Source organism: Rhizobium sp. 05N430 (assembly GCF_056396985.1).
This window is the reverse complement of sequence record NZ_JBFTMO010000001.1, coordinates 729,246-784,241: the sequence shown is the minus strand read 5'-3', so window position 1 is coordinate 784,241 and position 54,996 is coordinate 729,246. Positions and strand designations below refer to the sequence as shown.

The window sequence follows — 54,996 nt, the reverse complement described above, 5'->3', positions numbered from 1 at the left end:
CGGTGCGCCACGCATATTCGGAGACCGGATAGTCGGTGTCGAGGGTGATCTCGCCGCCCTTCAGCGACGCAAAGACGATATCCATCGTCATCAGCTTGGCGAGCGATGCCGGCGAAAACGCCTGATCCTCGTTCTTGGCAAGCAGCACCGTGCCCGTCGAAGCCTCGATCATATAGGCTTGCGCCGCCTTGGTGACGAAGCCTGCGGGCGCAGGCTCGGCGGCAGCAGCAGATGAAGCGGCCGACAGCATGACCGCGCAAAAACCGATGAGACGCTTCAGCATTGCAAACCCCTGGCGCGAAATCGATTCTGGAGGTTAGTGATAGCGGCGGCCTGCCGCAATCGGCGTCTTAGCGCGCCGGCTGCTTTGCCTGCTGGCGCTTGAAGGACGCAAGAATCGATTCCTCGGTCAGGCCGTCGTTGCGAACCATCACCGCATCGAACGCGATCGGCACTGTCACGGTCCGAACGCCGTCTTCCTGGTAGCCCATCGCCAGAGATCCCTGCCCCCAGCCATAAGGACGCTCGTAAGGAACAGGGCCGATTTCCGGCAGCACGATCATTTCGCCCATACCCTGCGGCGCGCTGAGCGTGCCGAAAGCCGATGGCGCCGGTGCGGGTGCCGCATTGTAGCGAGCGCTCGGCGTTGCGCCGCCATAGGCCGTGGCGGACATCGGCACAGGCACGCGTGACGTCTGCGGCGCCGTCAGCGTTCCCAGGCTCTGCAGCTGATCGCTGGTAATGCGGCGGTCATTGGAGGCGACCATCACGCCACTTGCAATCTGCCCGCCCGGATCGACGGCCGGAATACGACTGCCCTTCGGCACGTAGGATGCCATCAGATAAGGCATGTCGTGCCCGTCCATGCGCGCCTTGCCCACGTACTGAACGCGAACGCGGCCGGTGCCGCTATGCTTCATGTCGAGGAGATCCGCCGTCTTGTTTGAAAGGTCGATGATCCGGCCCTCGTGATACGGTCCGCGGTCGTTGACGCGCACGACGATCGACGAGCCGTTCTCGATATTGGTGACGCGCGCATAGCTCGGCAGCGGAAAGGTCGGATGCGCGGCAGAAATCGACAGCTGGTCATAGACCTCGCCGTTGGCGGTCAGGCGGCCGTGAAAGGCCGAGCCGTACCAGGAGGCCACACCCGTCTTGCTATAGGAAAAGTCTTCCTTGGGATAATACCACTTGCCTTTGACCTGGTAGGGATTGCCGACGAGATAGCGCCCGCCCCCCTTCGGGATCGGTCCGCCCTCGACGACGCGCGGGCTGGCTTTGACGCCATATTCCTTCTCGGAGAAATATTCCTTGCCGTGGGCGCGCTTCTTCGGCGCCTGAGACGTTGTTCCACATGCCGTCACCGCGGCGCACATCGCTGCCAGCGCCAGCCACCGCGCACCCGTTGCGAAAGACGCCGCCCCGTATTCCAACTTCATATGTCCCACGCCGCCAAAGATCGTTATGGTTAAGCAAGTGCCCTAAATCGGACCAGTCCTGCCTACGCCCCTGCACCTAACGAGACTTTAATTGTGTGGCCAATGTGCCGAATTTGCGAACAATATCGCTGCGGTAGCGGTAATTTTAATGGTTATGGTTTATGAAGGGTTAAATTAGAGGTGTTTCGCGTGGCGATACATATGGCGGAAGAGGTGGGATTCGAACCCACGGTACGGTTTCCCGCACGCCGGTTTTCAAGACCGGTTCCTTAAACCACTCGGACACTCTTCCTTCGAGCGCCTTATGACGCAAAGCCGCGTTGCAATGCAAGGGCCGGACATAAAAATCTGTGCTTCGGGAAGCGCGCTCGCCTGTCCCATCAGGCGTGCGGAACATCTTGGGCCGTCAGCTGTTGGGAGAGCATCTGACGATGCATAGGGAAGAAGTCCATGCTGAAGAAAGTTACAGCCACGGTCGTTCTCTCGCTGGGTCTTGCGACGCTTGCCCTCGCCCAGTCCGGTAACGTGTCTGCGGACGGCGCGAGCGCCTCCGGTTCGTCGATCGGGACGATCTCGGGTTCACGCGTGAGCGGCACTAATGATCGTAGCCGCGTCGGAGACACTGACAAAGCGCAGCCCGGAACGATTGATCCCAGGGCGACGAACAGCACCATCAATAGCGGGGATTCGAACTCCAGCACCGACGTGAACGACTGCCGTAGCGAACGGAGATCTGGGCGGAAGGCTGCGCACGATCCCGGTGGAAACGTCGTCAGTCCTGGCAAATCTGCCGCCTGCGGTCAGTAATCGCTCTGCGCTATTGGATAACGCGGTCCCGAGCGGCTGGATAACGCTTGACTTTCGCCGCCCTGGAGAACCCGCAAAAGTTGCCGGATCGAAAGAGATTTTGGTCCTTTCGATCCGGGAGGCCTCGTCAAAATGCTAGCGGAAGGCTTCTCTTGCCCGGTAATCTTGGCTCCGCCGTCATATTACCGGACACTTCCGTCTATGGCCGCAACGGTATCAAGCAGCAATCGCCTGCTTGTCGCGCGGCATCTTGTCTTGCTTGCGCGCCGCCTCTTTCGCGATTTTTATCAAGTAGGCGACGAACATTTCATTGTCTGCTTCCGCAATCTTTCGAGCGGCTTCGAGATGTTCCATGAGATGTGAATGACGCATCTGAGTCTCCTCCAGGTTGCTATAGATCGATGATCACTAATATGCATTAACGGCACGTTAATTTTGCAACCTGGAATATTTTACGTGGCGAAGTAAAAAACGGTTTCATCGTCGCCGATTCATTCAAATTTTATGCTTAACTATCCGTTAATATTTAACTTGCCGCCCTTTCCCGATGATCTATTCTCGATCGGCAAAGGGAGTGAGTAAAAATGTCGAGTAAGAGTTTGATCATGCCGCTGGGCTTTGCGATCCTGGCGTTGTCTGGCCTTCTGTTCCAGCTACTCACGCATGCATTGCATATGCCTGTCACGCTGTTGCAGCCCTGACCGGGACGGAACCTTTCTGCAGTTTCCGCGTTCATTTCGTTGTTTTCTTAGGAGGGAAATCATTATGGAAGATCAGAGTGTCGGCTGGATTGCGGCAGTTATCATTGGCGGCCTTGCCGGCTGGCTCGCCGAGAAATTCATGAACAGCAACATGGGCGTGTTCATGAACATCATTCTGGGCATCATCGGCGCCATCGTTGCCAATTTCATCCTCGGCCTTCTGCATATCCAGCCGCTGGCCGGCTGGCTCGGGTATCTTATCACCGGTTTCGTCGGCGCCTGCCTGCTGATCGCGATCGGCCGGATGGTCCGGCGCTGAGCGCACGGAATTTGAACGCAAAAAAGCCGGGAGTTTTGCTCCCGGCTTTTTTGTTGTCTCGCAATCGTCAACGGCGGCTCATCAGTCCGAACACATAGGCAATGCCGGCCGTGACGGCGAGAGCGAAAATCGGTTCCTCGCGCACCTTGTCGCGCACCTTTTCCGTCATCACCGACGCTTCGTCGGTCACGGCGCTCTTGGCGCCCTGCCCCAAGGCGACGACACTTTCCGAAAGACGGGCCAGATCCTCGCGCAAGGCTGCGACCTGCGCAGAAAGATCATCGGCGGCGATATCTGCCTTGACGCGCGCGGCTGTCGATTGGGCGGAGGCGGTTTTCAGTTCGGCCATTGTCTGCTCCTATTTTTCCGGATGCCGCAACAACGAACTGAGGGCCGGAAAGGTTCCGGTACCGGTGTGCTTTTGTTGCCTGCCGCAAGCACCGCAAATCCATTCCGGATGCTGTCATGTTTTCGTCGGATAGCGCTTCATTTCCGCCTTACTTTGCTCTAAGGAACGTCGAAAGCTTTGCCCGTGAACGGGCGGAATCTAATGCGAGGTTTGCGTTTCGATGTTCCATATCCTGAGAAGAGCTGCCCAGACCTGGGTCGCCAAGCTCCTCATGCTTCTCCTGGTCGCGTCTTTCGGCATCTGGGGTATTTCCCGTGAGCTGATCGGCGGCGGTTCGAGCACGACAGTCGTGACGGTCGGCGATCAGAAAGTGGACGTCAACGAGTTCCGCCTCGCCTATCAGCGCCAGGTCGCCAGCCTCAGCCAGCAGTTCGGCATGCGCCTGACCCCGGAACAGGCCAAGGCCTTCGGCGTCGAGCAGCAGACGATCGCGCAGCTGGTTGCCGGCGCTTCGCTTGATCAGCTGGCCGCAGACATGAATCTCGGCCTCTCCGAGGACCGCCTTGCCCAGCTGATCGGCGACGATCCGGCCTTCAAGGACGTCAGCGGCAAGTTCGACCGCAGCCTCTTCACCTCGCGCCTGCGCAATGCCGGCATCCCCGAGGCCGACTATATCAACGAGCGCAGCAAGGTCGCCGTCCGCAGCCAGATCGTCGATGCCGTCTCCAACGGCTTCAAGGCGCCGGCCGCTCTCGTCGACGCGCTCAAGCTTTACCGTCAGGAAAGCCGCGACATCGATTACCTGCTTCTCACCAACGCCAATATCGAACCGATCAAGGCGCCTGCTGACGATGTGCTGTCCAAGTGGTTCGATGGCGTAAAGGCCCGCTACCGCGCGCCTGAATACCGCAAGGTCGCCTACCTGAAGCTCGAATCGGCTGATATCGCCGATGTCGCGACGGTGACCGACGATCAGATCCGCGAAGATTTCGACAAGCGCAAGGAAACCTTCCGCACGCCCGAGACGCGTACCGTCGAGCAGCTGACCTTCGCCAACAAGGACCTCGCCGCCGCCGCACAGACGGCGCTGAAGAGCGGCACAACATTCGATCAGCTGGTCACAGATCAGGGCAAGACCGCGACCGACGTCCTTCTCGGCGATTTCACCAAGGACAAGGTTCCCGATCAGTCGGTTGCCGAGGCTGCTTTCGCCGTCACCAAGAATGGCGGTACGACGCCGGTCGTCGATGGTGCCTTCGGTCCGGTGATCCTGCGCATCACCAATATCAAGCCTGAAACCGTCAAGACGCTCGACGAGGTCAAGGAAGACATCCGCAAGCAGCTGGCGCTGGTCAACGCTTCGCAGGAAGTCATCAACGTCCACGATCATATCGAAGACATGCGCAGCGCCGGTCAGTCACTCGAAGACATCGCCAAGGAGCTGAAGCTCAAGGCCGTCGTCGTCGATGCGATCGACGCCACCGGTGCAGACAAGGACGGCAACGAGGTCAAGGACATCCCGTCGAAGCAGCAGCTGCTCGGCGAAGCGTTCAAGACCGAGCCCGGCACCCAGCCGGTCGCACTTGCCCTCGGCAATGACGGTTACGTCTGGTTCGACGTCCGCGAAGTCATGCCGGAGCGCGAGCGCCCGCTTGCCGAAATTCGCGACAAGGCGGTTGCCGACTGGACGGCAGAACAGCAGAAGCTGGAACTTGCCAAGAAGGCCGACGAGCTGAAGCAGGAAGCGCAGAAGGGCAAGTCGCTTGCCGATATCGCGGCCCCGCTCGGCATTGCCGTCGAAAGCAAGAGCGGTGTCAGCCGCACCACCGACGATGCCGTTCTCGGCCGCGGCGGCGTCAGCGCTGCCTTCAGCGGCCCTGCCGACACCGTTGCCAATGCCGTCGGCGCCGACGCGACCACGCAGATCCTGCTGAAGGTCACCAACGTCAACACCGATCCGACGACCGATGCGCTGAACAACCAGGATGCGCAGATCGCAGCAGTCGCCAATGCGGCCGGCGATGACATCCTCGATCAGATGGTCACACTGCTGCAGACGCAGTACAGCGCCTCGATCAACCAGACGCTCGCCGATCAGGCAACCGTTCGCTAGGAGGAGCTTTAGCGCATGACCGATCTGAAGCCGCTTCTGGCTAAGGCCGCAAGCCGTGAGCCCCTGACACGGGACGAGTCTCGCCAAGCGTTCGACATCCTGATGTCGGGCCAGGCGACGCCCTCGCAGATCGGCGGCTTCCTGATGGCGTTGCGCGTGCGCGGCGAGACGGTCGATGAGATCGTCGGCGCCGCCACGACGATGCGTTCGAAGATGCTGCGCGTCGAAGCGCCCGCCGATGCCATCGATATCGTCGGCACCGGTGGCGACGGCAGCGGTACCTACAACATCTCGACACTGGCGGCGTTGATCGTCGCTGGTGCCGGCGTCCCGGTTGCCAAGCATGGCAATCGTGCTCTGAGTTCCAAGTCTGGCGCGTCGGATAGTCTGGCCGCTCTCGGCGTCAAGCTGGAGATTTCGCCGGACGTGATTTCCCGCTGCATCGCAGAAGCCGGCGTCGGCTTCATGTTCGCTCAGCAGCATCATTCGGCCATGCGTCACGTTGGCCCCTCGCGCGTCGAACTCGGCACGCGCACGATCTTCAATCTGCTCGGCCCGCTGACCAACCCCGCAGGCGTCCGCCGCCAGCTGCTCGGCGTCTTCGCCGAGCAATGGGTGCTGCCGCTGGCCGAAGTCATGCGCGATCTCGGCTCCGAAAGCGTCTGGGTCGTCCATGGTGATGGTCTCGATGAAATCACCACGACCGGCAAAACCACTGTGGCCGCGCTTGAGAATGGCAAGATCCGCAGCTTCGAGCTGTCACCTTCAGATTTCGGTGTCTCGCCCTGCACGCTCTCTGCCCTGAAGGGCGGCGACGGTGTCGTCAATGCCGCGGCACTCCGCGATGTCCTCGGCGGTGCCAGGAATGCCTACCGCGACATCGCGCTCGCCAATGCCGCCGCCTCGCTCGTCGTCGCCGGCAAGGCCGAGACGATCGCCAAGGGCATGACGCTGGCAAAGGAATCGCTCGATAGCGGCGCAACCGCGGCCGCGCTCGACAAACTCATCGCCGTTTCCAACGACATCGACTAGGATCGACCGATGACCGATATCCTGAAGAAGATCGAGACTTACAAGCGCGAGGAAATCGCCGCCGCCAAGGCCAAGGTCTCGCTCGCCGATCTCAAGGCAATGCAGGCAGGCCAATCGGCGCCGCGCGGCTTTCACAAGGCGCTGGTCGCCAAGCGCGATGCAGGGCTCTACGGACTGATCGCTGAGATCAAGAAGGCAAGCCCGTCCAAGGGCCTCATCCGCCCGGATTTCGATCCGCCGGCCCTGGCAAAGGCCTATGAGGACGGTGGGGCTGCCTGCCTGTCCGTGCTGACGGATACGCCAAGCTTTCAGGGCGCACCGGAATTCCTGACAGCGGCGCGTGCTGCCTGCGCGCTACCGGCGCTGCGCAAGGATTTCATGTTCGAGACCTATCAGGTCCACGAAGCCCGCGCCTGGGGCGCCGACTGCATCCTGCTGATCATGGCCTCGCTGACGGACAGCGATGCGGAGCGCCTGCAGGACGAAGCCTTTGCGCTCGGTATGGATGTCCTGGTCGAGGTCCACGACGAAGAGGAAACGCAGCGGGCGCTGAAGCTCTCGTCGCCGCTCCTCGGGATCAACAACCGCAATCTGCGCACATTCGAAGTCAGCCTGACCGTCAGCGAGAAGCTTTCGGCGATGGTGCCTTCAGACAAGCTGCTGGTCGGCGAGAGCGGTATCTTCACCAATGCTGATTGCAGGCGCCTTCAGGCCTTCAACATCAATACCTTCCTCGTCGGCGAAAGCCTGATGCGCAAGGATGACGTTACGGCGGCCACCCGCGCGCTTCTCTTCGGCGAAGCGGCAATCGCGGCTGAATGACATGAGCGGCGCCAAGCCCGGCCTTACCCACATCGATGCCGCCGGTGAGGCGCATATGGTCGATGTCAGCGGCAAGGCCGAGACCGTGCGCATTGCCACTGCCGAAGGCTATATCCGGATGTCCCAGGAAACCCTGGCGCTGATCCGCGACGGCAATGCCAGGAAGGGCGACGTCATCGGTACGGCCCGGCTGGCCGGCATCATGGCGGCCAAGCAGACGGCCAACCTCATTCCGCTCTGCCATCCGCTGATGCTGACCAAGGTCAGTATCGAGATCGCCGAAGATGCAGCGCTTCCGGGCCTCAGGGTCACGGCGACGGCGAAGCTGACCGGCAAGACAGGCGTCGAGATGGAGGCGCTGACCGCCGTGTCGGTCGCCTGCCTGACGATCTACGACATGGCGAAAGCCGCTGACAAGGCGATGGAAATCGGCGGTGTCAGGCTGTTGGAAAAGTCGGGCGGCAAGTCCGGCGATTTCCGTCACCCGGAGGCGCAATCATGAGCCTGCTGCCGGTCGAGGATGCGCAGGCACGCCTGCTCGGCAGCGCCTCGCCGATCGCCGATGCGCAGACCGTGCCGCTCGCCGCCGCCGATGGGCGCGTGCTGGCGGGCGATCTTGCCGCACGGCTGACGCAGCCGCCCTTCAACTCTTCCGCCATGGATGGATATGCACTGCGCCGCGCGGATGCGCCGGAGCCCGGCGCCGAACTTCGCGTCATCGGTACCTCGTCGGCTGGGCATGCATTCGACGGCGCGATTGGTGATGGCGAAGCCGTCCGCATCTTCACCGGTGCCCCTGTGCCTGATAGTGCCGACAGCGTTTTGCTCCAGGAGGACGCCGAAAAGATCGATGGTGGCATCCGCACCAAGTTTCCGGTTCGCGAAAACCAGCATATCCGCCCGCGGGGGCAGGATTTCCGTCTCGGCGAAACGGTGCTCACATCAGGCACTGTCATGGATTTCACGCGGCTCACGGTCGCGGCCGGCATGAACCATGCCGAAATCCCGGCTCTGCGCAAGCCGCTGGTGGCGATCCTTGCAACGGGCGATGAACTGCTGGCACCTGGCGGCACGCCCGGCCCTTCGCAGATCGTTGCGTCAAGCGGCTTCGGCATTGCCGCGCTCGTGCGCAATGCCGGTGGCGAGGTGCTCGATCTCGGCATCGTGCCGGATGATAGCACAGCCATCACCGAAGCGGTGCGCAGGGCCGAAGGCGCCGGCGCCGATGTCATCGTCACGCTTGGCGGCGCATCGGTCGGCGATCACGACCTCGTGCAGGCAACGCTAATAGCGGCAGGCATGCAGCTTGATTTCTGGCGTATCGCCATGCGTCCCGGCAAGCCGCTGATGGTCGGAAGTCTCGGCAGGATCCATGTTCTCGGTCTGCCCGGAAATCCGGTCTCGAGCCTCGTCTGTGCCCTGCTCTTCCTCGAACCACTGCTGCGCAAGCTCGCCTCGCTGCCGCCGGTGAAGCGCGAGGCGATCGTCGAGGTCGCGGTCGATCTCGCGGCCAACGATCACCGGCAGGATTATGTTCGGGCCAGCTTTGAAATGTCACCGGACGGTGCACGCCGTGCGCGGCCTTTCGGCAAGCAGGATTCGTCGATGATGAAGATCTTCGCGCAGGCCGATTGCCTGATCATTCGTCCGCCGAATGCGCCCGCCCTTGAGGCCGGCGCGCCCTGCCCCGTCATGCTGCTGCGGCCGGCGCTTCTGCCCTGATCCGGCTGGCTTTCACGCCGATCCAGAAGCAGCTCTGCGCCAACAGGCTGGCGCCGAGAATGACACTCGCTGCGGCAAAGCCCGGATCGCCACCAATGCCTGCGAGCGCAGTGCAGACGGCTCCGACGGCCATCTGTGTGGCTCCATAGAGTCCCGAGGCTGAGCCGGTGACCTTCGGATTGACGCTGACGGCAAGCGTCAGCGCATTCGGCGACGCCACCCCAGCCCCGATCGTATAAACCATGATCGCCGCCATCATCGGCAGCAGGCCGAGCTCGCCGGTTGCCGCCAGCCCGAAGAAGGCGATCGCAGCCGCGATGCTGACGAGATTGGAAACGAGCATCAGTGGCTTCATGGCAATCCTGCCGATCAGCCGCGTGGCGATCATGCTGCCGATCCAATAGCCGAAGATCAACAGCGCGAGGCAGATGCCGACCTCGGTCGCCGGCCGGTGCAACTCATTGATGACGATGAACGGCGCGGCGGCCGTGAAGGCATACATCGATGTCGTGGCGCAGCCGCCGCCAATGGCGTAACCGACGAAGGCGGGCGAGCGAAGCAGACCGAGATAATCGCGGCTCAGCGATTTCATCGATGCTTCTACATTGCGCCTGCCGGTTTCCGGCACCATCTTCCAGGTCATCAGCATGTTGAGAACGCCGAGCGCGCATAAGGCGACGAAGATCGACCGCCAGCCGAGTGTCGCGGCCAGCGCCCCGCCGGCGATCGGCGCCAGGCCAGGACCGACGGTGACCATCAGGTTCATCACCGCCAGCCGTTTTGCCGTGTCGTCAGCCGTCGAGGTGTCCCGGACGATGGCCCTGGCGATCACCAGTCCGGCACATCCGCCAAGCGCCTGAAACAGCCGCGCAGCGATCAACGCGTGGACGCCGGGCGCAAACAGCGCGGCGAACCCCGCCAGCGTGTAAAGCACCAGCCCGCTCATCAGCACGGGCCGCCGTCCATAGCGGTCGGAAAGCGGTCCGTAGATCAATTGGCCGACGGCAAGTCCGAAAATATAGAGGCTGACCGTCATCTGCATCTCGCCGATGCTCGCCCCAAGATCCGTGGCGGCTGCAGGCAAGGCAGGCACGAAAATATGCATGGCAAGCGTGCCGCTGAAGGTAACCAGCGCCAAAAGCCAGACGGGAACGGCCTTACGGGCAGTCAGCGGCTCGGCGCCGGCCATGCGGCCAGGATGAGAATTCACGGTGTCGGCTCCTCGCCGTTGCGGGAAAAGACGCTCGAAATATGCTCGAGCACGCGGAAGGCCGTCTCGACGTCGGCCTTGGAGAGACCGGCGAGCGCTTCTTCGCGAACGCCCTGGGCGATGCGCTCGACATCGATCACTGTATGACGCCCGGCCTCGGTCAGAATGATCGCCTTCGAACGCCGATCCTCGCCCTCCTGGCGTTCGACTAGGCCAGCCGTTTCCAGATTGTCGATGAGCCGGACGACCGAGGAATTATCGAGCGAAAGTGATGCCGCGAGCGCTCTTTGATGCATCGGCACCTCGGAGCGAGAGATCCGCAGCAGCGGCAGCCATGTGGCTTCCGTCAGACCGAAGGGCTGCAGCCGCTGGTCGGCAGCCCGGCGCCACAATCGCGCCGTCTGCGCCACCAATGCACCGAAGGTGGCGGCAATCTTTTCGTGTTCTGGAGGCATGAAGTGATATCCGATGACATCACAATAAATGACATATCATCTATTCTTCCGCAAGGCGCATCGATGGCGATTTCCGCGCTGTCGATCGTCCCAACGGGCGCAGCACACTGACCGGCAAAGCGGGTTTTCAGAAGGCGCCTGATGTTATGTAGAAGGCTGCTGCCCATGCAATGATTGCCAATAGTCCCAATCCGATAATCAATACCCGCATGAATATGTCTCTCGTTCTCGGCGGGGATTACGTAGAGTGACCCGTTTCAGATCAGTAGGATGCAGGTAAAAGCGATGCTTTCGCGCAAAGGTCGTGTCACGGCCGCGTCACGCGACACGCATGCCGTCTTATGGTTACTTGATGATGAGGCGTCCGATCCGCCTCCGAACCTTCAATTCTATACCCGCCGTCTTGGCGGGTGCCTGATGCAAGTCGGCGGACCTGCGAGGGCAAGGGCTCGCCTCCTGTTTCGCGTGGCGAGCCCGTTTCTTTCTGCAGCCGTGTTTCGAGGATTTCAGAGTAGAGCCATGCGTTCGATTAAAGATTCCGATCCCGATCTCGCCGTGTTCCTGCGGCTCCGCATGCAGGAGATCTTCCTGCGTCTGAAAAGCCAGGGCTGGACCGATGCCGATATCGGCGTTGCACTGGATGAGCTGGTTGTCCGCTTCGAGCGGAACGGCGAACCTGAGGATATGCGCTTCCGGCTCGCAATGTAGCCGTTGTAGCGCTCGCCTTTGCAAAACCGGAGTGATATCAAGGCTGCCATCATATAACGGCGCATCGGCTGGTCCGGTGCGCGTCTGCAATGGAGGCATGCATGTCGGTTGATAAGGTAGCACTGGTGACGGCGGGCGGTAGCGGCATGGGTGCCGCGGCCGCAAAGCGCCTGGCTGAGGATGGCTACAAGGTGGCGATCCTGTCTTCGTCTGGAAAAGGCGAAGAGCTTGCCCGCGAACTTGGCGGTTTCGGCGTCACCGGTTCGAACCAGTCGAACGATGATCTCCGCAAGCTGGTCGATCGTGCGGTCTCCGAATGGGGCCGTATCGATGTTCTCGTCAACAGCGCCGGCCACGGCCCGCGCGCGCCGATCCTCGAGATTACCGATGAAGATTGGCATCGCGGCATGGACGTCTACCTGATGAACGTCATCCGCCCGGCGCGCCTCGTCACGCCGCACATGCAGAAGCAGAAGTCGGGCGCCATCATCAACATCTCGACGGCCTGGGCCTTCGAGCCGAGCGCGATGTTCCCGACCTCGGCAGTGTTCCGCGCTGGTCTGGCCTCCTTCACAAAGATCTTCGCCGAGACCTATGCCGGCGACAACATCCGCATGAACAACGTGCTGCCGGGCTGGATCGACAGCCTGCCTGCGACCGAAGAGCGCCGCGACAGCGTACCGATGAAACGTTACGGCACCAGTGAAGAAATCGCCGCCACCATCGCCTTCCTGGCGTCCGACGGCGCTGCCTACATCACTGGCCAGAACCTTCGCGTCGACGGCGGCCTGACGCGCGCCGTGTGAGTTTATCGAGCGGCGCCTGCATGCGGGCGCCGTTCACTTCGCGAGCCTGTAGATACCGCCGCTCGCCTCGCCTTCCCCGAAATCCGCAACCCTGTATTCGGCGACCGCAGTCAGCCTGCTGCGTGGCAGCGTCTTGCGGCCAGGATCACCGATCAGCACCGAAATGCCCGCTGCCCTGCAGCGCTGCAGGAAGGGCAGCGTCCTGCGTGCAAGTTTGCGATTGTAGAACAGATCGCCGGCGAGGATGAGATCGGCCGAAGGTGGCGGATCGCCGAGAATGTCAGCCTGGAGGACATCGATCACGACGCCGTTTGCCTGCGCGTTGAGCGCCGTGGCGGCGATCGCATAGTGGTCGGTATCAATGGCGGTCACAAGAGACGCGCCCCCTTTCGCCGCCGCTATCGCAACGATGCCGGAGCCGCAGCCGAGATCGATCAGCTTGCGGCCGCCGACGATATCGGGATTGTCGAGAATATGGCGGGCCAGTGCGCTGCCGCCGGCCCAATGATAGGCCCAGTACGGCGGCTCGCCACCACCGCCCGGCAGGCGGCCGAGACGGCTTGCCGGATGGGCGGCATAGAGAGAAATTTCCGGGACCGATGGCGCCGGGCGAAGCTCAAGATGGCGGCGTATGAACGCTTCCGCATCGTGAACCATCGCACCGGCCATCATCGTCATCGCTGCTGCCCGCTATCGAGCGGCCGGGATGGCGTTGCCGCCAGCCTCAGCCCTGCTTCTTCTTGCTGAACTTGCCCTTCGGAGCGAAGCCGCCCTTGCCCTCGAATTTCTGGCCTTCGAACTTCGGCTTGCCCTCAAACTTGGGCTTGCCTTCGAACTTCTGACCTTCGGCTCTTGGCTTACCTTCGAATTTCGGCTTGCCGGGCTTCTTGCTCCAGGGTTTGTCGCTGCGCTCGCCACCGGCCGGCGCCTGCTCCGGGGAGAAGTCCTTCTTGAACTTCGCCTTCGGGCGGTCGTCGCGCACGGCGTCGTCGCGGCGTGCCTCGTAGGCCTTCTTGCCCGCAGGCCGGTCGTTCGCCGGGCGGCTGAAATCGGGGGTGCCGTTCAGGCGATTGACGCGAATACCGCGTTCCATCGTCTTGTTTGGGCCAAGTGCCGCGAGAAATGCCTCGGCATTGCCGGCGGCGATCTCCACGAAGGTTTCTTCCGGCTGCATCTTGATAGCGCCGATCTCGCGCTTCGTCAGGTTGCCGTTGCGGCAGATCATCGGGATCAGCCAGCGCGGTTCGGCATTATGCTTGCGACCGACCGAAAGCGAGAACCAGACGCTGGCGCCGAAATCGTCGCGCGGCCCCTTCTGGCTCGGCTCACGCGGACCATCGGCATTGTCGCGGCGCTTGCGTGCACCGCCGTCAAGCGACACCTCAGTGATATCTTCAGGCGCAGACTGATTTGAGCGGTAGAGCCGTACGAAAGCGGCAGCCAGCTTCTCGGCGCCATAGTTGGCGATCAGGCGATTGACGAGCGTCTGGTCGTCATCGGACTGCGCTTCGCTAAGAATCGGATCGGCAAGCAGCCGCTCGTCGTCGCGCTGCATCACTTCTTCGGCAGACGGCGGGCGAGCCCAGGTCGGCGAAACGCCGGCGCCATCCAGAATGCGCTCGGCCTTGCGGCGGGCATTCAGCGGCACGATGATGGCGCTGACGCCCTTGCGCCCGGCGCGGCCCGTGCGGCCGCTGCGGTGAAGCAGCGTTTCAGAGTTGGTCGGCAGATCGGCATGGATGACGAGATCGAGGCCCGGCAGATCGATGCCGCGGGCGGCAACGTCTGTCGCGATGCAGACGCGGGCGCGTCCGTCGCGCATGGCCTGCAGCGCGTGCGTCCGTTCGTTCTGCGTCAGTTCGCCGGAGAGTGCGACGACCGAGAAATTGCGATTGTTGAACCGCGCCGTCAGGTGATTGACGGCCGCACGCGTCGAGCAGAAAACGATGGCATTCTTGGCATCATAGTAGCGCAGTACGTTGACGATGGCATTCTCGCGATCGGAGGGAGCAACGGCCAATGCACGATATTCGATATCGACATGCTGCTTTTCTTCCGACTGCGTCGAGATGCGAACCGCATCACGCTGGAAGCTCTTGGCGAGCTTGGCAATAGCCGCCGGCACCGTTGCCGAAAACATCAGTGTGCGACGGTCGTCAGGCGACGATTCGAGGATGAATTCCAGGTCTTCGCGGAAGCCGAGATCGAGCATCTCGTCCGCCTCATCGAGCACGACGGCCTTCAGCGACGAAATATCGAGTGCTCGGCGGCGGATATGGTCGCAAAGACGGCCAGGCGTGCCGACGACGATATGGGCGCCGCGCTCCAGCGCCCGGCGCTCGCTGCGGATATCCATGCCGCCGACGCAGCTGACGATCAGCGCGCCGGTCATTTCGTAGAGCCATTCAAGCTCGCGCTTGACCTGCAGGGCGAGTTCGCGAGTCGGCGCGATGACCAGGGCCAGCGGTTCCGCTGCCGGCTCGAAGCGGTCGTCGTCCTGAAGCAGCGTCGGTGCCAGCGCCAGGCCAAAGGCTACGGTCTTGCCGGAGCCGGTCTGGGCCGATACGAGGGCGTCCTTCGAGGCAAGCGCCGGGTCGAGCATTGCCTGCTGAACCGGGGTCAACGCCGTATAGCCGCGCTTCGACAACGCCTTGGCGATCGCCGGAACGACGCCGTTAATCTCTGTCATGTGATCTGTCTTTCGGAATTTTCAGGCGCAAGCGCGCCTTGGCCGGGATCTGCCCGGCCGAACGGTTGGCGCGTTCCTATCCCTTTGCAGGCAAAAAGTCAAAGCGCAGTTTCAGGCAGCCTGCTGCCGCCGCAACCAGACTTCGATGCCGCCAGCCCGCCCGCGAATGCGCGTCTCGAATGGTCCCTCGAGAATTCCACCCGCAGGCGGTGTGCCGCCCTGGTAGGCCGCATGCACCAGCGCTGCGCTGAAAGCGATCTCCGACCCGCGCCCGGCCGCCACTTCCATCAGCCGGCTGGCGACATTGACGGTGTCACCCGTTGCGGTGATCTGCTGGCGGTTGCCGGTCCCGAGACGCGATGCGACGACCGGACCGCAATGCGCGCCGATCTTGAAGCCGACCTTATGGCCTGTGGGTAGAGTCGGGTTGGCAGCCAGCCAGGCGCGGGTGCGCTCCGCCAGCGACAGTGCACAGGCGGCTGCACGCGCAGCGTCGTCCGGCTGTGGTTCCGGCAGGCCGAAGAGGATCATCGCTCCATCGCCCATGAAGCTGGTTATCGCGCCCTGGTGGGCGCGCGCCTCTTCATCGACAAGCTCGAAGAAGCCGCTGAGAATCTCGCGGACTGCGACGGCACCGACGGCTTCGCTCATGCCGGTAAAGCCCGAGAGATCGATGAACACTACGGCAGCATTCTGGCGCACGGGATGGGAGAGGAAGGCCGGATCCCGGGCCAACCACTCCCCGAGGCCGGGCGCTTCGATCCGCTGCAGCAATTCGCTCTGCGCGGCGAAAAGGCGGGCGCGGCGGCGGTCGGTAAACAGCTGCGCGGCGCCGAAGATCAGCGCGGGAGGTAGCGCGGCTGCAATCGGCAATGCCGCACTCAGCCAGTATCCCTGCCGGAATGCCACGACATTGACGCCGGCCCAGGCGACGAACAGCAGCGCGATCATCCCGAAACCGATGACGCTGCGCCGCCAGGCAAGCAGACCGACGACGGCAAGCGGCAGGAGCACCGCAAGGGTCGCATCGAATCGGCGGACATTGTGGTCGCGGATGACGCTGTCCCCGGCGACCAGATGCGTGATCGCCGTCGACATCACTTCGACGCCAGGCAGAACCGGATCGAAGGGCGTCGGAAAGACATCGCCGCCGCCGGTGACCGTGGAGCCGATGACAACGACCTTGTCGGCCACATCCTGCGCGGTGAGCTTGCCATCGAGCGCATCGGCGATGCTGACGGTCGGAATGGTGCCGCGTGGGCCGTAGAAGGTCAGCGGCAGACGCTGTCCTGTGTCGGTCGGGATGCGGGTGTCGGTAAAGGCGATCGCGCCGGGCTGGAATGCCGGATCGTGGCCGATCGCCAGCGACGCCGCCTTCAGCGGAAAGGACGGGTCGATACGCCCCTCGCCGCGCGACAGCAGCGGGATGAAGCGCGGTACGCCGGTCTGGTCCGTCGAGACATTGACGATGCCGGTCGCCGCGACATCGGCAAGCCGTTCTTGCGGAAGCAAAAGGCTCTCCGCGACGGGAATGGCCGCCAGCGGATCGTTTGCTTCGTTGCCGACGAACTGGACGCTCTGTGGGAAGACTGCAGCACCAGCGATCACCGACGGAGCAAGCTGAAGCGCCGACGCCAGAGCGCTATCGGCCGCATCGTTACCGGGATCAACGAAGAGCAGATCGAGCGCTATGACTTTGGGCTTCAAGGCGGCAATAGCCGTCACTGCCTTGGCCAGCGTTGCGCGGTCGAGCGGATAGCCATGCGCCGCAGCTGTCCGATCGTCGATCGCCGCGATCGCAACGACGGGTGGCGGCGTTCTCCTGCCGATCAGCGTGCTCTTGAGATCGGTCAGCGACGCTTCGGGACGATCGAGAACGGTCGCGCCGCCGCCAAGATGCGCCGAGCCAAGGAACGCGCCCCAGATCGCGGACAGAAGCAGCGCGGCGGTCACAAAAACATTCTGACGGGGCATGGGATCCTACTGGCCGAGGCGGGCAAGCAGTGCCGCGGCGCGCGCCTGCGGCCAGCGGCGAACTTCGAGCGCGCTGCTGCCAGCGCGAACATCGACGCCCTCGCCCGGACGAAGAACGACGGAATCGCCCTGCGGGCGCCGCACGGCAACCGCGCCGCGGACGACCAGCACCGAGGTCTGTCCGCCACCGACATCGACAGCCCATTGCGTGCCGCGGACAGCCGCAATCGCCTGTGGCGTCACCACTTGAAAGCCGCCCGTATGACGGCTGCTGTCGACATCGACGAGGATCGCCTTGCGCCGCAGCGATGCGCTGTCGGGACTGCCGTCGCCATTCCGGTCGTTGAGATTGAATCCGGCACCGGCTTCAGCGGTGACCGTCACGCCGCCTGGGCACCGCAGGATCCGGCGTCCGCCATCGGCGTTCTGCAGCGCGCAGCCGCTCGTCTGCGCCGCTGCGGCAACCGGCAGCGCGAGCAATATGCATGCAGCGGCCGATCCGCGAAGGATTGTCGAAACCAAGCCCATGATACGTCCCCACATGACTTTCGGCCAATCCTGAGATGCGCAGTCGCTGCGCAAGCGATCGGCCTGTTTTCCGGCTCGCCATCATAAAACAAAAGCTTGATCCCGTATGCAGAAAAGCGCCGCCGCTGGCAAGCGTTAGCCGCCGGCCACCAAGGCCGGACCGCAATAGCGCGCCCGCGGGCGGATCAGATGGCCGTCTTCGACCTGCTCCATCGCATGGGCCAGCCAGCCGCACGTGCGCGCCAGAGCGAAGATCACCATCGGCGCCTCGCCGGGCAGCGCAAAACTCTCCGCCATCGCTGTCAGGGCGAAATCGACATTCGCCCGCTCACCTGTCGCCGCTTCGCCTGCCTTACTAATCTCCTCGAACAGGCGGGGCATCTCGAAATGTTGAAGAAGCGCCGATGCCCTTATGTCACCGTCCGGATACAAGGGATGACCGAAAGCCGGAAGCGGATTTCCCTGAGAGAGAACGCGGCGCACCGCCTCTTCGGCGCCAGCGTGTCTTGCCATGTCCGCGAGCGCGGAAACACCCTGCCACGCGCCGCCGTGCAACGGGCCGGTCAGCGCCGAGAGGCCCGAAAGCACCGCGGCCGAAAGAGACGCACCCGAAGACGCCGTGACCCTGGCGGCAAATGTCGATGCATTGAGCTCATGGTCCGCAAGAAGCACCAGTGCCCGGCGCAGGCAGTCGGCAGCCTTCGGCCTGCCCCAGTCATTGGCGAGACGGATATGGACGAAATCGCCGCGACCGGGCGCGAGCGCGGCGCTGACACAGCTGAAAACCGAGATCGCTTCGCTGCGCAGCACCGAACGCGAACGCCCGAGGCTTGGAAGATCCCGCGTCACTCTGCCGGCAAGCGCCAGGAATGCGTTGCGGATGACAGGCGGGCCGCCTTCGATGACCTCACCCGTAAGCCCGACGGCAGGCGCATCCCAAAGAACGGCCGCCGCCGCTTCCAGCGTTGCCGAGGCCGACAGCGAAACCGCATCGCGGCCGCGGTAGTAAAGCCTGCCGTCGACGATCGTCGAAACGGCGGATGGCAAGACCGGATCGCCCCACTGGATCGCCTCGGCCGCGACCGTCTCGCTTTTGCGGCGCCCGGCATGGCGTTCGGCCAGCCGGGTGACGTCGGCGGTGTGATAGAGGCTGCGCCGCGGATCGGCGGGATCGGCCTTGGCGCGAATGCGGCCACGGCTGACATTGGCATAGAGCGTCTGCGGTTTGGTGCCGAGTTGCGCCAGCGCCTCCTCTGCCGTCAGCCAGGACATGTGAACCTCACATTGATCAATTGCATCAAGATTGACGTCAACTAATCTAAGCCCGATCCTTTATCGGGTAAAGGAGAAACACCGATGAAGAATGGTCTTGAAGATGTCGTCGCAGCAGAAACGCAGCTCTCGGATGTTGATGGCGAAGCCGGCCGGCTGATCATCCGCGGCGTCTCGCTGGATGATCTCGTCGCCGACAGCACCTACGAGCGCACCGCGACTCTGCTGCTCGATGGCCTGATGCCCGAAGCGCTCGATGAAGCCTCCCTGACGCGGCGTCTCGGCGAAGCACGCGCCGATATATTCCGCCATGTCGCAGCGGCCGATGCCACGATCCTGGCGCTGCCGCCAGTCGATGCCATGCGCGCCCTGCTCGCGCGCCTGCCCGATGGCGAAGGCAGCACAGTCGCCATCCGCCTGATGGCGGCATCCGCCGTATTCCTCCCTGCAATTCTGCGGCTGCAGAAAGGCCAGGCTCCGATAGCGCCCGATCAAACACTGGCCCAGTCGGCCGACATCCTGCGGATGCTCAACGGCATGCCTCCGAGTGGTGAACAGACATCGGCCCTCGACACCTATCTGGTCACCATCTCCGACCACGGCCTGAATGCCTCGACCTTCGCCTCGCGCGTCATCGCCTCGACCCAAGCCGGTCTCACTTCCTCAGTGCTCGCGGCAATCAGCGCCCTCAAGGGCCCGCTGCACGGCGGCGCGCCGGGGCCGGTGCTGGATATGCTCGACGCCATCGGCCAAGCCGGAAACGCCGAGGCATGGCTTGGCAATGCGCTCGACAAGGGCGGGCGGTTGATGGGGTTCGGCCATCGCATCTACCGCGTCCGCGACCCCCGCGCCGACGCCCTGAAAAACGCTCTGAAACCACTGACAGCGACCGGACAGGTTGATAGCGCCCGCGTGGCGCTGGCCGAGGCCGTCGAAGGCGCGGCGCTTTCGATCCTCAAGCAGCGCAAGCCGGATCGTCCGCTCGACGTCAATGTCGAGTTCTATACGGCGCTGCTCTTGGAAACATTGGGCTTCCCGCGCGAAGCCTTCACCGGCGTCTTCGCCATTGGCCGGACGGTCGGCTGGATTGCCCATGCGCGCGAGCAGGCGCTGCAGGGGCGGCTTATCAGGCCGCGCTCGGTCTATGTCGGTCCCTTGCCGAGAGCGGCGTAAGACACGTGGCCCGGCGCTATGACGCCGGGCCACTTTTCTCAATTGCCTGAATCGAGCCCCAGGAAGCCGCCGGACTGACGCGACCAGAGGCGCGCATAGATGCCGTCCTGTCTCAGCAGCTCCTCGTGGCGGCCTTCCTCGACGATCCTGCCCTGATCCAGCACAACGATCCGGTCCATCCGGGCGATGGTCGAGAGCCGGTGGGCGATGGCGATCACCGTCTTGCCCTCCATGAAGCCGTAGAGCGTATCCTGGATGGCCGCTTCCACTTCCGAATCGAGCGCCGATGTCGCTTCATCAAGGATCAGGATCGGCGCGTTCTTCAGGATCGCCCGCGCCAGCGCAATGCGCTGACGCTGCCCGCCGGAGAGCTTGACACCGCGTTCGCCGACATGCGCGTCATAGCCGGCACGGCCTTGCTGATCGCGCAGGCCAGGGATGAAGCTGTCGGCATGCGCCTTTGCTGCCGCCGCCTCGATCATCGCCTGCGGCAGGTCCTCGCGGCCGTAGGCGATGTTGTCGCGCACCGAGCGATGCAGCAGCGCGGCATTCTGCGCCACCATGCTGAAACGGCTGCGCAGGCTTTCCTGCGTAACGGTGCGGATATCCTGGCCGTCGACGCAAATCAGCCCGCTCTCGGCTTCGAAAAAGCGCAGCGCCAGATTGACCAGCGTCGATTTCCCCGCGCCTGACCGGCCGACCAGCCCGACCTTCTCTCCCGCCTCGACCTTGAGCGTGACACGCTCCAGGCCACCCTGCCCCTTGCCGTAATGATGACTGACATTGTCGAAGCTGAGCGTCCCGCCGTTCAGCCGCAGCTCGCCCGCATCCGGCGCATCCGGGATATCGACCGCCTGTGCGATGAGCCGCAGCTGATCGCGTGCGGCACCCACATGGTTGAACAGCGAGGCAACGGCATCCAGCAGCCATTCGGCCATGGCGGTGATCCGGAAGCCGAGGGCCAGTGCGGCAGCGACCATACCGAGCGGCGCATTGCCGTTTTGCCAGAGCAGGATGGAATAGCCGATCAGGCTGACCATCAGCAGGCTGCTCAGAAGCACCATGCTGCTGTTGACCGTCACCTCGAGTTTTTGCGAGGCGATGAAGGCCCGGCGAGCGGCATCCAGATTTTGCCTGCTGTCGCGGTCCTCGTCCCGCTGGCGAGAGAAGAGCTTGATCGTGTCCATGTTGGAGAACGTATCGACCAGCAAGCCGGACAAGGCCGAGTCCGCCTCCTGGAAATGCTCCGAGGCCAGCCTGACACGCGGAATGACATAGGCCATCAGCGCGAAATACAGCCCCACCCAAACCAGCATCGGAATGACCAGCCTGATATCGACGGAAGCCATCAGCCAGACTGACCCGGCGATATAGATCGCCACGTAGAAGATGGTGTGGAGGAAGCAATAGGCGGCACCGGTGGCGCTGTTGCCGATCTCCTGAACGCGTGCAGCGATGCGCCCCGAGAAATCGTTCTGGAACCAGCCTACGGATTGGCGCTGGACATGACGAAGTGCCCGCCAGCGGATCATTGTGACGGCATTCGGCTTGAAGACGATGTCGTCGAGCCCTTCGCAGAACAGCGCGGCAACCGGGCGGATGACCAGCAGAAGAAAGGCGGCAAACAACAGCTCGCCACCGTGACGCGCCCAGAGCTCACCGGGACGGATTGCCGCCAGTATATCGACCAGCCGGGCAGAATAGCCGATCAGCCAGACTTCAAGGATCGCGCTGACGGCGGTCAGCGCCAGACTGGCGGCGGCGACGTGGCGGAGCGGTTTCAGTGTATTGAAGATGAATGGCCAAACCCTATCGGGCGGCGTCTCTTCGGCATAGGTTTGGAAAGGATCGGTCAGCTTTTCGAAGCGACGAAACATGAAGGCCCTCCATGGGGCAGGAAATGTCGTTTGATGATGGACCGAACATGCCAGCCCCCAACGGCACGGCTTGTTCAGCTGTGGTTTTCGGTGCCGTTGGTTTTCATCAAACAATCTCCCCATGAGACGCTTCGCGCCGCTCAAACCGGCGGATGGCGGAGTCTCTACCATCTTTGGCTGCGTCTGTGAAGACAGGAACCCTCTCAGCGCGAATTCTGGACCACGCTTCGAACATAACCGGCAGGCTGCGAATCAAGGAAGCGGTCATAGATCGCGGCCGCTGACGGGGCAATTGGTCAAGGAAACTGTGGTGCAGCGGGACGAGCTCATGCCGCTCAAGATAGCCCTCGCCAACATAGATAAAAGGCCACCTCGATGAGGCGGCCTTTTATCAGATCAGACCAGACGGCTCTGCTCGGTCGCCGCTTCAATGAAACTGGCAAAGAGCGGATGCGGGTCGAGCGGGCGCGACTTCAGTTCCGGGTGGTACTGAACGCCGATGAACCACGGATGGTCAGGATATTCGACCGTTTCCGGCAGCACGCCGTCAGGCGACATGCCGGAGAACACCAGGCCGCAATTTTCCAGGCGGTCCTTGTAGTCGACATTGACTTCGTAGCGGTGGCGGTGGCGCTCGGAAATATCGGTCGAGCCATAGATGTCGGCGATTTTGGTGCCCTTCTTCAGGGCTGCCTTGTAGGCGCCGAGACGCATGGTGCCGCCGAGGTCGCCGGCCGCATTGCGCTTCTGCAGTTCGTTGCCCTTGACCCATTCGGTCATCAGGCCGACCACCGGCTCTTCGGTCTTGCCGAACTCGGTCGACGAGGCCTTCTCGATGCCTGCCAGGTGACGAGCGGCTTCTACGACTGCCATCTGCATGCCGAAGCAGATACCGAAATAGGGAACGTTGCGTTCGCGGGCGAACTGCGCCGCCTTGATCTTGCCTTCCGAACCACGCTCGCCGAAACCGCCCGGCACCAGAATGCCGTGAACCTTTTCGAGATAGGGTGCCGGATCTTCCTTTTCGAAGATTTCCGACTCGATCCATTCGAGGTTGACCTTGACGCGGTTGGCGATGCCGCCGTGATGCAGCGCTTCGATCAGCGACTTGTAGGCATCCTTGAGGCCGGTGTACTTGCCGACGATCGCGATCGTCACTTCGCCCTCAGGCGTGCGGATACGGCTGCAGACCTCATCCCAGGCGTCGAGGCGTGGCTTCGGTGCCGGTTCAATGCCGAATGCTGCGAGCACTTCGTTGTCGAGGCCTTCCTTGTGATAAGCGATCGGCACGTCGTAGATATTAGCAACGTCGAGTGCCTGGATGACGGCGGACGGGCGAACGTTGCAGAACAGCGAGAGCTTGCGGCGCTCGGCTTCCGGAATTTCGCGGTCGGCGCGCACCAAAAGGATATCGGGATGAATGCCGAGCGCCTGCAGTTCCTTGACGGAGTGCTGCGTCGGCTTGGTCTTCAGCTCGCCGGCTGCCGGAATATAGGGCATCAGCGTCAGGTGAACGTAGATCGCGGTGCCGCGCGGCAGATCGTTGCCGAGCTGGCGGATCGCTTCCATGAACGGCATCGCCTCGATGTCGCCGACCGTGCCGCCGATTTCGCAGATGACGAAATCGTAGTCGTCATTGCCCTCGATGACGAAATCCTTGATTTCGTTGGTGACGTGCGGAATGACCTGGACGGTGGCGCCGAGGTAATCGCCGCGGCGTTCCTTGTCGATGATGTTCTTGTAGATGCGGCCGGTGGTGATGTTGTCGGTCTTGGTCGCCGAACGCCCCGTGAAGCGCTCGTAATGGCCGAGATCGAGATCGGTTTCCGCGCCGTCGTCGGTGACGAAGACTTCGCCGTGCTGGGTCGGGCTCATGGTGCCCGGGTCCACGTTCAGATAGGGGTCGAGCTTGCGAAGCCGCACCCGATATCCACGGGCCTGCAGCAACGCTCCGAGAGCCGCGGCCGCAATTCCTTTACCGAGAGAGGAAACCACGCCGCCAGTGATGAATACGTATCGCGCCATGGGAGTCACCGGATACCTTTTCAAAAACGATTCCACCAGCCCAAAAATTCTTTTCCAGAACTTTTGGTGCCAGCGTGAAATCTGAACAAAAGAAAACCGGCAGACCCTTGGGCCTGCCGGCGGTTTATTTCGCTGACCGGTTTATTGTCCGGTCGGTACGCCGCCCGGCTGGGCCGGGGTGGCGGGAGTAGCAGGTGCTGCGGCCGGTGCGCTGGCGGCGGGAGCCGTCGCGGCAGGTGCCTGAGCCGCCGGAGCCGTTGCAGCAGGCGCGGATGCAGCCGGGGCCGGAGCCGCGGGAGCTGCAGGAGCCGGAGCAGCAGCGCCGCCATTCGGAACACCGTTGCTGGCAGGCTGATTGGCCGGAGGCTTGGCCGCGCCGCCGCCCAGCGAATCGAGAATGCCGTTGCCGGCGCCACTCGTTGCTGGAATGCGGTTCAGGATATCCGTCGGATTGCCCTGGTAACGCGTCAGGATGCCGAGGCCGAGCGATGTGATGAAGAACAGCGTCGCCAGGATCGCGGTCGTGCGGGTCAGCGCATTGGCCGTGCCGCGCGCCGACATGAAGCCGGAACCGCCGCCGATGCCGAGGCCGCCGCCTTCCGAACGCTGGATAAGCACGACGCCGACAAGCGCCAGCACGATCATGAGGTGGATGACAATCAATACGGTCTGCATGGGTCCAGTCCTGCCCGCAAGGCGGGCATCCAATAAAATCTGGCGCTCTTTACATGAGGCAATCGCCTATTCCAAGCCCTTAGCTCAGATTTAGGCAGTGAGTTCCGTGTATGCGCCGTAGATGGCGAGGAAATCTGCCGCTTTCAAGCTCGCGCCGCCAATCAGTGCGCCATCGACATTGGCGACACCCATCAGCTCCTTGGCGTTGGAAGGCTTGACCGACCCGCCATAGAGGATGCGAACCTTCTTGCCCTCGGCGCCGAAACGGGCCGTCAGCTCGCTGCGCATGAAGGCATGCGCCTTCTCGACGTCATCGACGGTCGGCGTCAGACCGGTGCCGATTGCCCAGACGGGCTCATAGGCGATCACGGTGTTTTCGGCCGTCGCGGTGTCGGGCACCGAGGCCGAAAGCTGACGCTTGATGATATCGAGCGTCTGGCCGGCCTTGCGCTCGTCGGCGGTCTCGCCGATGCAGACGATGGCGGTCAGGTCGGCAGCGAATGCAGCCTCGGCCTTGGCGCGCACCAGATGGTCGGTCTCGGCATGGTCCGTGCGACGCTCGGAGTGACCAACGATGACGTAAGTGCCGAAGCAATCGGCGATCATTTCCGCTGAGATGTCACCGGTATGGGCGCCGGACGGCTTCTGATGGCAATCCTGCGCGCCGATCGCCAGCGGGCTGTCGGTGCAGAGCGCCGTCGCCACGTAGAGCAGCGTGGCCGGCGGGCAGATCAGCGCTTCGACCTTCGAGGAGAGCGGACCTTTGACACCTTCCGAGATCGCCTTGATCTGGTCGAGGGAGTCGCGGGTACCGTTCATTTTCCAGTTCCCCGCCACGAGCGGACGCACGTCAGGTGTCATGCCAAGCCTTCCACATTTTTCCGGTATGCTGCGGCCTTAGCAAAAGCAGCAGCGAATGAAAAGCTTTCCGCCCCTTACGTAAGGGAAAAAGACGGTTTAGCGCGCAAAATGCTTAAAATGCACTCGCTGGACTGCCTAGGACGCAAGAATCCAGTTCAGCACCTTGCGCCAGTCGATCATCCGGATCGGCGTCCCGTGATTGCCGGTATCGAACAGCGTGAAGCGGGTCGGGTACTTGGACTTGTAGAGCGTTTCGAACAGCCCCTGCTGATCGGTTGCGGCATAGACAGGATCGCGGCTGCCATGGGCGAAATACATCGGCAGCTTGGCCTTGTAGAAGGCGCTCTTGGTGAAATCCGGATCGGTGACCCCGCTCATGATCAGCATGCCCTTCAGTCGCTTGACGCTCGCCGCATCCCGCGTCACGCCCCAGCAGATCTGGGTGCCCATCGAGGCGCAGGTGAGAATGACAGGCTTGCCACCGGACTTCTCGCTGGCGTAGCGGATCAGCTCGACGATGTTGGCAACGCCATCGCTGTCGAAGGTCTTGACGGTCGGCGAGTAATAGACGCCGCCATTGCCGGCAACGAGGTTCTTCACCCGGTTGAAGTTGCCGCCGAAGGTGAAATCGTTGGCACCGAGCCGGCGCGTGCCGTCGCGCCCATGAATGAAGATCACCGTAAAGGCCGCATTTTCCGCCGGTCCCACCCTGGTGACATCGATCCGGTGCCCATCGAGCGAGAGCGTTTCTTCCTGTTGCAGCTTGCGGATACCGAGCGAGACATATTTCTGCTGGACGCGCTGTTCCGGGATCTGGTCGCGGCCGTTGATGTCGCGCATCTCGTCATAGCTGATCGTCTCGAAGGCGCCGTTATCGGCGGTCTGAAGCACGGTCTGTGCCGAAAACAGCTCGTCCTTGTACGGCGGCAAGACGTCGGCCGCGGAGGCCTTCAGCCCGCCGGACAGCAAAAAGGCCGCAATTGCGGTGACAATCATGCAATGACTTGTGGACATTTTCATGCGAGCGCTTTCCTCAGAGATAAGTCCGCTTGCCATTCCGCGCCCGGCAACGCAAACCAATTCTAGAGAATTCCGCCAAATCGGGCGGCGTCGCGTAACGAGGCGATTTCTGGCAAAATCTGCCTGATTCGCAAACGTGACATCAAATGCGGTGATTTTGGGTCCAGCCCATGCGGACGGGCTGCCCAAACAGGATTGAAGATCTGAACGATTCCATGGATGACAGCAACGACCTCTTCGCCGGAATGCCCCTCGCGCCCAAGCAGGAGGAGCCAGCAAAGCCGGCTGCGCCTGCGGAAAAGCCCGTCGTGGCGGCACCCGCCGCTTCCGCCCGCCCCGGCCCCGCCTCATCCACATCGGATGACTACGGCGCCTCGTCGATCCGCGTTCTCGAAGGCCTCGAGCCGGTCCGCATGCGTCCCGGCATGTATATCGGCGGCACCGACGAGAAGGCATTGCACCACCTGTTTGCCGAAGTCATCGATAACTCGATGGACGAAGCCGTTGCCGGTCACGCCAATTTCATCGAGGTCCATCTCGATATCCAGGGCTATCTGACGGTCAGCGACAACGGCCGTGGTATCCCGGTCGAGAACCATCCGCAGGTTCCCGGCAAATCGACGCTCGAAGTGATCATGACCAAGCTGCATGCCGGCGGTAAGTTCGACGGCAAGGCCTATGAAACGTCGGGCGGTCTGCACGGCGTCGGCGTCTCGGTCGTCAACGCACTGTCCGACGATCTGGAAGTCGAGGTCGCCCGCAATCGCAAGCTCTACCGCCAGCGTTTTTCGCGCGGGCTGCCGCAGGGTGGTCTCGAGGAACTCGGCGACGTTCATAACCGGCGCGGCACCCGCGTCCGCTTCCATCCGGATCCGCAGATCTTCGGCGATCATGCCAAGTTCGACGCGGGCCGCGTGTTCCGCATGGCGCGGTCTAAAGCCTATCTCTTCGGCGGCGTCGAAATCCGTTGGAGCTGCGATGACGGCATTCTGCCTGAGGGGTCCGATGTCCCGAACAAGGCGGTCTTCCACTTCCCCGGCGGCTTGAAGGATTATCTTCAGGCAACGATGGGCAAGGACTTCACGGTCACCCGCGAGATCTTCGCCGGCAAGACCGAGAAGGCCAGCGGCCACGGCTCGATGGAATGGGCGATCACCTGGTATGGCGGCGATCCCCAGCTTCATTCCTATTGCAACACCATTCCGACGCCAGAAGGCGGTACGCACGAGGCCGGACTGCGCATTGCTCTGACCAAGGGTCTGAAGGCCTATGGCGAACTGACGCAGAACAAGCGTGCCGCGCAGATCACCACCGACGATGTGATGATCTCCGCGGTCGGCATGCTGTCGATCTTCATCCGTGAGCCTGAGTTCGTCGGCCAGACGAAGGACAAGCTCGCTACCGTCGAGGCCCAGCGCATCGTCGAAAACGCTCTGCGCGACCCCTTCGACCATTACCTTGCCGACAATCCCAACGAGACAGCGAAGCTGCTCGACTGGGTGATCGAACGCGCTGAAGAGCGCCTTCGCCGCCGCAAGGAAAAGGAAGTCAACCGCAAGACCGCGGTACGCAAGCTGCGCCTGCCCGGCAAGCTCGCCGACTGCTCGCAGAACACCGCTGCCGGCGCCGAACTCTTCATCGTCGAAGGTGACTCGGCAGGCGGCTCTGCCAAGCAGGCGCGGAACCGCTCAAACCAGGCGATCCTGCCGCTGCGCGGCAAGATCCTCAACGTCGCCAGCGCCGGGCGCGAAAAGCTCGGTGCCAACCAGCAGCTTTCGGACCTCGTCCAGGCGCTCGGCTGCGGCACGCGCTCGAAATACCGCGAGGAAGACCTCCGCTACGAACGCATCATCGTCATGACCGATGCCGACGTCGACGGTGCTCACATCGCCTCGCTGCTGATCACCTTCTTCTATCAGGAGATGCCGGAGCTCGTTCGTGGCGGTCACCTCTTCCTTGCCGTGCCGCCCCTCTACAAGCTGACGCAAGGTGCGAAATCGGCCTATGCGCGCGACGACAGACACCGCGCCGAGCTGATGGAGAAGGAATTCAAGGGCAAGTCGAAGGTCGAGATCAGCCGCTTCAAAGGTCTCGGCGAAATGCTGCCCGCCCAGCTCAAGGAAACGACCATGGACCCGAGCAAACGCACATTGCTGCGCGTGCTGATCGATGAGATCGATTTCGAGGGCACCCGGACGGCGGTCGATGACCTCATGGGCACCAAGCCGGAAGCCCGCTTCCGCTTTATCCAGGATCGTGCGGCTTTCGCAGAAAACCTCGATATCTAAGAGGCAGTCGCCAAGAGAGTTTTGAAACAGCGCGGCGGATCTGCTCCGTTGCGCTGTTTTCGTTTGGCGTTCTGCCATCCATTGCGATTTCTCGTTGAGCGGCGCGCATCATCTTTTCGCTGACGGTCAACACTCTGGCAGGAAATTGCCGTCACACTGGCTTCAGCACAAAGCGCTATGCCAACCGCGGCATGATCCTTGGCGCTGCCGGAGCAACTGGCATTTCCTGGCCGAAATGCTTGCGTCCGGTGGCACGATGGCCCATATCCGTGGTTGAGAAGAAAAGCAGGGAACGACGTGAGCCTCTCGAATAAAAACAAACTGCCAGGCGAGCCGCGGTGGCTTGGTCCCTCCGCACATGCCCGCACGCCTCTCATTCCCTCGATTTCAGCTGCCCGCTGGCTTCTGATCCTGATTGTCGCCGCTGGCGTCTATTTCTTCTACGGCTTCGTCGTCCCGGTTCTGGCCGCCCTCGTCATCGGCTTTGCCAGCTGGCCGCTCTATCGCAAGCTTCTGGCCCGCGTGGGCGGCAACACCACCATCGCCGCGACCATCGCCATCATCCTGATCATCACCTTCCTGGTCATTCCGATCGTCTTTGCCATCACTTACACGACGGGCGAAGTCCGCGAATGGGTGGCCTGGGCGATCCGCGCCAACCGCATGGGTGCGCTTACCCCGCAGTGGATCCTCGCCCTGCCCTTTGCCGGTCCCTATATCGATGAACTCTGGACGAAATATATCGGCACACCGGGTTCGATGGGCGAAGTTATCCAGGCCGTCAGCGGCGCCAATATCGGCAATATCTATCGTGCGGTGCTGGCCGCTGGCGGCGCATCGTTCCATCTGCTGCTGACGCTGCTCTTCATGCTGATCGCGCTGTTCTTCGTGTATCGCGACGGCTCGTCCTTCTCCAAGCAGATCGACATGCTCGGCGAGCGCATCCTGCCGAACCGCTGGGAGCGAATCTCCCGCGTCGTTCCGGCAACCATCAGCTCGACCGTGATGGGCATGACGCTGATTGCGATTGGCGAAGGCATCGTTCTCGGCATCGCCTATTGGATCGCCGGCGTGCCCTCGCCCGTGACGCTTGGCGTATTGACCGGCATCATGGCACTGATCCCGGGTGGCGCGCCGCTCTCCTTCACGCTGGTATCGATCTACCTGGTCGCCAGCGGCTCGCATGTTGCCGGCGCCGGGCTCTTCATCTGGGGCAGCGTTGAACTTTTCATCGTCGACAAGACCCTGAGGCCGAAACTGGTCGGCGGCCCGATCAAGCTTCCCTTCCTGCCGACTTTCTTCGGTCTGGTCGGCGGCGTGAAAACCATGGGCTTCCTCGGCCTCTTCATCGGTCCGGTGCTGATGGCCCTGCTGGTCGCCATCTGGCGCGAGTGGATGCACGAGGTTCGCACCGCGGATCAGGGTGGCACCGGCCCCGAAATCATCATCGACGAGCAGGCGCCGCCATCGCAGCGCGCGGCAGCCGAGGGCTGATCAGCCGAGCCGCTTTTCCATGAACAGACTGAGCGGATCCGGCTGGTATGAGCCGAAAGGCTCGATCTCGACATAGCCGTACTTGCGGTAAAGGCCGATCGCCTCGGGCCGGTAGATGCCGGTTTCAAGACGAATCGCCTTTAGTCCGCGCTTCGTTGCCTGCTCCTCGATCTTGTCCATCAGCCGGCTCGCTGCCCTAAGGCCGCGTGCCTCGGGGTCAACGAACACCCGCTTGATCTCCGCCGTCCCATCGCCCGCTTCGACAAGAGCTGCGCAGCCGACGGCCACACCGTCGTTACGCGCGACGACGAAGCTCACCGGAGGCTGCTCCAGCGACGAGAGATCGACGAGATGGTTGCTCTCGGACGGATAGAGCGAAGCCGCATAGGCATCCGACATGTCGAGCAGGCGTATGATTTCAGGCCGGCGCGGCGTTTCGAGGGTGATGGTCACGAACATGGCTTCTGCTTTCCCGGTCGGCTTGCATGAAGAGATGGTAATGTAACCGCCTTTATTCCGTTGGAATTGCGACGTCTAAGATCATGAGTTTCAATAGCCAGGGATCCCGAATATGCAAGCCGTCCTCATCGCCATGACCATCTTCGGGTGCAACGATTCCGTCACCCAATGCAATTACGTGGCGACGGTGGACAAGCATTGGCAGACAGTGGCGATGTGCGATGCCGAGTCGGAAAAGCAGCTGAAGGGTTTTACCAACGCCAAGTATCCGACGGTGATTGCCGTCTGCGAGGAACCGAAGCCCGTAGCCGCTCCCGAGACAGCAAAGCTTGAAGCGCAGGCAACAGCAACGGCTCCAGCCGTCGAACAGCCGCAGCCAACCGGTCTTCGCGCCTATGCTGTGCGGGTTGCCGAGCGCGTCCGTGCCGGGCTGCCAACCGGTGACGACATCAAGCAGACGCTCGTCAAGCCGGTGCATTTCGTTTCAAACGGATATTCCTGGGTCGCCCAGCGCTTCAGTCACTAGGCCGCGACAAGTGCCGCCTGCGAGGCATAGGCGCGCGCCGACTGGCGCTGCTCGGCAATATGCAGCTTCTCGACCATGTCGAGCAGTTCCTTGACGGCGTCATGGGTGCCATGATGGCGGAAGCGTTCAAGCAGCCGCCCGCAGATCGTCGAAAGCATCGTTGCCGAAGCCTTGCGCGAAGCTTCGCGCCATAGCAGCGTCGCCTCGACAAAAATGGTGCTGATCTCGCGCGTCAAACCGGCCGTCTCGTACAGCGCGCGAACCGCATGCATGCGGCCAGTCGCCAGGATCGAGCGGACCCGTTTTTCGCTGCAGCCTGTCAGGTTGACGACGGCGCCTGCGAAGAAATCGACCTTTCCCGAGCAAAGCGCATGCATCAGGAAGGATGGCGTCAGATGGCCGTGGACGCGCAGATGCTCGACCAGGTCGTCGATCTCGCGCGGCTGAATTTCGCCGGCGATCGACACGACCGCAGACTGCGTCGCTTCGCGGCTGATCCGCTGCAGACGGTTGAAGCCGATGGCGGCCTGGACGAGCGGCAGCGCCACCAGCGCATCGCTGACATGCTGCGTCAGAAACTGGCGGGCATCGGCCGGCAGGCTCTCGCGATCGAGCAGCAGATTGCGAATATCGCAGCAGCCACCGAGCCTTTCGGCGATACGCTTCAGCGAATGCGGTGCGATCGAGGCGCCCTCGTTTTCGAGCAGGCAGAGCACGTCCTCCTCGCCGCCAATCTCGGCAAGCGCCGCAGAGACGGCGCGCGATAAGGTGCTGCGCGCGGCGATCAGCATCCGCGTCACCTCGCTGCCTCGTCCTGCGAGATCCACGAGATCGGCATCGGTCAGCAGCGGCGAGCAGGTAACGGCATGGCAGGCAATTTCGGGCTGGTCTTCGGCCAGCGCCAGGATCAGCGAGCGCGGTGCCTCATCCGACCAGGCGATGGCTTCCGCGAGAGCGAGGCGGACTTTCGGCGACGGGTCGTCGAGCAGGAAGGTCATCGCCATCTCGGCGGACTTGCGCTCTTCCGGCTGCATCTCGGACTGCAGATAGGCCCGGCCAAGGGCGCTGGCCGCTCGTGCCCGGTCTCCGGACTTGGCAGTTTCGACCCAGCGAAGGAATGCCTCTACAATCACCATTACGCCCCAACCTGCGGAACGTGATTCCTTCACGCTCCTCTTGTTCTGAGAACGCTACCGGCAAATGGTTTATGATTGGTTCACCATATTCATTAACCCCTGTGCGCAGGGCACAAGCGCATCATGGCGTCTTCGGCCGCATCATTTCGAAGACATCGCTGCCCTCCGCATAGTCCATGTATCCCATGCGGGCCACCGGCCGGGCGATCGACATGTCGAGGCGGCCTTCGCGGATGATCGTTTCGTCGATATGGATGCCGACGACCTCGCCGAGCACCATGACATTCTCGGATGGCTCGCCGGACAGCCCCTTCGGCTCGATGATCTCGGTGACCTTGCATTCGAGGACAGCAAACGATTCCGCGACATAGGGTGCGTCGACGATCTCGCCCTGCCGCGCCGTCAGCCCTGCTAGCTCGAACTCGTTGGTTCCGTAGGGCACGGCCGCCGATGACACATTCATGTGCTCGACCAGATGGCGGCTGACGAAATTGCAGGTGAAGACGCCGGTATCGGCGGCATTCTTGTAGCTGTGCTTGCGCCCGCTGGAGGAGAACATCACTAGCTTCGGACGGTCGGAAATGGCGTTGAAGAAGGAATAGGGGCCGAGATTCAGCGAACCATCCGTCCCCTTCGTCCCGATCCAGCCGATCGGGCGCGGTGACACGATCGCCTTGAAGGGATCATGCGCCAGGCCATGTTTGTTGGCGTCCGTCCGGTAGAACATCAGTTCTCTCCACCGACCCAGGTGACGGTTTCCGTCAGTTCCGGGCGCGGGCGCTCGACCGGCGGAAATTCAGACGAACCCATATGGATGAAGCCGGCAACCTTCTCACCCGACTGCACGCCGAGCAGCGGATAGGCGCGTTCGTCGAAGGCGAACCACTCTGTCAGCCAGTTCGCCACCCAGCCATGCGCATTGGCGGAGAAGATGACGTTAAGGCACAGCGCACCTGCCGACATCACCTGCTCCCATTCCGGAATCTTGAAATGCGGCCCGGCCTTGCTAACGACGGCGACGACGACGGGCGCCCGGGTGAAGCGCGTGCGCTCGACCTGGATCATCTCCTCCGACAGCTCGGGCTTGGCCTCGAGGGCGAGCTTCAGCAATTCCTCGCCGATCCGTACGCGCTCTTCGCCGCGATAGACGATGAAGCGCCATGGCGCCAGCTTGCCGTGATCTGGAACGCGCGACGACAGGCGAAGGATTTCCTCGATTTCGGCTTTGTCGGGACCCGGCTCGCACATCTGGAACGCAGGAATGGAACGGCGCACGTTGAGGTAATCGATCAGCTTGATATCGGATTTCATGCGGGAGAAACTTTCAATTTCAGGACTGTAACGGGGATGGGTCTTGAATTTGCCATCGGGTTGGTCTTGAAGTGGCCCCTGTGATTTCTAAAGTCAATCGGTCCAGGAAACTCATGACCGGCATTTTGCCCCTTGCGCGGATAGCCCTTGCGCTTGCACTGGTGATCTCCTCGCCGTTTTCGGCAGGCGCGCAGGATGCATTCAAGGACTTCAAGCAGCTCGACACCACGGCCAAGATGCCGAAGCTGAACGCTTTCATCGCCCCCGGCACGACGCCGCCGGGCGCGCTTCTGCATGAAGTGCCGATGGAGGCAAAGCTGACGGCCGACGGACAGCCGGTGGAAGACGGCCTTTCCTGGTATGTTTTCAGTCCGATCGCCGGTGCCGACGGCAAGCTGCCGCTGATTGCCAGCGCCAAGGGTGGTTCCGCCGCATTCCAGCTGGCGCCCGGTGACTATTTCGTCAATGTCTCCTTCGGGCGCGCCGGCGTCACCAAGAAGGTCAACGTGCCCGAGAGCGGCGCGGTCGACAAGCAGGTCATGGTGCTCGATGCCGGCGGCTTGTTGCTGAACGCGGTATCCGGTTCCGATGTCCGCATCCGCCCGGATCAGCTGAGCTTCTCGATCTATTCCTCCGAAGTCCGCGACGACGGCGAGCGTGGCCTGGTGATGGCCGACGTCTCTCCGAACACGGTCGTCCGCCTGAATGCCGGAACTTATCACGTCGTCTCCGAATATGGCGACGTCAACGCCGTCATCCGCGCCGATATCCAGATCGAAGCCGGCAAGCTGACGGAAGCGACGATCCAGCATCGCGCGGCGCAGATCACTTTCAAGCTCGTCTCCGACGCCGGTGGCGAGGCAATCGCCGACACCGCATGGTCAATCCTGACGGCGGCCGGCGACAGCGTCGGCGAAAGCGTCAGCGCCTTCCCGACGATGGTGCTTGCCGAAGGCGAGTATTCCGCCGTAGCCCGTAACAAGGACAAGATATACCAGCGCGATTTCAAGGTCGAAGCTGGCAAGAACACCGATGTCGAAGTGCTGATGAAGGACGTCCAGCCACAGGAGCCGGACAGCGCCGCAACGACCGTCCAGCCCGAACCGCAGCCCTCTGCGGCCGGTGAGCCGCCGCAGAAATCGGCACAGGCGCCGCTGCCGTCCTACGATCAGCTGGTTCCGAACAGCGGATCGGACGGCGCAGACGCGGACTGATTGGCCGGCCCCCTCCTCTGAACGGAGCATTCCCCTCGCCCATCCCGATGAGCGGCGCATAGCCCGCGCGCTGAGCACCTGCATCCGATTAGGCGAATGGAAGCCTGCAGGTGGACATGCGATTGTCGGGCGTGCGGAGGGGTTCCGTATCGAGAAGTCATGCCGAACGAAGGAGGTGTCCCATGCGGACCATCTGTGCGGCATTGACGATGTGTATCGCGCTCGCGCTCTGTGCGCCGAGTGTCAAGTACGTCAGTTTGCCCGGATATGCCTTCAAGACCGACCCGAAATGCATGCGGACGGTATCGAAGGCCAAGTTTGACCGCAAATGCGATTACCCGAAACTGGGGATCAAGGATTTCACGCCGCCAAGCGTAACCGTTCTCGGAATTTGATCCATGAAATTCAAAGGGGCGGCGCTCGATCGAGCGCCGCCCCTTTGCATCTTGTATTCACCCGGATGGTCTCAGGCGGCCTTGGCTTTTTTCGCCTCGATCTTGCGGCGAACATCCGGCGGCGTCGCTTCCCAGGTCAGGCTCTCGATCGCCTCATCGAGCGTCATCGAGGTCTGCTCCTGGCTGCCGAGCCGGCGGATATTGACCGTCCGCTCTTCGGATTCCTTCTTGCCGCAGACGATGATCACCGGAACCTTGGTAACCGAATGTTCGCGGACCTTGTAGTTGATCTTCTCGTTACGGAAGTCGGTCGAAACGTTCAGACCGGCCTCGCGCAGCGCTTCGGCAACTTCAGCGCCGTAGCCATCGGCTTCCGACGTGATCGTCGCGACGACAATCTGCTGCGGTGCGATCCACAGCGGCATGTGGCCGGCGAAGTTCTCGATCAGGATACCGAGGAAGCGTTCCATCGAGCCGCAGATGGCGCGATGGATCATCACCGGCTGCGTCTTCTCCGAATTGCTGTCGATGTAGAAGGCGCCGAAACGCTCCGGGAGGTTGAAGTCCACCTGCGTCGTGCCGCACTGCCATTCACGGCCGATGGCGTCCTTCAGGGTATATTCGAACTTCGGACCGTAGAAAGCGCCCTCGCCCGGCAGGATGCCGGTCTTGATGCGTCCCTCGGACTGCTCTTCGATCGTCTTCAGCACGTCCATCATCACGCTTTCGGCGCGATCCCAGAGGGCGTCGGTGCCGACGCGCTTTTCGGGGCGGGTCGAGAGCTTGACGACGATCTCCTTGAAGCCGAAGTCCTCGTAAACCGAGAGGATCAGGTCGTTGATCCTGAGGCATTCCGAAGCCATCTGCTCGTCGGTGCAGAACACATGCGCATCGTCCTGCGTGAAGCCGCGGACGCGCATCAGCCCGTGCAGCGCCCCAGACGCCTCGTAGCGATGCACGTTGCCGAATTCGGCAAGACGGATCGGCAGCTCGCGATAGGACTTCAGGCCATGCTTGAAGATCTGCACGTGACCCGGGCAGTTCATCGGCTTCAGCGCGAAGATGCGGTTGTCTGCTTCCTTGTCTTCAGGGTGCGTGAAGGCATAGGCCGACTTCACCGCGAACATGTTCTCCTGGTACCAGCCCCAGTGACCCGAAGTCTCCCAGAGCGAGGCGTCGAGAACCTGCGGTGCGTTGACCTCTTCGTAAGTGCCGGCCAGACGGCGGCGCATGTAGGCGGTCAGCGTCTGGAACATCCGCCAGCCCTTGCCATGCCAGAAGACGACGCCCGGGCCCTCTTCCTGGAAATGGAACAGGTCCATCTCGCGGCCAAGCTTGCGGTGATCGCGCTTCTCGGCTTCGGCCAGGATATGCAGGTAGTTGTCGAGCTCTGACTGCTCGGCGAAAGCCGTGCCGTAGATGCGAGAGAGCATGGCGTTGTTGCTGTCACCGCGCCAATAGGCGCCGGCAACCTTCATCAGCTTGAAGGCATTGCCGATCTGGCCGGTTGAGGCCATATGCGGACCGCGGCACAGGTCGAACCATTCGCCCTGATTGTAGATCTTCAGATCCTGTCCTTCAGGGATCGCATCGACAAGCTCGACCTTGTACCGCTCGCCCTTGGCGGCAAAAACTTCCTTCGCCTTCTCGCGCGACCACACCTGCTTGGTGAAGGGCGCATTGCGGGCGATGATCTCCTTCATCTTCTTTTCAATCTTCGGCAGATCGTCGGGCGTGAAGGGCTCGTTCTTGGCGAAGTCGTAGTAGAAGCCGTTCTCGATCACCGGACCGATGGTGACCTGCGTGCCGGGCCAGAGTTCCTGCACGGCTTCGGCCATGACGTGCGCTGCGTCGTGGCGGATGAGTTCCAGCGCGCGCTCGTCATTACGGGTGATGATCTCGATCTTACCCGTAACAACGGGATCGGAAAGGTCGCGCACGACGCCGTCGATCGCGATGGCGACGGACTTCTTGGCAAGCGACTTGGAAATGGATTCGGCAACTTCGCGCCCGGTCGTACCGGCAGCGAAATCGCGCACATTGCCATCAGGGAAAGTCAGGGAAACGGATTGGGACATATCGATATTCTCCTTGTCCAGTCCCGCCAACGAATGCGGGTGGTTGCAATGAAGCGCTGCGTCCGTACGCAAGGCGCTGCCGCCTGATAATCGGATTTGGCCTTTTAGTAAAGAAAAAGCAGGGCCTGTCAGAGCATCTCGGCCAAGCCGCGGACGGTGTTCCAGTTGCGCAGCGTGCCCGCCCCCATGCGCTTGGTGGTCAGCGCCGAAAGCAGTTTCCATTCGCTGGGCTTGCCGGCGAAATCGATCCACAGATCGCCATCGACGAGCGCCAGACGCTGGCTGGGGTCGGCATAGGCCTTCAGCTTGTCGAGTGCCGCGATATCGAGCGGCCTGCGCATGACGCGAACGATCACCTGGCTGCCCTCACCATCAGGAAACGGATTGGACCGTGCCAGCCGCTCCCAGCTCTTGCCGGTGCGGACGATGATGTCGACCGGCTTGCCGAACTTCTCGATGAACGCCGCCTCCAGCTTCTTCTCGATATCACCGGTAGGCGACTCCGGTGCTTCGAAGATGATATTGCCGGTCGAGACAAGTGTGCGTGGGTTGCGGTAGCCGAGCGCCGAGGCCATGTCGCGCAGGTCGGACATCACCACCCGGCGTCCCGGCGCCAGGACGATACTGTGCAGCAGGGCAACGTAGACGGTCACGCGGCTTTCCGGCCGAACGCGAGATAGCGCCAGGGTGTCCACCAATGGAATCGCCGTTCCAGCCGTTCCGGCACCGGATCGAGCCCGCTCGTGCCACCCGGACCGCAGCGTCCGACGCGAAACAGCGTCATCCATCCGCCTGCCCACAGCCCATGGCGGGCGACGGCCTCGTAGCCATATTCGGAGCAGGTCGGGATATGACGGCAGGAATTGCCGATGAAACCGGAGAGGGTCAGCTGGTAGAGCCGGATGAAGCCCATGCCTGCGAGCCTGCCCGGCGTTTTCGGGAAAGCGCCCGCGTAGTTGCGGGAGAAGCGTTTGAGCTTTTGCGGAGCCGCCGCCGCGCCGCCCTCGTCTTCGTCGTCATGCTGCAGGGAGCAGAACTCGCACATCGCCTCAGGCTTCCGCCATCTCGGCGCGCTTCGCCTCGATCTGGCCGATGGCATCGACGACGGCGTCGAAGGTCAGCATCGTCGAGGCGTGCCGCGCCTTGTAATCCCTGACCGGGCGCAGATAGCGCATTTCCTCGAAGCGGCCCTCGGGTCCGTCGCCATCGGCCTTCAGCATGTCGAGCATATCCTGGCGCGCCTTGCGCAGTTCGCCTGCGGTGGCGCCGACGACATGGCGCGCCATGACCGACGAGGACGCCTGCCCGAGCGCGCAGGCTTTGACGTCATGGGCGAAATCGCTGACGGTATCGCCATCCATTTTCAGCCAGATCTTCACCTTCGAACCGCATAGCTTCGAATGCGCCTGGGCGCTGGCATCGGCGTCCTCGAGGCTGCCGATCCGCGCAATATTGCCGGCAAATTCCAGGATTTTGCTGTTGTAGATCTCGTCCATGGTCAATTCCGCCCCAGATCGCTGTGGACCGGCTCATTCGGTGGTCATTGTATCTTAAACAAAAAACGCACCGTCTCGTGTTAGCATACTTACATGAAGACGCTGTCTTCCTATATGTATGTCGTTCGAGGGCCATGAAAAAGCAATGGCCTCCGGTAAGATTGATTGGGAAACCGTGCCGGATGGGCGACGCCCTGAAAGCCCCGGAGCCTGCCAAAGGTGCAACATTCCTGACAGGGGATACCAGTTGGCGAGTCCGAAAGACGATCCGCATTCGAGCGGATCAGGAGACTTGAACAGTATGGACGCCATCGTAAAGAATTTTCCGCAGAACAGCCGCGATTCCAACCGCCCGAGCCAGAAAGAAGCCGAAGACGCCGTCCGCACGCTGCTGCGTTGGGCCGGTGACGATCCGGCGCGCGAAGGTCTGCTCGATACGCCCTCCCGCGTCGCGAAGGCCTATCGTGAACTCTTCGCCGGCTATGATATGGATGCCGAGGATGTGCTCGGCCGCACCTTTGAAGAGGTTGCCGGCTACGATGACATGGTCCTCGTCAAGGACATTCCATTCTTCTCGCATTGCGAACACCACATGGTGCCGATCATCGGCAAGGCGCATGTCGCCTATATGCCTGACGGCAAGGTCCTCGGCCTGTCGAAGATCGCCCGTGTCGTCGAAATCTTCGGCCGGCGCCTGCAGACGCAGGAAACCATGACGGCGCAGATCGCCAGGTCGATAGATGAGACGTTGCGTCCGCGCGGTGTCGCGGTCATGATCGAAGCCGAACATATGTGCATGGCCATGCGCGGTGTGCAGAAGCAGGGTTCGACCACATTGACGACAACCTTTACTGGGACCTTCAAGTCCGAACCTGCCGACCAGGCGCGATTCATGTCCATGGTACGGGGCCGCTGATACCGGCTTCACAAAGAGAGCCGATCGATGACGCCATTCGCCTTCAATGCGCCTTCTGACGACAAGTCCGAGCTCGAGGACGCGGGGGATTTCACCCCGCGCTTCGATGATCGTGGACTGATCACTGCGATCGTGACCGACGTTCAGGACGGCGAGCTCCTGATGGTCGCACATATGAATGCGCAGGCCCTGGCGCTCACCATCCAGACAGGCAAGGCGCACTACTTCAGCCGTTCGCGCGGCAAATTGTGGATGAAGGGTGAAACGTCGGGCAATATCCAAACGGTCAGGGAGATCCGTACCGATTGCGATCAGGATGCCATCTGGCTGAAAGTAGAGGTCGCCGGTCACGATGCGACATGCCATACTGGCCGCCGTTCATGCTTCTACCGGACCGTATCGTTGCAGGACGGAAAGCCGATGCTCGACATCGTCGATGACGAGCGCCATTTCGATCCCGCTGACGTCTATAAGAAATAGCGCAAAACGGCGGCATTTGCCTCTTATAGGGACAGATCAGCCCTCTATATACGATTTGGAAAGGGAAGAGGAACACACTTCGATAACACAGAGTGTTCTGCCGGGAGGAGGCACGCCATGCTGAACTGGAGTTTGCACCGTCAGGGCTCTGAAGCTGGCCAATCCGATTCCGGTTCGTCTTCCACATTGCCCGATATGACAGTTCCTACGATCTCCCCACCACCACAGAAGAAAGCCAAGATCGCTCTCGCGCTCGGCGGCGGCGCCGCGCGTGGCTGGGCCCATATCGGCGTGTTGCGAGCGTTGGATGAAGCCGGCATCGAGATCGGCATGATCGCCGGCACCTCGATCGGTGCTCTCGTCGGCGGCTGCTATCTCGCCGGAAAGCTCGACGAACTCGAAGAATTCGCCCGTTCGCTCACCATGCGCCGCATCGCCAGCCTGCTTGATCTGACGATCGGCGGCAGCGGCCTGTTCGGCGGCATGCGGTTGACGAAGCGCATGGCCGAGCATCTGGAAGGCTTGAATATCGAGGATCTCGACCGTCCGTTCGTCGCCGTCGCGGCCGAGGTCAATACCGGCCACGAGGTCTGGATTTCCAATGGTTCGCTGATCACGGCGCTGCGCGCTTCCTACGCCCTGCCCGGCATTTTCGAGCCGATCCGCAGCAACAACCGGACACTGGTCGACGGCGCCCTCGTCAATCCGGTGCCGGTCTCCGTCTGCCGCAGCTATGAACAGCCGCTCGTCTGTGCCGTGAACCTCAACTACGACCTCTTCGGCCGCTCAGCCGTCGTCAAGCACAATGCCGGACTGACGGTGCAGGAAATGCAGAAGCGCGAGGAAACACCCTATACGCGCCTCGGCATGACCGGCGTCATGGTGCAGGCCTTCAATATCATTCAGGATCGAATTTCACGTGCCCGCCTGGCGGGCGACCCGCCGGATATTTCGCTGCACCCGCGGCTGAGTGATATCGGGCTGTCCGAGTTCCATCGCGCCGGCGAGGCAATCGAGCGCGGTTACCAGGAAGCCTCGTTGAGGCTTCCCGAACTGAAGCGAATGCAGGAAGCTTTTGCCGGCCACGCGTGATGGCCGGCGGCGTGCCTATCCTGCGATATAGGCCTTGATCTCCTCGGCCTCGCGCTCGACCGCTGCAATGCGGGTCTTCACCACGTCACCGATCGAAATGATGCCGCTGAGCTTGCCGTTGCTCTCCACCGGCACATGCCGGAAGCGCTTGCTGGTCATCAGCTCCATCAGTTCGTTGACGGTCGAATCCTCGTGGCAGCGGAACACTTTCGAGGTCATCATCGAGGCGACCGGTTGGTCAAGACAGTCCTTGCCGGATTTGGCGATCGCATGAACGACGTCGCGTTCGGTAAATATCCCGGAAATCTTGCCCTGCACGCCGACGATGACGATCGCGCCGATCTTCTTCTGGCTGAGCACCTTGGCGGCTTCGGCAACGGTGGTGTTCGGACCAGCCGTCACGACGTCGCGGCCCTTCAGGTCGAGTATGGCTTTTACTGTGTTGGACATCAGCAACCTCCTATGTCGTAAGTGGATACACTTTACTGGATCACAGGCATCCGCGACGGTCTCTCCTCCCAACGCGGATCAGTTGGAATGGTGCACTTCAACGATCAGGATTGCAATACGGACGGCTCGTCCTGACTTTCGTCCGAAGGCGGTAGTGCACGGTCGAACAGCGGAAACAGGAAGAAGCCGAAGACGAAACCGCCGATATGGGCGTCCCAGGCGATCGCCTGGCTGCCGTCGCCGATCAGCGGCACGCCGACGGCGATCAGCGCGTTGCCGAACAGCCAGAACAATGTGAAGGCGATCACCGTGCGGCTGCGGAACGTCTGCGCGATCGAAAGCCGCGGATTAAGATGCGCCGGCCGACCCGGACGCGCATCGGCAGGAAAGGCAAACCGGCAGGCTGCGCCCATCAGGCCAGAAATCACGCCGGACGCGCCGATCAGCAGCGTCGGATCGCCCCAGTTCAAAGCGGCATGCAACGCTGCCGAAGCGATCGATGAGAGGAACCAGAAGGTCAGATAGCGGCCGATACCGATCCGCCGGATCACCGGCGCGCCGAAGGCCATCAGCCACAGGCCGTTGAACAGGATATGCTCGATGCTTCCGTGCAGCAGCGAATAGGTTACCGGGCTCCACAGCCACTGCAGCCCCTGCTCCGACAGCGGAATCACGTAGCGCGCGGGGATGAAGCCGAAGGTGAGGAGCAGCCACTCGACCGCCTGATCCGGCAGGACTAGCGTCTGCACGGCGTAAATAGCGGCAAGAAGGGCGAGTGTTGCAACGAGAATGCCTGGCAGATTGAAGACCGGTTCGCGCTTGGCCTGTACTCGTTCCTCACCGTTCGTCTGCCGCTCCGGCGATTGCTCGTCCATCTGTACCCTCACATTTCGAGGTCACAGCCTTACAGGAGCGCCGGGTAAAAAAAAAGCCGTCCGGCAGAACCGGACGGCGGCCGAGCGTCCCCCGGGATAACCCCGTGCCCGATAAGTCTTTCGTGCTGAACTTCGTTTCCGAAGCGATGACAAGACATCTCCCACGGACAGGCGGGACGGGCAATCGAAACTCTTCTTTAACCTTAACGGGCCCGACTTGGCATGAAACCCGCAGGATAACACCCAAGCAGGCCATGACGGCCTGATTCTGGACTGTAATGAAACAGATTGGGTGCACCGTGCGTCATCACACCATCATCGATGTTTACGACTACTGGAACCGTTTGCGCGGCACCCGGGACGCGCCGCTGAAATCCGAACTGGAACCGTCCACTTTGGGGCACATGCTGCCCAGCCTCTTCATACTGGAGATCAGCGCCGAAGGCCCGGTCACCTTCAGGCTGGCCGGCGCCAAGATTTCCGATCTTTTCGGCCAGGATCTCCGCGACGAGAGCTTCTCGGCATTGTTCGGCGAAGGATATGGCAACACCATCGAAGCCACGCTGGCCGGCGCCATGCGCCATACGATGCCGGCACTGCTCAACGTAACGGGTTACAGCACCGCCGGCCACCGCGCAGCCTTCGAGATCGCGCTAATGCCGCTGCGGTCGGATGACGGTCACTGCGAGCGCCTCTTCGGCGTCATTGCCGCCACGACTGTCGCCAGCTGGCTGGAGGTCGTGCCGCTCGATTTCCTGGTGCTCGACCGCTGCCGCGCGCTGCGGAATTTCCAGGGCGACGCCAGTGCCGAAGCAGGCTGGCAGGTGAGCACCAAACCCACAAGACCGCATGGTCTGGGCGCGATTCTGGGGCGAGTCGTTTCCTCGTTCCGCAGTGGTCCACCTGCCCGCTGAAGCGTCTCGAAACGATACAGATCGGATGCTTGCCAGAAGCTGCAATATGAGGTCGTCAGACAACCTTCTGTTAAGGTGTTGCGGGTAAAGATCGCACTATATCATTTTATAAAGAAGCGCTTTCATGCACTCGTTCCAGCAAGCTCAGACGCAGAGAGCGCCGCGCCCTGAACAGGGTGTTTTTCAGCGCGTGCCGATCAATATGCAGGGCCGGCTGATGCTTGCGAACTACGAAGAGTTCGAATGCATGGTCATCGACATGTCGCCAGGCGACATGTACGTCACCTGCCCCGGCCGCCCGCGCGCCAACGAACGTGTCGTCGCCTATATCGACCATCTTGGCCGCGTCGAAGGCCACGTGCAGACCGTCGATGCCCGCGGCTTCACCATGTCAATCAATGCGACAGAGCGGAAGCGTGAGAAGCTTGCGGCACAGCTGACCTGGCTGGCCAACAAGCACGAACTTGGCTTGCCAGAAGACCGCCGCCACGACCGTCTGACGCCGCGCGAAACCAAGAGCGAACTCACGCTCGAAGACGGCACGCGCTATGTCTGCCGTATCATGGACCTTTCGCTGTCGGGCGCTGCCGTCGACGTCGAGGCCAGGCCACCGCTCGGCACAGCGATCCGCCTCGGCAACATGCGCGGCCGCGTGGTGCGCCACTTCTCCGAAGGCGTGGCGCTCGAATTCCTCTCGTTGCAGTCCCGCGATACGCTGCGCGAATTCCTCTAGGCGTCATCCTTCTGTCATCGCCGTCGACGATCAAGGCCGCCTCGCAAGAAGGCGGCTTTTTTGATGTCTGTATTATTTCCTGAGATCGAGCCATACGATCACGGCATGCTGAATACCGGCGACGGCAACCGGCTCTATTTTGAATGCTGCGGAAATCCGGACGGCCTGCCGGTTGTCGTTTTGCATGGCGGCCCGGGCTCGGGGTGCTCGGGTGCGGCGCGCCGCTATTTTGATCCGTCGGCGTACCGGATCATCCTCTTCGATCAGCGCAATTGCGGCCGCAGCCTGCCGAATGCGGCCGACCCGGATTGCGATCTTGCTGCCAACACCACCTGGCATTTGGTCGCCGATATCGAACGCCTCCGCGAACATCTCGGCGTCGGGCGATGGCTCCTGTTTGGTAACTCGTGGGGTACGACGCTCGCGCTTGCTTACGGACAGCGTCACCCGCAACCCGTTGCAGGCATGATTCTCGCGGGCATCACCACGACACGCCGCTCCGAGATCGACTGGCTGTGTAGCGGCATGGCCCGGTTCTTCCCCGCTGACTATGCGCATTTCATCGAGGCCATTCCACACAGCCTCCGCGATCGCGGACCACTCGCGGCCTATTTCGCTATGCTGAACGGCCCGGACCTCGATCTGCGCCAGGCCGCCGCCTTGGCCTGGCACCGGTGGGAGGCCGCGTCGATCCTGCTTGCCGATCCGAACGGCATGCCGCGCCGGTGGGCCGATCCGCGCTATCTGCTGATGCGTGCGCGGATCGTGACGCACTACTTCCATCACGGCGCCTGGCTGAAGGACCGGCAGCTGCTCGCTGATGCCAGGAAGCTTGGGGGCATACCCGCAACTCTGATCCAGGGCCGGTTTGACCTTGAGGCGCCGTTGACCACCGCATGGGAACTGGCCCAATCCTCGCCGGAGGCCGAGCTCGTCATCGTCGAAAATGCCGCTCATTCCCTCGACAACAGCGCCATCGCCGCTGCTATCGTCGATGCAGCGGCAAAATTTCTGCATTTTTCAAAAAATAATTTTCACCGCAATCGGGCGAAAACCGGCCAATTCGGCGCTTAATGCTCCCTTATGTCAGCGATCTTGCATCTGATCCGGCAAGATCAGCCTGCAAGGCAGCGTTAACAACGCGATAACAAGCCACAATCCGGAACACTCCACCGTTAACTTTTACCCCGGAATAGCGCCATTCCGGCACAGAACCCGTATCGGGAATAGCTGCAATTTTAATCGAATTTGCCGCAAATTTTCTGCGGTTTTTATGCGTATTCGATTCAAATATCGTTCAAGTTTTCTCCACTTTTGAATCAACTAAGCACTTAATTTGACTACGTAATTTTGCGTCGGATAAAACCGTCGATGTCATTGTCACCTCAACAAACGGGGAGACGGCAGAGACAATGTTCAACGCAATCAAGAGCGGCATTTTCGCCAGTATCATGATGATCACGATGACGGGCACAGGACAGGCGGCGCCCGGCAGCATGACGCTTGCAGGCAACGCTAGCCCACCGATCGGCGCCTATCAGTTCTGCAAGGAAAATCCAGCCGATTGCAGCAATCCCGCCGGTGACGCCGGCCCGCTGCTTCTCACCGAAGCACGCTGGAAGGATATCCTGAAGATCAACTATCAGGTCAACTCGTCGATCCAGCCGATGACCGACATGGAGATCTACGGTGTGGAAGAGCGCTGGGCCTACCCGCGTACCGTCGGCGACTGTGAGGACTATGCGCTCTTGAAGCGCAAGCTGCTGATCGATGCCGGCGTCTCGCCGTCCGACCTCCTGATGACCGTGGTGCTGCAGCCGAATGGTGAGGGCCATGCTGTGTTGACCGTCCGCACCGACCACGGCGACTTCATTCTCGATAACATGCGCAACAAGGTCATGCTCTGGGCCGATACCGAATACACCTACCTCAAGCGCCAGTCTTCCGATGATCCGAATCGCTGGATGAAGCTTCAGGATGGCCGTGCGGTTGCCGTCGGCAGCGTGAAGTAAGAGACCTGCCGGGATTTTCCGGCACCATAGCCAGGCACCGGTCAGTCCCCCGCATCCCCGTCCCCGACCGGCGCCCCAGAGCCGCTCCCGCTGTCCCGGGAGCGGCTCGCCCTTTATCGGGCGCTCCGCATTTCTTTGGTTAATGCGATCTTAACCACCCTCGCCTGATGATGGCGCCAGATTCATCCAGGCACCGGCGGCTCACGTTTTTCTTGCGGCGGTCAACGACTGAAGAGCCGCCATGAGCCATCTTGCCCCCAATGCCGCCGCAGTCGACGAAAGCCCTATCCTCTCCAGTGGCTTCCTCATCCGCGTAACCGCCGCCGTCGCCGTTCTTGCTGTCCTCACCATCGCGATCAGCCTCGGCGGCCGCTGGTTCGGCCGCCACATCACGCTGGCAGGCAATAGCGACAGCACCCAGGCCGTCAGCGTCACGATCGGCCGCGACACGCTCAACCTTTCGGAAAACACGATTCGCTTCCCGAGCCAGCGCCGTGCCGGCGTCGCCGAGCGCGCCGACTTGTATCTGACCTGGCCGGAAATGCAGGGCTACACGAAGAACGACCGCGAACGCTTCGACGACGTCGCCCAGTCGGCCGGCCTCATCTTCCTGCAGATCACCCAAAGCACGATGTCGCGCGACATGTCCGGGCGAATCGAACCGATCTACGCCCATCTGATGGACGGTATTGCCAAGCCCTATGCCGATGGCCTGACGCTCCATCACCTGCGCGCCGACGCAGGTTACACCGGAGAAGTTCTGCTGACCGCAGAGCGCCCGAATACGGCCGACTATGCCGTTCGCTGCATCCTGCCCGAATCGCCCGAGCTCGCCACCAGCGGCGACTGCCAGCGCGACATCAAGGTCGGCAAGGATCTGAGCGTGCTTTACCGATTCTCCAGCCGTCATTTGAACGATTGGGACCATATTGATGCCGCTATTCGCTCTTTTGTGGAGGCGCGCCTCGCGACCCGTTCTGCGACAAGCCGCTAAAACGCGGCTGACTGGCGAAAGAAACGATTAATCATAAACGGATTGGTAACTCAGCCCCGGTAACGTCCGCAGTCAACGATCGCCGCGGAGGGGCGTGCGGTCCGGTTCAAAAACATCAGAAATGCAAGCGAAGAGTGAAATAGTGTCAAGGTCAGTCTCCTCCGTACATCCGTCGCGGTCCGGCAATTTCCTGGTGAAGATGCTTGCGGCACTTGCGATCGCCACGACGGCGTTTCTTGCCGAATCGGTTACCGCGGAAGCGGAAGCAGCCAATCCGAAATACGCCGGCATCGTGGTCGATGCGAAGACCGGCAACGTTCTCTACAGTGAGAACGCCGACCGCCTTCAGTATCCGGCATCGCTGACCAAGATGATGACCCTCTACATGACCTTCGAGGCGCTGGAGCAGGGCCGCATTTCGCTCGATACCCGCGTTCCCTTCTCGCCGCACGCATCCGCTCAGGCTCCGACCAAGCTCGGCGTTCGCGCCGGTGGCTCGATCACAGTCGAACAGGGCATTCTCGGCCTCGTGACGCTGTCCGCCAACGACGCGGCAACCGCGCTTGGCGAGATGATCGGTGGCGGCAGCGAAGACCGCTTTGCGCAGATGATGACGGCCAAGGCGCACGCGCTCGGCATGACCCGCACCACCTATCGCAACGCCAACGGCCTGCCGAACACTGCGCAGATGACAACGGCTCGTGACCAGGCCCGCCTCGGCATCGCGCTTCGCCAGCATTTCCCGCAATATTACGGCTATTTCGCCACGCAGAGCTTCAAGTTCGGTACCCGCACGATCCGCAGCCACAACCGCCTCGTCGGTTCCGTGCGCGGCGTCGATGGCATCAAGACCGGCTATACCCGCGCTGCAGGCTTCAATCTCGTCAGCTCGGTGCAGGACGACGGCCGCTCGATCGTTGGCGTGGTCATGGGTGGTGCCTCTACCCCTGCCCGCGACAACCAGATGCGCAAGTTGATCGCCACCTATCTGCCGAAGGCCTCGACACGAGGCGGTACCAAGCTGATTGCCGAACCGGCTCCGACGCGGGCACCTGCCCCGGTGGCTGAAGTTCCGGTCGCTGCTGCCTCCGAGATCGAATTGCCGCATACGGCACCGGCTCCGGCTGCACGCTACGAAGTTGCCGCTGCGGCGACCGCTTACACCGACACACCTGCCGTAAAGACGGAAAACCCGCTGGTGGCAACTCAGCAGCCAGCCGAGATGCCGTCGCCGACCAAGGTCAAGACTGTCGCGATCAAGGGATCGGTTGCTGTCCCGACGCCGGCGCCTGCCTATATGCCGGAACAGCCTGAAGACAATTCCGTTGATCAGTTGACGACGGCTTCGGTCCCGGCCGCCAAGGCTGCCGCGACGCCGGCTGCCGTCACCGAGAGGGGCCCGGCCGGCTGGGTCGTCCAGATCGGGGTTTCCTCCAGCAAGGATGCTGCGATGGATCTGCTGCAGAATGCCAAGACCAAGGGCGGCAAGGCCCTTCGTTCGGCCAAGCCTTTTGCTGTCGCCTATGCCAATGACGGCGAACAGATTTATCGCGCCCGCTTCGGCGGCTTCGATGACCAGCGCGACGCGGTCAATGCCTGCAAGGCGCTGAAGCGCGCAGGCGTCAAGTGCTGGGCGGCTGCCCAGTGAGATATTCGGTGCCGCCAGTCCTGTTTCTGACGGCACCGCAGACGGCCGAACCGGTGTTTGCGGTTTCGGTCGAAGTTCGTGACCTCGATTGTTAGTGCGTACGGGGAATATTATGGCGATCAATGGAAATGTACCGGGCTTTCCGCCCGAAGGACGCGCAACCGGCAAGCCGGCCCGCATCGGCCTGCACCCGCTTCATGAGGCTGCATTGCGCCTCGCCGAGATCGGGCGGCCGCGCGCGACCAAGTCGGCAAAGACCAAGGATCTGATCAATCTTCTGCTGACCCATGGCGCCCGCGCCTGGCGCTACCAGCAGCCCGAAGCCCGTATTCACCTGCACGTCACCTGCCCGGAAGGTACGTCGCCGGTCACGCTGCGGCTTCGCTGATTATCTAGAGCAATCCGAGTTCCGAAAGCTCGCGGCGCAAGTCCGCGGGCATTTCAGCAATACCGGCGCCGAGGCTCATCAGGTCGCGCGGCGTGTCCTCTTCCGGATAATAGCGCCAGCCCTGGAATGCCCGCTTCGGCTGAACCGATGTCTCGATGACCTCCGGTCCGAGAACGAGATGGCAGCGGCCGATGCCCTCGCCATCCGTGAAACTCTCGATACCGAGCAGCTTCTGGCGCGCCTGCACCTGCCCTTTGATCACCCAATAGAGCGAGCCGCCATCGAGCAGTTCGTCGACGCGCTTCGGCACCATGCGGGTGGTGTGGATGGAGTGAGGTTCGAGACCGGCAGCGATCGCCCGCAGAGAACGTTCAGCGACCCATTCGCGCAGATCCTCGATGGAGTCGGCGCCGACGCACAATTTGATGAGATGCAATGCCATACCGGCTGTTGAAATCCTTTTGACCGGCAGCGTCAAGCGCTACCGGCCCGAAGTCCACAAACTCAGCATTCGACGACGTTGACGGCCAAACCCCCGGTGGAGGTTTCCTTGTATTTCTCGCTCATGTCGTATCCCGTCTGGCGCATCGTCTCGATACAGGCGTCGAGCGGCACGAAATGCTGGCCGTCGCCCTTGACCGCAAGCGAGGCTGCCGTCACAGCCTTGACCGCACCCAGCGCGTTCCTCTCGATACAGGGAACCTGAACGAGGCCGGCAACCGGATCGCAGGTCATGCCAAGGTGATGCTCGAGCGCGATCTCGGCAGCGTTCTCGATCTGGGCCGGCGTCGCGCCCATGACCGCGGCAAGCCCTGCAGCCGCCATCGCAGCCGCCGAACCTACCTCGCCCTGACAGCCGACTTCAGCGCCGGAGATCGAGGCGTTGTGCTTGATGATGCCGCCAACGGCTGCGGCTGTCAGCAGATAGTCGCGGATGCCGTTCTGGTCCCAGTCGTCGTGGAAATGCTCGTAGTAGCGGATGGTTGCCGGAATGACGCCGGCCGCACCATTGGTCGGCGCCGTGACGACGCGCCCGCCCGCGGCATTTTCCTCGTTGACCGCCATCGCATAGACGCTCAGCCAGTCGTTGGCGAGCAGCGGGTTGATGCGGTTACTGCGCCATTCTTCCTGCAGCTTGTCGTGGATCTGCCGCGCCCGGCGGCGAACCTTGAGCCCGCCAGGCATGATGCCATCGACCTTCAACCCTCGCTCGATACAGGAGCGCATCGCGTCCCAGATCCGGTCGAGACCGGCATCGAGCTCCTCGCGGCTGCGCTGGCTCTCCTCGTTGGCACGCTTCATCTGCGCGATGGTGAGCCCCGAGCGATCGGCCATCTCCAGCATCTGCGCCGCGGTGGCGAAGGGGTAGGGCACCTTGGTCGCACCGGGCGCCGCCTTCTTCTTGGCGCGCATCTGCTCGAGTTCGGTATCGGTGACCACGAAACCGCCTCCGACCGAGTAGTAGATGCGGCGCAGCAGCAACCGGTCGTCCTTGTCGAAGGCTGAAAAGATCATGCCGTTCGCATGGCCGGGAAGCGTCTGCTTCTTGTCGAAGACCAGGTCGTTCTTCGGCAGGAAGAAATAGGCGGGATGGCCGGGTGGCGTGATGCGGCCGGAGCGCTCCACCTGATCGATGATGCCGTCCATCTTGTCGGGATCGACGCTATCTGGCGCCTCGCCCATCAGGCCAAGGATCACCGCCCTGCCCGTTCCGTGACCGATCCCGGTATAGGCGAGCGAGCCATGCAGGCTGGCCTTGATCGACGCGACCTGCGCGCCTGATGTAGGGCGCGGCCACTCGTTCGAGAGAATAAGGTCGAGGAAGCGGTTGGCAGCCGACATCGGCCCCATCGTATGCGAGCTCGAAGGCCCGACGCCGATCTTGAAAACATCGAATACCGAAAGGAACATGCCTGCTTCCCAATAATGAACTGCACCGAGACTATCCCCGGGAGCAACTTGCCGCGCGCGGCGAACCGACATCGCGTTTGACCGGCGCGACACTGTTGCAGAAGGATTTAATGCCTGTCGGTGCTTTGCGAAAGGCCGGACCACTGGAAATCGCTTCGGGCCATCGCCCCGGTCATTGCAGCATCGCATGGCATATGTAGAGTGGCGCCGGAGACCAAGGGGTTGAATCATCGATGCTTACGCTTGCGGACTATACTGCGCTTGCCTTCTTTGCCGTGTCCTGGCTCGGCTACTCCTGGCTTCTCCGCGGCCGGACCTTCTTCGGACGCACCAGTCTGACGCATGCGATGGGCGAGCGCCGCCGCGAATGGATCTACAATTCGCTGCGCCGCGACCTGAAGATGATCGACACCCAGATCATGGCCGGTCTGCAGAACGGCACGGCTTTCTTCGCCTCGACCTCGATCTTCGCGATCGGCAGCTGCTTTGCCCTGCTCGGCGCCACCGACAAGGTCAGCGCCATCTTCGCCGACCTGCCTTATGTCTTCGGCGGCAGCCACGTAAGCTTCGAGCTCAAGGTCGGCGGACTGGCGGGACTGTTCGCCTATGCCTTCTTCAAGTTCGGCTGGTCCTACCGGCTCTTCAACTACTGCACCATCCTGTTCGGCGCGATCCCGATGATGCGCGACACAGAGGCCGACGTCTATGCCGCAGAGCGTGCCGCCGAGCGCGTCATCCGCATGAACATCATCGCCGGCGGTCATTTCAACGAAGGCCTGCGGGCGATCTTCCTGTCGATCGGCTATCTCGGATGGTTCGTCAACGCTTACGTTTTCATGGCAACGACAGCGACCGTCGTCTTCGTGCTTACGCGCAGGCAGTTCTTTTCGGAGGCGCGGCTGGCGATCATGGATGTGTCGCCGCCATCAAATCTCCACCTTTCTCCTATTCCCCGCGACCCAGCGCAAAACGGCGACGGTGATTTGTCCGGGAGACAGTGAATGACGATGATGGCTGACAGCAACGGCAGCCCGGCGCATCCGCCCCGGATCGGCCTCCTCGATACGCTGCGCGGCGCCGCCCTGATCGCCATGGCAACCTATCATTTCAGCTGGGACCTGGAGTTCATGGGCTATCTGGCGCCCGGAACCGCAGAGACCGGCTGGCTGAAGCTCTATGCGCGGGCCATCGCCACCACATTCCTGTTCATCGCCGGCCTCAGCATGGCGTTGTCGAGCCAGGCAGGCATCCGCTGGCCGTCGTTCTGGAAACGCTTCGCGATGATTGCAGGCGCTGCACTGCTGATCTCCGTCGCAACGCGCATCGCCATGCCCGGCGAGTGGATATTCTTCGGAATCCTGCATTGCATGGCGGCGATGACGCTTGTCGGCGTCGTCTTCGCCCGCCTGCCGCTATTCGTGACCGCCCTTGTCACGGTCGCCCTGGTTGCCGCCTGGATTGCCGATACTTTCGTTACGCCCGGCATGCTTCGCTCGGCGTCCTTCAACCAGCCGCTGCTCTGGTGGATCGGTCTTACCGACATGCCGCCGCGCTCCAACGATTATGTGCCGATCTTTCCCTGGGCAGCCGCCTATATGTCCGGCTTGACGCTGGCGCTGGTTGCCCTGCGCACCAGCCTGCCGCAGAAGCTTGCCGCACTTGGGACCGGCGGCTCGCTGCTGGCACGCGGCGGGCGCCACAGCCTGGCATTCTATCTGATCCACCAGCCGGTGCTGATCGCCGTCGCTTACGCAATGACGCTGATTGCGCCACCTGCCAAACCCGATCCGGTGCAGGGTTATCTACAACAATGCCAGACGGCTTGTTTGCAGCAGGAAGGCGAAGCGCTCTGCCACAGCTTCTGCCAGTGCACGTTGGAGAGGTTGCAGGCTGATAATCTGTTTACGCCTTTGCAGTCCGGTACGATTCAGGCGGACAACGATGGGGTGCAGCGGATTGCGTTGGAATGCAGCGTTCCGGCTCAATGAAAGACAGCCTGCCCGCGCGCTGCCGCACGGCCTTTCGATACGTCAGGTGCCGACGCCGATTTCGGCCAGCCGGCCGAGGCAGGATTCCTCGATATTGTCGAGTTCCGCCAGCGTGTCGTCGATATCCTTGCGCTTCTGGCGCAGGTCCTCACGCTTCTCATCGACGCGCTTCATCAAGAGCTTCAGCTGACCGAGTTCCCCCGGCGGCTCCTTGTAGACGGTGATGATCTCGCGGATCTCGGCGATGGTGAAACCGATGCGCCGGCCGCGCAGGATTTCCTGGATGAGCCTGCGGTCCGCCTGGCGGAAAAGCCGGGTACGGCCGCGGCGCTCCGGATGGATCAGACCTTCGTCTTCATAGAAGCGAAGCGTGCGCGTCGACACACCGAATTCGCGCGTCAGCTCCGTTATGCTATAATACTTGTTCACAGGCATCAGATTCCCACTCTCTCCTGCCAATAATATTGACTTTTACGTAATAGTCAATTTCGGCAGGCTGGCGTGGTTAAATGCCGAACCACCAAGTGGCAATCCCCAAGAATGCGAAGAAGCCCGTACAGTCGGTGACGGTCGTGACGAAAACCGACGAGGCGATGGCGGGATCGGCGCCGACCTTGTCCAGAAGCAGCGGCAGCAGGATGCCCGCCAATGCCGCGGCAATCAGGTTGATGATCATCGCCGCGCCGATCACCATGCCCAGCTGGTAATCGTGGAACCAGGTGCCGGCAATCGCCCCCATGATCGTTGCGAAAATCACCCCGTTCATGATGCCGACGGTCGCCTCCCTGCGGATGATGCGGCCAGCGTTGTAAATGTCGAGATCGCGGGTCGCGAGCGCCCGCACCGTGACCGTCATGGTCTGCGTGCCGGCATTGCCGCCCATCGAGGCGACGATCGGCATCAGCACCGCCAGCGCGATCATCTTCTCGATCGACCCGTCGAACAGGCCGATGACGCTTGCAGACAGCATCGCCGTGCCGAGATTGATCAGCAGCCAGAGAAAGCGCGAACGGACTGTGGAGATGACATTATCCGACAGCTCTTCGTCACCGACACCGCCGAGGCGCTTGATATCCTCATCGGCTTCTTCGTGGATGACGTCGACCACGTCGTCGATGGTCAGCACGCCCACCAGGCGTTCGTTCTCGTCGACGACGGCGGCTGAGAGAAGGTCATACTGCTCGAAGAGCTGTGCCGCCTCTTCCTGGTCCATCTCGGCCGGGATCGGGTGGTTCGTCTCCCGCATGATCACTTCGATCTTGTTCTGCCGCTTGGTGCGCAAAATCTGGTCGAGATCGACGGCGCCGAGCAGCTTGAAGGTCGGATCGATGACGAAGATCTGCGTGAAGGAGTAAGGCAGGTCCTCCTCCTCGCGCATGTAGTCGATCGTCTGCCCGACGGTCCAGAACGGTGGCACGGCGACGAACTCGGTCTGCATGCGCCGGCCTGCCGAGCTCTCGGGGTAATCGAGCGCTCGGCGAAGCCGCACCCGCTCGGTGAACGGCAGCTGGGCGAGAATTTCGTCCCGGTCTTCCTGATCAAGATCTTCGAGAATGTAGACGGCATCGTCCGAATCGAGATCGCCGATCGCCGCGGCGATCTGCTCGTTCGGCATCTGATC

General features: G+C 62.0%; 56 protein-coding genes, 1 tRNA gene and 1 pseudogene (2 of these 58 running past the window's edge). 27 read left to right on the top strand and 31 right to left on the bottom strand.

Annotated features, from left to right (window positions below):
- The 3 genes from AC1DJO_RS03880 to AC1DJO_RS03870 form a co-directional block, all read right to left on the bottom strand.
- A protein-coding gene (locus AC1DJO_RS03880) for a D-alanyl-D-alanine carboxypeptidase family protein (RefSeq protein WP_477969177.1) crosses the window boundary here: on the bottom strand, nt 1-283 show its 5' end (the start). 911 nt of this gene lie to the left of the window's left edge; 283 of the gene's 1,194 nt are visible here — the first part of the coding sequence; the start codon lies at nt 281-283; its stop codon lies beyond the left edge, outside the window.
- A gap of 67 nt (nt 284-350) precedes the next feature.
- Entirely contained in the window at nt 351-1,439 is a 1,089-nt protein-coding gene (locus AC1DJO_RS03875; protein WP_477946934.1) for a septal ring lytic transglycosylase RlpA family protein, read from the bottom strand.
- Between the two features lie 202 nt (nt 1,440-1,641).
- A tRNA-Ser gene (locus AC1DJO_RS03870) sits at nt 1,642-1,731 on the bottom strand.
- 158 nt (nt 1,732-1,889) lie between these two features.
- On the opposite strand from AC1DJO_RS03870, the gene AC1DJO_RS03865 reads away from it, so the two are divergent.
- Nucleotides 1,890-2,246: a hypothetical protein gene (locus tag AC1DJO_RS03865; protein WP_477969175.1), complete on the top strand. Its 357-nt coding sequence runs from the start codon at nt 1,890-1,892 to the stop codon at nt 2,244-2,246.
- Between the two features lie 216 nt (nt 2,247-2,462).
- Here the strand turns inward: AC1DJO_RS03865 and AC1DJO_RS03860 are convergent, their stop codons facing one another.
- Nucleotides 2,463-2,600, bottom strand: coding sequence for a hypothetical protein (locus AC1DJO_RS03860; protein WP_162698783.1), 138 nt, complete (start codon nt 2,598-2,600; stop codon nt 2,463-2,465).
- A gap of 411 nt (nt 2,601-3,011) precedes the next feature.
- Between AC1DJO_RS03860 and AC1DJO_RS03855 the strand changes: the two genes are divergently transcribed.
- Entirely contained in the window at nt 3,012-3,266 is a 255-nt protein-coding gene (locus tag AC1DJO_RS03855; RefSeq protein WP_477969173.1) for a GlsB/YeaQ/YmgE family stress response membrane protein, read from the top strand.
- A 67-nt stretch (nt 3,267-3,333) separates the two neighbouring features.
- Here the strand turns inward: AC1DJO_RS03855 and AC1DJO_RS03850 are convergent, their stop codons facing one another.
- Nucleotides 3,334-3,615, bottom strand: coding sequence for a hypothetical protein (locus tag AC1DJO_RS03850; RefSeq protein ID WP_112443920.1), 282 nt, complete (start codon nt 3,613-3,615; stop codon nt 3,334-3,336).
- Between the two features lie 220 nt (nt 3,616-3,835).
- On the opposite strand from AC1DJO_RS03850, the gene AC1DJO_RS03845 reads away from it, so the two are divergent.
- Genes AC1DJO_RS03845 through AC1DJO_RS03825 form a run of 5 tightly spaced genes read left to right on the top strand, consistent with a single transcriptional unit; the run spans nt 3,836 to nt 9,304 of the window.
- On the top strand, nt 3,836-5,728 hold the full coding sequence (locus AC1DJO_RS03845; protein WP_477969171.1) for a peptidylprolyl isomerase: 1,893 nt from the start codon (nt 3,836-3,838) through the stop codon (nt 5,726-5,728).
- A 15-nt stretch (nt 5,729-5,743) separates the two neighbouring features.
- Nucleotides 5,744-6,760: an anthranilate phosphoribosyltransferase gene (gene trpD / locus AC1DJO_RS03840; RefSeq protein WP_477969169.1), complete on the top strand. Its 1,017-nt coding sequence runs from the start codon at nt 5,744-5,746 to the stop codon at nt 6,758-6,760.
- A gap of 9 nt (nt 6,761-6,769) precedes the next feature.
- Nucleotides 6,770-7,582 (top strand): indole-3-glycerol phosphate synthase TrpC, encoded by an 813-nt coding sequence (gene trpC, locus AC1DJO_RS03835; protein ID WP_477969167.1) that lies wholly within the window; start codon nt 6,770-6,772, stop codon nt 7,580-7,582.
- 1 nt (nt 7,583) lies between these two features.
- A complete protein-coding gene (gene moaC / locus AC1DJO_RS03830; RefSeq protein WP_477969165.1) occupies nt 7,584-8,084 on the top strand; it encodes a cyclic pyranopterin monophosphate synthase MoaC in 501 nt (166 codons plus the stop codon).
- Nucleotides 8,081-9,304 carry a molybdopterin molybdotransferase MoeA gene (locus AC1DJO_RS03825; RefSeq protein ID WP_477969163.1) on the top strand — a complete coding sequence of 408 codons (1,224 nt, stop codon included), beginning with the start codon at nt 8,081-8,083 and terminating at the stop codon, nt 9,302-9,304. The genes moaC and AC1DJO_RS03825 overlap by 4 nt, the downstream gene beginning before the upstream one ends.
- Here AC1DJO_RS03825 and AC1DJO_RS03820 read toward each other — a convergent pair.
- On the bottom strand, nt 9,273-10,514 hold the full coding sequence (locus AC1DJO_RS03820; protein ID WP_477969161.1) for a multidrug effflux MFS transporter: 1,242 nt from the start codon (nt 10,512-10,514) through the stop codon (nt 9,273-9,275). The genes AC1DJO_RS03825 and AC1DJO_RS03820 overlap by 32 nt on opposite strands.
- Nucleotides 10,511-10,969, bottom strand: coding sequence for a MarR family winged helix-turn-helix transcriptional regulator (locus AC1DJO_RS03815; protein WP_477969159.1), 459 nt, complete (start codon nt 10,967-10,969; stop codon nt 10,511-10,513). The genes AC1DJO_RS03820 and AC1DJO_RS03815 overlap by 4 nt, the downstream gene beginning before the upstream one ends.
- A 519-nt stretch (nt 10,970-11,488) precedes the next feature.
- Here AC1DJO_RS03815 and AC1DJO_RS03810 point away from each other — a divergent pair.
- On the top strand, nt 11,489-11,677 hold the full coding sequence (locus AC1DJO_RS03810; protein WP_112387367.1) for a hypothetical protein: 189 nt from the start codon (nt 11,489-11,491) through the stop codon (nt 11,675-11,677).
- Between the two features lie 101 nt (nt 11,678-11,778).
- Nucleotides 11,779-12,483 carry an SDR family oxidoreductase gene (locus tag AC1DJO_RS03805; protein ID WP_112518516.1) on the top strand — a complete coding sequence of 235 codons (705 nt, stop codon included), beginning with the start codon at nt 11,779-11,781 and terminating at the stop codon, nt 12,481-12,483.
- A 33-nt stretch (nt 12,484-12,516) separates the two neighbouring features.
- On the opposite strand, the gene AC1DJO_RS03800 is transcribed toward AC1DJO_RS03805, so the two are convergent.
- The 5 genes from AC1DJO_RS03800 to AC1DJO_RS03780 form a co-directional block, all read right to left on the bottom strand.
- Nucleotides 12,517-13,161, bottom strand: coding sequence for a class I SAM-dependent methyltransferase (locus AC1DJO_RS03800; RefSeq protein WP_477969157.1), 645 nt, complete (start codon nt 13,159-13,161; stop codon nt 12,517-12,519).
- Nucleotides 13,162-13,207: 46 nt separating this feature from the next.
- On the bottom strand, nt 13,208-15,172 hold the full coding sequence (locus AC1DJO_RS03795; RefSeq protein WP_477969155.1) for a DEAD/DEAH box helicase: 1,965 nt from the start codon (nt 15,170-15,172) through the stop codon (nt 13,208-13,210).
- Between the two features lie 111 nt (nt 15,173-15,283).
- Entirely contained in the window at nt 15,284-17,146 is a 1,863-nt protein-coding gene (locus AC1DJO_RS03790; RefSeq protein WP_477969153.1) for a CHASE2 domain-containing protein, read from the bottom strand.
- 6 nt (nt 17,147-17,152) lie between these two features.
- Nucleotides 17,153-17,689, bottom strand: coding sequence for a FecR domain-containing protein (locus tag AC1DJO_RS03785; RefSeq protein ID WP_477969151.1), 537 nt, complete (start codon nt 17,687-17,689; stop codon nt 17,153-17,155).
- A gap of 120 nt (nt 17,690-17,809) precedes the next feature.
- Complete coding sequence (locus tag AC1DJO_RS03780; protein ID WP_477969149.1) at nt 17,810-18,946, bottom strand: citrate synthase; 1,137 nt, start codon at nt 18,944-18,946, stop codon at nt 17,810-17,812.
- Nucleotides 18,947-19,030: 84 nt separating this feature from the next.
- Here AC1DJO_RS03780 and AC1DJO_RS03775 point away from each other — a divergent pair, with 84 nt between their 5' ends.
- Nucleotides 19,031-20,119, top strand: coding sequence for a citrate synthase/methylcitrate synthase (locus AC1DJO_RS03775; RefSeq protein ID WP_477969147.1), 1,089 nt, complete (start codon nt 19,031-19,033; stop codon nt 20,117-20,119).
- A gap of 38 nt (nt 20,120-20,157) precedes the next feature.
- Here AC1DJO_RS03775 and AC1DJO_RS03770 read toward each other — a convergent pair whose 3' ends face one another.
- The 5 genes from AC1DJO_RS03770 to AC1DJO_RS03750 all read right to left on the bottom strand — a co-directional run bounded on the left by AC1DJO_RS03770 (nt 20,158) and on the right by AC1DJO_RS03750 (nt 26,577).
- Nucleotides 20,158-21,996 carry an ABC transporter ATP-binding protein gene (locus tag AC1DJO_RS03770; protein WP_477969145.1) on the bottom strand — a complete coding sequence of 613 codons (1,839 nt, stop codon included), beginning with the start codon at nt 21,994-21,996 and terminating at the stop codon, nt 20,158-20,160.
- Between the two features lie 396 nt (nt 21,997-22,392).
- Nucleotides 22,393-24,021: a CTP synthase gene (locus AC1DJO_RS03765; protein ID WP_477969143.1), complete on the bottom strand. Its 1,629-nt coding sequence runs from the start codon at nt 24,019-24,021 to the stop codon at nt 22,393-22,395.
- Nucleotides 24,022-24,162: 141 nt separating this feature from the next.
- Nucleotides 24,163-24,696 (bottom strand): preprotein translocase subunit SecG, encoded by a 534-nt coding sequence (gene secG / locus AC1DJO_RS03760; RefSeq protein ID WP_477969141.1) that lies wholly within the window; start codon nt 24,694-24,696, stop codon nt 24,163-24,165.
- A gap of 90 nt (nt 24,697-24,786) precedes the next feature.
- Entirely contained in the window at nt 24,787-25,557 is a 771-nt protein-coding gene (tpiA, locus tag AC1DJO_RS03755; RefSeq protein ID WP_477969139.1) for a triose-phosphate isomerase, read from the bottom strand.
- Nucleotides 25,558-25,692: 135 nt separating this feature from the next.
- Entirely contained in the window at nt 25,693-26,577 is an 885-nt protein-coding gene (locus AC1DJO_RS03750; protein WP_477969137.1) for an alpha/beta hydrolase, read from the bottom strand.
- Between the two features lie 215 nt (nt 26,578-26,792).
- Here AC1DJO_RS03750 and parE point away from each other — a divergent pair, with 215 nt between their 5' ends.
- Nucleotides 26,793-28,865 carry a DNA topoisomerase IV subunit B gene (parE, locus tag AC1DJO_RS03745; protein ID WP_112387353.1) on the top strand — a complete coding sequence of 691 codons (2,073 nt, stop codon included), beginning with the start codon at nt 26,793-26,795 and terminating at the stop codon, nt 28,863-28,865.
- Between the two features lie 297 nt (nt 28,866-29,162).
- Entirely contained in the window at nt 29,163-30,359 is a 1,197-nt protein-coding gene (locus AC1DJO_RS03740) for an AI-2E family transporter (RefSeq protein ID WP_477969135.1), read from the top strand.
- On the opposite strand, the gene AC1DJO_RS03735 is transcribed toward AC1DJO_RS03740, so the two are convergent.
- On the bottom strand, nt 30,360-30,818 hold the full coding sequence (locus AC1DJO_RS03735; RefSeq protein WP_477969133.1) for a GNAT family N-acetyltransferase: 459 nt from the start codon (nt 30,816-30,818) through the stop codon (nt 30,360-30,362).
- Nucleotides 30,819-30,930: 112 nt separating this feature from the next.
- Between AC1DJO_RS03735 and AC1DJO_RS03730 the strand changes: the two genes are divergently transcribed.
- On the top strand, nt 30,931-31,344 hold the full coding sequence (locus AC1DJO_RS03730) for a hypothetical protein (protein ID WP_477969131.1): 414 nt from the start codon (nt 30,931-30,933) through the stop codon (nt 31,342-31,344).
- Here AC1DJO_RS03730 and AC1DJO_RS03725 read toward each other — a convergent pair.
- From AC1DJO_RS03725 to AC1DJO_RS03715, 3 genes are all read right to left on the bottom strand, one after another.
- Nucleotides 31,341-32,480 (bottom strand): DUF2336 domain-containing protein, encoded by a 1,140-nt coding sequence (locus tag AC1DJO_RS03725; protein ID WP_477969129.1) that lies wholly within the window; start codon nt 32,478-32,480, stop codon nt 31,341-31,343. The two genes, AC1DJO_RS03730 and AC1DJO_RS03725, sit on opposite strands and share 4 nt — an antisense overlap.
- 121 nt (nt 32,481-32,601) lie before the next feature.
- Nucleotides 32,602-33,207 (bottom strand): flavin reductase family protein, encoded by a 606-nt coding sequence (locus tag AC1DJO_RS03720; RefSeq protein WP_477969127.1) that lies wholly within the window; start codon nt 33,205-33,207, stop codon nt 32,602-32,604.
- Nucleotides 33,207-33,791: a nitroreductase family protein gene (locus tag AC1DJO_RS03715; protein WP_477969125.1), complete on the bottom strand. Its 585-nt coding sequence runs from the start codon at nt 33,789-33,791 to the stop codon at nt 33,207-33,209. Before AC1DJO_RS03715 ends, AC1DJO_RS03720 begins: the two co-directional genes overlap by 1 nt.
- A 113-nt stretch (nt 33,792-33,904) precedes the next feature.
- On the opposite strand from AC1DJO_RS03715, the gene AC1DJO_RS03710 reads away from it, so the two are divergent.
- Nucleotides 33,905-35,005: a hypothetical protein gene (locus AC1DJO_RS03710; protein WP_112518319.1), complete on the top strand. Its 1,101-nt coding sequence runs from the start codon at nt 33,905-33,907 to the stop codon at nt 35,003-35,005.
- A gap of 182 nt (nt 35,006-35,187) precedes the next feature.
- Nucleotides 35,188-35,400, top strand: coding sequence for a hypothetical protein (locus AC1DJO_RS03705; RefSeq protein WP_112387345.1), 213 nt, complete (start codon nt 35,188-35,190; stop codon nt 35,398-35,400).
- Nucleotides 35,401-35,471: 71 nt separating this feature from the next.
- On the opposite strand, the gene thrS is transcribed toward AC1DJO_RS03705, so the two are convergent.
- The 4 genes from thrS to AC1DJO_RS03685 all read right to left on the bottom strand — a co-directional run bounded on the left by thrS (nt 35,472) and on the right by AC1DJO_RS03685 (nt 38,974).
- Complete coding sequence (gene thrS / locus AC1DJO_RS03700; protein WP_477969123.1) at nt 35,472-37,478, bottom strand: threonine--tRNA ligase; 2,007 nt, start codon at nt 37,476-37,478, stop codon at nt 35,472-35,474.
- 128 nt (nt 37,479-37,606) lie between these two features.
- Nucleotides 37,607-38,131: a DUF1697 domain-containing protein gene (locus tag AC1DJO_RS03695; protein WP_477969121.1), complete on the bottom strand. Its 525-nt coding sequence runs from the start codon at nt 38,129-38,131 to the stop codon at nt 37,607-37,609.
- The gene (yidD, locus tag AC1DJO_RS03690) at nt 38,128-38,523 is read right to left on the bottom strand and encodes a membrane protein insertion efficiency factor YidD (protein WP_477969119.1); all 396 of its coding nucleotides are present in this window, start codon (nt 38,521-38,523) and stop codon (nt 38,128-38,130) included. The genes AC1DJO_RS03695 and yidD overlap by 4 nt, the downstream gene beginning before the upstream one ends.
- A 4-nt stretch (nt 38,524-38,527) precedes the next feature.
- A complete protein-coding gene (locus tag AC1DJO_RS03685; RefSeq protein ID WP_477969117.1) occupies nt 38,528-38,974 on the bottom strand; it encodes an iron-sulfur cluster assembly scaffold protein in 447 nt (148 codons plus the stop codon).
- A 301-nt stretch (nt 38,975-39,275) separates the two neighbouring features.
- Between AC1DJO_RS03685 and folE the strand changes: the two genes are divergently transcribed.
- The 3 genes from folE to AC1DJO_RS03670 all read left to right on the top strand — a co-directional run bounded on the left by folE (nt 39,276) and on the right by AC1DJO_RS03670 (nt 41,462).
- Nucleotides 39,276-39,890, top strand: coding sequence for a GTP cyclohydrolase I FolE (gene folE, locus AC1DJO_RS03680; RefSeq protein WP_477969115.1), 615 nt, complete (start codon nt 39,276-39,278; stop codon nt 39,888-39,890).
- Nucleotides 39,891-39,917: 27 nt separating this feature from the next.
- Nucleotides 39,918-40,370 carry a phosphoribosyl-AMP cyclohydrolase gene (hisI, locus tag AC1DJO_RS03675; RefSeq protein WP_112387339.1) on the top strand — a complete coding sequence of 151 codons (453 nt, stop codon included), beginning with the start codon at nt 39,918-39,920 and terminating at the stop codon, nt 40,368-40,370.
- 117 nt (nt 40,371-40,487) lie between these two features.
- Nucleotides 40,488-41,462 carry a patatin-like phospholipase family protein gene (locus AC1DJO_RS03670; RefSeq protein WP_112387338.1) on the top strand — a complete coding sequence of 325 codons (975 nt, stop codon included), beginning with the start codon at nt 40,488-40,490 and terminating at the stop codon, nt 41,460-41,462.
- A 15-nt stretch (nt 41,463-41,477) separates the two neighbouring features.
- Here AC1DJO_RS03670 and AC1DJO_RS03665 read toward each other — a convergent pair whose 3' ends face one another.
- Both AC1DJO_RS03665 and AC1DJO_RS03660 read right to left on the bottom strand, forming a co-directional pair.
- Nucleotides 41,478-41,912 (bottom strand): CBS domain-containing protein, encoded by a 435-nt coding sequence (locus tag AC1DJO_RS03665; RefSeq protein ID WP_112387337.1) that lies wholly within the window; start codon nt 41,910-41,912, stop codon nt 41,478-41,480.
- A 104-nt stretch (nt 41,913-42,016) separates the two neighbouring features.
- A complete protein-coding gene (locus tag AC1DJO_RS03660) occupies nt 42,017-42,787 on the bottom strand; it encodes a rhomboid family intramembrane serine protease (RefSeq protein WP_477969113.1) in 771 nt (256 codons plus the stop codon).
- 299 nt (nt 42,788-43,086) lie between these two features.
- Here AC1DJO_RS03660 and AC1DJO_RS03655 point away from each other — a divergent pair, with 299 nt between their 5' ends.
- From AC1DJO_RS03655 to AC1DJO_RS03625, 7 genes and pseudogenes are all read left to right on the top strand, one after another.
- Nucleotides 43,087-43,701: a PAS domain-containing protein gene (locus tag AC1DJO_RS03655; RefSeq protein WP_477969231.1), complete on the top strand. Its 615-nt coding sequence runs from the start codon at nt 43,087-43,089 to the stop codon at nt 43,699-43,701.
- A gap of 124 nt (nt 43,702-43,825) precedes the next feature.
- Entirely contained in the window at nt 43,826-44,434 is a 609-nt protein-coding gene (locus AC1DJO_RS03650; RefSeq protein ID WP_112387334.1) for a PilZ domain-containing protein, read from the top strand.
- Nucleotides 44,435-44,497: 63 nt separating this feature from the next.
- The gene (pip, locus tag AC1DJO_RS03645; protein ID WP_477969111.1) at nt 44,498-45,508 is read left to right on the top strand and encodes a prolyl aminopeptidase; all 1,011 of its coding nucleotides are present in this window, start codon (nt 44,498-44,500) and stop codon (nt 45,506-45,508) included.
- A gap of 338 nt (nt 45,509-45,846) precedes the next feature.
- A complete protein-coding gene (locus AC1DJO_RS03640; RefSeq protein ID WP_112387332.1) occupies nt 45,847-46,446 on the top strand; it encodes a transglutaminase-like cysteine peptidase in 600 nt (199 codons plus the stop codon).
- Nucleotides 46,447-46,616: 170 nt separating this feature from the next.
- Nucleotides 46,617-47,440: pseudogene (locus tag AC1DJO_RS03635) on the top strand (hypothetical protein).
- Between the two features lie 121 nt (nt 47,441-47,561).
- Complete coding sequence (locus AC1DJO_RS03630) at nt 47,562-49,088, top strand: D-alanyl-D-alanine carboxypeptidase (protein WP_477969109.1); 1,527 nt, start codon at nt 47,562-47,564, stop codon at nt 49,086-49,088.
- 112 nt (nt 49,089-49,200) lie between these two features.
- Nucleotides 49,201-49,476, top strand: coding sequence for a hypothetical protein (locus AC1DJO_RS03625; protein ID WP_112387329.1), 276 nt, complete (start codon nt 49,201-49,203; stop codon nt 49,474-49,476).
- 4 nt (nt 49,477-49,480) lie between these two features.
- Here AC1DJO_RS03625 and AC1DJO_RS03620 read toward each other — a convergent pair whose 3' ends face one another.
- Together AC1DJO_RS03620 and AC1DJO_RS03615 are read right to left on the bottom strand one after the other, a co-directional pair.
- A complete protein-coding gene (locus tag AC1DJO_RS03620) occupies nt 49,481-49,918 on the bottom strand; it encodes a DUF1489 family protein (RefSeq protein WP_477969107.1) in 438 nt (145 codons plus the stop codon).
- A 62-nt stretch (nt 49,919-49,980) separates the two neighbouring features.
- Nucleotides 49,981-51,387, bottom strand: coding sequence for an L-serine ammonia-lyase (locus AC1DJO_RS03615; RefSeq protein WP_112516294.1), 1,407 nt, complete (start codon nt 51,385-51,387; stop codon nt 49,981-49,983).
- Between the two features lie 233 nt (nt 51,388-51,620).
- On the opposite strand from AC1DJO_RS03615, the gene AC1DJO_RS03610 reads away from it, so the two are divergent.
- Together AC1DJO_RS03610 and AC1DJO_RS03605 are read left to right on the top strand one after the other, a co-directional pair.
- Entirely contained in the window at nt 51,621-52,388 is a 768-nt protein-coding gene (locus tag AC1DJO_RS03610; protein WP_477969105.1) for a DUF599 domain-containing protein, read from the top strand.
- On the top strand, nt 52,389-53,375 hold the full coding sequence (locus AC1DJO_RS03605; protein ID WP_477969103.1) for a heparan-alpha-glucosaminide N-acetyltransferase: 987 nt from the start codon (nt 52,389-52,391) through the stop codon (nt 53,373-53,375).
- Nucleotides 53,376-53,417: 42 nt separating this feature from the next.
- On the opposite strand, the gene AC1DJO_RS03600 is transcribed toward AC1DJO_RS03605, so the two are convergent.
- Nucleotides 53,418-53,810, bottom strand: coding sequence for a MerR family transcriptional regulator (locus tag AC1DJO_RS03600; protein ID WP_112387324.1), 393 nt, complete (start codon nt 53,808-53,810; stop codon nt 53,418-53,420).
- Nucleotides 53,811-53,880: 70 nt separating this feature from the next.
- On the bottom strand, nt 53,881-54,996 hold the 3' portion of the coding sequence (gene mgtE, locus AC1DJO_RS03595) for a magnesium transporter (protein ID WP_477969101.1). It continues 300 nt past the right edge of the window; only the last 1,116 of its 1,416 coding nucleotides appear in the window; its start codon lies off the right edge, out of view; it ends in the stop codon at nt 53,881-53,883.

What these genes read in the sequence shown, in the direction of transcription:
- AC1DJO_RS03875 (WP_477946934.1), bottom strand. Translation starts at nt 1,439, where the DNA reads ATGAAGTTGGAATACGGGGCGGCGTCTTTCGCAACGGGTGCGCGGTGG.
- AC1DJO_RS03865 (WP_477969175.1), top strand. Translation starts at nt 1,890, where the DNA reads ATGCTGAAGAAAGTTACAGCCACGGTCGTTCTCTCGCTGGGTCTTGCG.
- AC1DJO_RS03860 (WP_162698783.1), bottom strand. Translation starts at nt 2,600, where the DNA reads ATGGAACATCTCGAAGCCGCTCGAAAGATTGCGGAAGCAGACAATGAA.
- AC1DJO_RS03855 (WP_477969173.1), top strand. Translation starts at nt 3,012, where the DNA reads ATGGAAGATCAGAGTGTCGGCTGGATTGCGGCAGTTATCATTGGCGGC.
- AC1DJO_RS03850 (WP_112443920.1), bottom strand. Translation starts at nt 3,615, where the DNA reads ATGGCCGAACTGAAAACCGCCTCCGCCCAATCGACAGCCGCGCGCGTC.
- AC1DJO_RS03845 (WP_477969171.1), top strand. Translation starts at nt 3,836, where the DNA reads ATGTTCCATATCCTGAGAAGAGCTGCCCAGACCTGGGTCGCCAAGCTC.
- trpD (WP_477969169.1), top strand. Translation starts at nt 5,744, where the DNA reads ATGACCGATCTGAAGCCGCTTCTGGCTAAGGCCGCAAGCCGTGAGCCC.
- trpC (WP_477969167.1), top strand. Translation starts at nt 6,770, where the DNA reads ATGACCGATATCCTGAAGAAGATCGAGACTTACAAGCGCGAGGAAATC.
- moaC (WP_477969165.1), top strand. Translation starts at nt 7,584, where the DNA reads ATGAGCGGCGCCAAGCCCGGCCTTACCCACATCGATGCCGCCGGTGAG.
- AC1DJO_RS03825 (WP_477969163.1), top strand. Translation starts at nt 8,081, where the DNA reads ATGAGCCTGCTGCCGGTCGAGGATGCGCAGGCACGCCTGCTCGGCAGC.
- AC1DJO_RS03815 (WP_477969159.1), bottom strand. Translation starts at nt 10,969, where the DNA reads ATGCCTCCAGAACACGAAAAGATTGCCGCCACCTTCGGTGCATTGGTG.
- AC1DJO_RS03810 (WP_112387367.1), top strand. Translation starts at nt 11,489, where the DNA reads ATGCGTTCGATTAAAGATTCCGATCCCGATCTCGCCGTGTTCCTGCGG.
- AC1DJO_RS03805 (WP_112518516.1), top strand. Translation starts at nt 11,779, where the DNA reads ATGTCGGTTGATAAGGTAGCACTGGTGACGGCGGGCGGTAGCGGCATG.
- AC1DJO_RS03800 (WP_477969157.1), bottom strand. Translation starts at nt 13,161, where the DNA reads ATGACGATGATGGCCGGTGCGATGGTTCACGATGCGGAAGCGTTCATA.
- AC1DJO_RS03795 (WP_477969155.1), bottom strand. Translation starts at nt 15,172, where the DNA reads ATGACAGAGATTAACGGCGTCGTTCCGGCGATCGCCAAGGCGTTGTCG.
- AC1DJO_RS03790 (WP_477969153.1), bottom strand. Translation starts at nt 17,146, where the DNA reads ATGCCCCGTCAGAATGTTTTTGTGACCGCCGCGCTGCTTCTGTCCGCG.
- AC1DJO_RS03785 (WP_477969151.1), bottom strand. Translation starts at nt 17,689, where the DNA reads ATGTGGGGACGTATCATGGGCTTGGTTTCGACAATCCTTCGCGGATCG.
- AC1DJO_RS03780 (WP_477969149.1), bottom strand. Translation starts at nt 18,946, where the DNA reads ATGTCCTGGCTGACGGCAGAGGAGGCGCTGGCGCAACTCGGCACCAAA.
- AC1DJO_RS03775 (WP_477969147.1), top strand. Translation starts at nt 19,031, where the DNA reads ATGAAGAATGGTCTTGAAGATGTCGTCGCAGCAGAAACGCAGCTCTCG.
- AC1DJO_RS03770 (WP_477969145.1), bottom strand. Translation starts at nt 21,996, where the DNA reads ATGTTTCGTCGCTTCGAAAAGCTGACCGATCCTTTCCAAACCTATGCC.
- AC1DJO_RS03765 (WP_477969143.1), bottom strand. Translation starts at nt 24,021, where the DNA reads ATGGCGCGATACGTATTCATCACTGGCGGCGTGGTTTCCTCTCTCGGT.
- secG (WP_477969141.1), bottom strand. Translation starts at nt 24,696, where the DNA reads ATGCAGACCGTATTGATTGTCATCCACCTCATGATCGTGCTGGCGCTT.
- tpiA (WP_477969139.1), bottom strand. Translation starts at nt 25,557, where the DNA reads ATGACACCTGACGTGCGTCCGCTCGTGGCGGGGAACTGGAAAATGAAC.
- AC1DJO_RS03750 (WP_477969137.1), bottom strand. Translation starts at nt 26,577, where the DNA reads ATGAAAATGTCCACAAGTCATTGCATGATTGTCACCGCAATTGCGGCC.
- parE (WP_112387353.1), top strand. Translation starts at nt 26,793, where the DNA reads ATGGATGACAGCAACGACCTCTTCGCCGGAATGCCCCTCGCGCCCAAG.
- AC1DJO_RS03735 (WP_477969133.1), bottom strand. Translation starts at nt 30,818, where the DNA reads ATGTTCGTGACCATCACCCTCGAAACGCCGCGCCGGCCTGAAATCATA.
- AC1DJO_RS03730 (WP_477969131.1), top strand. Translation starts at nt 30,931, where the DNA reads ATGCAAGCCGTCCTCATCGCCATGACCATCTTCGGGTGCAACGATTCC.
- AC1DJO_RS03725 (WP_477969129.1), bottom strand. Translation starts at nt 32,480, where the DNA reads ATGGTGATTGTAGAGGCATTCCTTCGCTGGGTCGAAACTGCCAAGTCC.
- AC1DJO_RS03720 (WP_477969127.1), bottom strand. Translation starts at nt 33,207, where the DNA reads ATGTTCTACCGGACGGACGCCAACAAACATGGCCTGGCGCATGATCCC.
- AC1DJO_RS03715 (WP_477969125.1), bottom strand. Translation starts at nt 33,791, where the DNA reads ATGAAATCCGATATCAAGCTGATCGATTACCTCAACGTGCGCCGTTCC.
- AC1DJO_RS03710 (WP_112518319.1), top strand. Translation starts at nt 33,905, where the DNA reads ATGACCGGCATTTTGCCCCTTGCGCGGATAGCCCTTGCGCTTGCACTG.
- AC1DJO_RS03705 (WP_112387345.1), top strand. Translation starts at nt 35,188, where the DNA reads ATGCGGACCATCTGTGCGGCATTGACGATGTGTATCGCGCTCGCGCTC.
- thrS (WP_477969123.1), bottom strand. Translation starts at nt 37,478, where the DNA reads ATGTCCCAATCCGTTTCCCTGACTTTCCCTGATGGCAATGTGCGCGAT.
- yidD (WP_477969119.1), bottom strand. Translation starts at nt 38,523, where the DNA reads ATGTGCGAGTTCTGCTCCCTGCAGCATGACGACGAAGACGAGGGCGGC.
- AC1DJO_RS03685 (WP_477969117.1), bottom strand. Translation starts at nt 38,974, where the DNA reads ATGGACGAGATCTACAACAGCAAAATCCTGGAATTTGCCGGCAATATT.
- folE (WP_477969115.1), top strand. Translation starts at nt 39,276, where the DNA reads ATGGACGCCATCGTAAAGAATTTTCCGCAGAACAGCCGCGATTCCAAC.
- hisI (WP_112387339.1), top strand. Translation starts at nt 39,918, where the DNA reads ATGACGCCATTCGCCTTCAATGCGCCTTCTGACGACAAGTCCGAGCTC.
- AC1DJO_RS03670 (WP_112387338.1), top strand. Translation starts at nt 40,488, where the DNA reads ATGCTGAACTGGAGTTTGCACCGTCAGGGCTCTGAAGCTGGCCAATCC.
- AC1DJO_RS03665 (WP_112387337.1), bottom strand. Translation starts at nt 41,912, where the DNA reads ATGTCCAACACAGTAAAAGCCATACTCGACCTGAAGGGCCGCGACGTC.
- AC1DJO_RS03660 (WP_477969113.1), bottom strand. Translation starts at nt 42,787, where the DNA reads ATGGACGAGCAATCGCCGGAGCGGCAGACGAACGGTGAGGAACGAGTA.
- AC1DJO_RS03650 (WP_112387334.1), top strand. Translation starts at nt 43,826, where the DNA reads ATGCACTCGTTCCAGCAAGCTCAGACGCAGAGAGCGCCGCGCCCTGAA.
- pip (WP_477969111.1), top strand. Translation starts at nt 44,498, where the DNA reads ATGTCTGTATTATTTCCTGAGATCGAGCCATACGATCACGGCATGCTG.
- AC1DJO_RS03640 (WP_112387332.1), top strand. Translation starts at nt 45,847, where the DNA reads ATGTTCAACGCAATCAAGAGCGGCATTTTCGCCAGTATCATGATGATC.
- AC1DJO_RS03630 (WP_477969109.1), top strand. Translation starts at nt 47,562, where the DNA reads ATGCAAGCGAAGAGTGAAATAGTGTCAAGGTCAGTCTCCTCCGTACAT.
- AC1DJO_RS03625 (WP_112387329.1), top strand. Translation starts at nt 49,201, where the DNA reads ATGGCGATCAATGGAAATGTACCGGGCTTTCCGCCCGAAGGACGCGCA.
- AC1DJO_RS03620 (WP_477969107.1), bottom strand. Translation starts at nt 49,918, where the DNA reads ATGGCATTGCATCTCATCAAATTGTGCGTCGGCGCCGACTCCATCGAG.
- AC1DJO_RS03615 (WP_112516294.1), bottom strand. Translation starts at nt 51,387, where the DNA reads ATGTTCCTTTCGGTATTCGATGTTTTCAAGATCGGCGTCGGGCCTTCG.
- AC1DJO_RS03610 (WP_477969105.1), top strand. Translation starts at nt 51,621, where the DNA reads ATGCTTACGCTTGCGGACTATACTGCGCTTGCCTTCTTTGCCGTGTCC.
- AC1DJO_RS03605 (WP_477969103.1), top strand. Translation starts at nt 52,389, where the DNA reads ATGACGATGATGGCTGACAGCAACGGCAGCCCGGCGCATCCGCCCCGG.
- AC1DJO_RS03600 (WP_112387324.1), bottom strand. Translation starts at nt 53,810, where the DNA reads ATGCCTGTGAACAAGTATTATAGCATAACGGAGCTGACGCGCGAATTC.